Origin of the sequence: Fenollaria massiliensis, from assembly GCF_023347705.1 — a bacterium.
GTDB classification, from domain to species: domain Bacteria; phylum Bacillota; class Clostridia; order Tissierellales; family Peptoniphilaceae; genus Fenollaria; species Fenollaria massiliensis.
Genome location: NZ_CP096649.1, coordinates 1153432 through 1211102 on the forward strand (window position 1 = coordinate 1153432; position 57671 = coordinate 1211102).

General features: G+C 33.6%; 56 protein-coding genes, 1 pseudogene and 1 other annotated feature (2 of these 58 only partly in view). Of the genes and pseudogenes, 13 read left to right on the forward strand and 44 right to left on the reverse strand.

What is annotated here, in order from left to right; all coding sequences use genetic code 11:
* A protein-coding gene (locus M1R53_RS05725) for a DUF438 domain-containing protein (protein WP_249242315.1) crosses the window boundary here: on the reverse strand, positions 1–1031 show its 5' portion. Its footprint begins 355 nt before the window's first position; 1031 of the gene's 1386 nt are visible here — the first part of the coding sequence; its start codon is at positions 1029–1031; its stop codon lies beyond the left edge, outside the window.
* Positions 1032–1149: 118 nt separating this feature from the next.
* On the opposite strand from M1R53_RS05725, the gene M1R53_RS05730 reads away from it, so the two are divergent.
* Positions 1150–2472 (forward strand): DUF2254 domain-containing protein, encoded by a 1323-nt coding sequence (locus M1R53_RS05730; RefSeq protein ID WP_249242316.1) that lies wholly within the window; start codon positions 1150–1152, stop codon positions 2470–2472.
* A 105-nt stretch (positions 2473–2577) separates the two neighbouring features.
* On the opposite strand, the gene M1R53_RS05735 is transcribed toward M1R53_RS05730, so the two are convergent.
* From M1R53_RS05735 to guaA, 5 genes are all read right to left on the reverse strand, one after another.
* On the reverse strand, positions 2578–4884 hold the full coding sequence (locus tag M1R53_RS05735; protein WP_249242317.1) for a stalk domain-containing protein: 2307 nt from the start codon (positions 4882–4884) through the stop codon (positions 2578–2580).
* A 277-nt stretch (positions 4885–5161) separates the two neighbouring features.
* The gene (locus M1R53_RS05740) at positions 5162–6049 is read right to left on the reverse strand and encodes a HipA domain-containing protein (RefSeq protein ID WP_249242318.1); all 888 of its coding nucleotides are present in this window, start codon (positions 6047–6049) and stop codon (positions 5162–5164) included.
* On the reverse strand, positions 6046–6258 hold the full coding sequence (locus M1R53_RS05745; RefSeq protein WP_019213880.1) for a hypothetical protein: 213 nt from the start codon (positions 6256–6258) through the stop codon (positions 6046–6048). Before M1R53_RS05745 ends, M1R53_RS05740 begins: the two co-directional genes overlap by 4 nt.
* 180 nt (positions 6259–6438) lie before the next feature.
* Positions 6439–6735, reverse strand: coding sequence for a DUF3784 domain-containing protein (locus tag M1R53_RS05750; protein ID WP_249242319.1), 297 nt, complete (start codon positions 6733–6735; stop codon positions 6439–6441).
* A 257-nt stretch (positions 6736–6992) separates the two neighbouring features.
* Positions 6993–8528 (reverse strand): glutamine-hydrolyzing GMP synthase, encoded by a 1536-nt coding sequence (gene guaA / locus M1R53_RS05755; protein ID WP_249242320.1) that lies wholly within the window; start codon positions 8526–8528, stop codon positions 6993–6995.
* 144 nt (positions 8529–8672) lie between these two features.
* Between guaA and M1R53_RS05760 the strand changes: the two genes are divergently transcribed.
* Positions 8673–10730, forward strand: coding sequence for a YcdB/YcdC domain-containing protein (locus M1R53_RS05760; protein ID WP_249242321.1), 2058 nt, complete (start codon positions 8673–8675; stop codon positions 10728–10730).
* A gap of 58 nt (positions 10731–10788) precedes the next feature.
* Here the strand turns inward: M1R53_RS05760 and M1R53_RS05765 are convergent, their stop codons facing one another.
* From M1R53_RS05765 to M1R53_RS05825, 13 genes are all read right to left on the reverse strand, one after another.
* Positions 10789–11835 carry a M42 family metallopeptidase gene (locus M1R53_RS05765; protein WP_249242322.1) on the reverse strand — a complete coding sequence of 349 codons (1047 nt, stop codon included), beginning with the start codon at positions 11833–11835 and terminating at the stop codon, positions 10789–10791.
* A 2-nt stretch (positions 11836–11837) separates the two neighbouring features.
* On the reverse strand, positions 11838–12272 hold the full coding sequence (gene aroQ, locus M1R53_RS05770) for a type II 3-dehydroquinate dehydratase (protein ID WP_249242323.1): 435 nt from the start codon (positions 12270–12272) through the stop codon (positions 11838–11840).
* A complete protein-coding gene (locus M1R53_RS05775; protein WP_249242324.1) occupies positions 12269–12775 on the reverse strand; it encodes a shikimate kinase in 507 nt (168 codons plus the stop codon). The genes aroQ and M1R53_RS05775 overlap by 4 nt, the downstream gene beginning before the upstream one ends.
* The gene (gene aroC, locus M1R53_RS05780; RefSeq protein WP_249242325.1) at positions 12772–13818 is read right to left on the reverse strand and encodes a chorismate synthase; all 1047 of its coding nucleotides are present in this window, start codon (positions 13816–13818) and stop codon (positions 12772–12774) included. Before aroC ends, M1R53_RS05775 begins: the two co-directional genes overlap by 4 nt.
* Positions 13796–15031 carry a 3-phosphoshikimate 1-carboxyvinyltransferase gene (locus M1R53_RS05785; RefSeq protein ID WP_249242326.1) on the reverse strand — a complete coding sequence of 412 codons (1236 nt, stop codon included), beginning with the start codon at positions 15029–15031 and terminating at the stop codon, positions 13796–13798. The genes aroC and M1R53_RS05785 overlap by 23 nt, the downstream gene beginning before the upstream one ends.
* Positions 15003–16010 carry a 3-dehydroquinate synthase gene (locus M1R53_RS05790; protein ID WP_249242327.1) on the reverse strand — a complete coding sequence of 336 codons (1008 nt, stop codon included), beginning with the start codon at positions 16008–16010 and terminating at the stop codon, positions 15003–15005. The genes M1R53_RS05785 and M1R53_RS05790 overlap by 29 nt, the downstream gene beginning before the upstream one ends.
* Entirely contained in the window at positions 16003–16821 is an 819-nt protein-coding gene (gene aroF / locus M1R53_RS05795; protein WP_249242328.1) for a 3-deoxy-7-phosphoheptulonate synthase, read from the reverse strand. The genes M1R53_RS05790 and aroF overlap by 8 nt, the downstream gene beginning before the upstream one ends.
* Entirely contained in the window at positions 16811–17593 is a 783-nt protein-coding gene (locus tag M1R53_RS05800; RefSeq protein ID WP_249242329.1) for a shikimate dehydrogenase family protein, read from the reverse strand. Before M1R53_RS05800 ends, aroF begins: the two co-directional genes overlap by 11 nt.
* A complete protein-coding gene (locus tag M1R53_RS05805; RefSeq protein WP_249242330.1) occupies positions 17583–18587 on the reverse strand; it encodes a gluconeogenesis factor YvcK family protein in 1005 nt (334 codons plus the stop codon). The genes M1R53_RS05800 and M1R53_RS05805 overlap by 11 nt, the downstream gene beginning before the upstream one ends.
* Positions 18580–19449 carry an RNase adapter RapZ gene (gene rapZ / locus M1R53_RS05810; RefSeq protein ID WP_249242331.1) on the reverse strand — a complete coding sequence of 290 codons (870 nt, stop codon included), beginning with the start codon at positions 19447–19449 and terminating at the stop codon, positions 18580–18582. Before rapZ ends, M1R53_RS05805 begins: the two co-directional genes overlap by 8 nt.
* Before the next feature lie 9 nt (positions 19450–19458).
* A complete protein-coding gene (locus M1R53_RS05815; RefSeq protein WP_249242332.1) occupies positions 19459–20235 on the reverse strand; it encodes a PHP domain-containing protein in 777 nt (258 codons plus the stop codon).
* Positions 20228–21130, reverse strand: coding sequence for a UDP-N-acetylmuramate dehydrogenase (gene murB / locus M1R53_RS05820; RefSeq protein WP_249242333.1), 903 nt, complete (start codon positions 21128–21130; stop codon positions 20228–20230). The genes M1R53_RS05815 and murB overlap by 8 nt, the downstream gene beginning before the upstream one ends.
* A 160-nt stretch (positions 21131–21290) precedes the next feature.
* Positions 21291–22742 carry a YfcC family protein gene (locus M1R53_RS05825; protein WP_019213914.1) on the reverse strand — a complete coding sequence of 484 codons (1452 nt, stop codon included), beginning with the start codon at positions 22740–22742 and terminating at the stop codon, positions 21291–21293.
* A 200-nt stretch (positions 22743–22942) separates the two neighbouring features.
* Here M1R53_RS05825 and M1R53_RS05830 point away from each other — a divergent pair, with 200 nt between their 5' ends.
* The 5 genes from M1R53_RS05830 to M1R53_RS05850 all read left to right on the forward strand — a co-directional run bounded on the left by M1R53_RS05830 (position 22943) and on the right by M1R53_RS05850 (position 28989).
* Positions 22943–23731 carry a Cof-type HAD-IIB family hydrolase gene (locus M1R53_RS05830; protein WP_249242334.1) on the forward strand — a complete coding sequence of 263 codons (789 nt, stop codon included), beginning with the start codon at positions 22943–22945 and terminating at the stop codon, positions 23729–23731.
* A gap of 63 nt (positions 23732–23794) precedes the next feature.
* Complete coding sequence (gene murJ / locus M1R53_RS05835) at positions 23795–25342, forward strand: murein biosynthesis integral membrane protein MurJ (RefSeq protein ID WP_249242335.1); 1548 nt, start codon at positions 23795–23797, stop codon at positions 25340–25342.
* Positions 25335–27083 (forward strand): ABC transporter ATP-binding protein, encoded by a 1749-nt coding sequence (locus M1R53_RS05840; RefSeq protein WP_249242336.1) that lies wholly within the window; start codon positions 25335–25337, stop codon positions 27081–27083. The genes murJ and M1R53_RS05840 overlap by 8 nt, the downstream gene beginning before the upstream one ends.
* A 78-nt stretch (positions 27084–27161) precedes the next feature.
* Entirely contained in the window at positions 27162–28052 is an 891-nt protein-coding gene (locus M1R53_RS05845) for an S-layer homology domain-containing protein (RefSeq protein ID WP_249242337.1), read from the forward strand.
* A gap of 130 nt (positions 28053–28182) precedes the next feature.
* Complete coding sequence (locus tag M1R53_RS05850; protein WP_249242338.1) at positions 28183–28989, forward strand: C39 family peptidase; 807 nt, start codon at positions 28183–28185, stop codon at positions 28987–28989.
* A 38-nt stretch (positions 28990–29027) separates the two neighbouring features.
* Here the strand turns inward: M1R53_RS05850 and M1R53_RS05855 are convergent, their stop codons facing one another.
* From M1R53_RS05855 to cysS, 13 genes are all read right to left on the reverse strand, one after another.
* The gene (locus tag M1R53_RS05855; protein ID WP_249242339.1) at positions 29028–29513 is read right to left on the reverse strand and encodes a GNAT family N-acetyltransferase; all 486 of its coding nucleotides are present in this window, start codon (positions 29511–29513) and stop codon (positions 29028–29030) included.
* Between the two features lie 43 nt (positions 29514–29556).
* Entirely contained in the window at positions 29557–34599 is a 5043-nt protein-coding gene (locus tag M1R53_RS05860; RefSeq protein WP_249242340.1) for an S-layer homology domain-containing protein, read from the reverse strand.
* A gap of 235 nt (positions 34600–34834) precedes the next feature.
* Positions 34835–35215 carry a 50S ribosomal protein L7/L12 gene (rplL, locus tag M1R53_RS05865; protein ID WP_019213921.1) on the reverse strand — a complete coding sequence of 127 codons (381 nt, stop codon included), beginning with the start codon at positions 35213–35215 and terminating at the stop codon, positions 34835–34837.
* Positions 35216–35240: 25 nt separating this feature from the next.
* Positions 35241–35777: a 50S ribosomal protein L10 gene (gene rplJ / locus M1R53_RS05870; protein WP_207636137.1), complete on the reverse strand. Its 537-nt coding sequence runs from the start codon at positions 35775–35777 to the stop codon at positions 35241–35243.
* A 54-nt stretch (positions 35778–35831) separates the two neighbouring features.
* Positions 35832–35946 (reverse strand) — a sequence feature (ribosomal protein L10 leader region).
* A 67-nt stretch (positions 35947–36013) separates the two neighbouring features.
* On the reverse strand, positions 36014–36712 hold the full coding sequence (gene rplA, locus M1R53_RS05875) for a 50S ribosomal protein L1 (RefSeq protein WP_249242341.1): 699 nt from the start codon (positions 36710–36712) through the stop codon (positions 36014–36016).
* Positions 36713–36764: 52 nt separating this feature from the next.
* Positions 36765–37190: a 50S ribosomal protein L11 gene (gene rplK / locus M1R53_RS05880; RefSeq protein ID WP_215491676.1), complete on the reverse strand. Its 426-nt coding sequence runs from the start codon at positions 37188–37190 to the stop codon at positions 36765–36767.
* Positions 37191–37252: 62 nt separating this feature from the next.
* Positions 37253–37849: a transcription termination/antitermination protein NusG gene (gene nusG, locus M1R53_RS05885; protein ID WP_249242342.1), complete on the reverse strand. Its 597-nt coding sequence runs from the start codon at positions 37847–37849 to the stop codon at positions 37253–37255.
* 2 nt (positions 37850–37851) lie between these two features.
* Positions 37852–38043: a preprotein translocase subunit SecE gene (gene secE, locus M1R53_RS05890; protein WP_249242343.1), complete on the reverse strand. Its 192-nt coding sequence runs from the start codon at positions 38041–38043 to the stop codon at positions 37852–37854.
* Between the two features lie 18 nt (positions 38044–38061).
* On the reverse strand, positions 38062–38211 hold the full coding sequence (rpmG, locus tag M1R53_RS05895) for a 50S ribosomal protein L33 (protein ID WP_019213927.1): 150 nt from the start codon (positions 38209–38211) through the stop codon (positions 38062–38064).
* 236 nt (positions 38212–38447) lie between these two features.
* Positions 38448–38966, reverse strand: coding sequence for an NYN domain-containing protein (locus tag M1R53_RS05900; protein WP_249242344.1), 519 nt, complete (start codon positions 38964–38966; stop codon positions 38448–38450).
* Positions 38947–39693, reverse strand: a complete 747-nt coding sequence (gene rlmB, locus M1R53_RS05905) for a 23S rRNA (guanosine(2251)-2'-O)-methyltransferase RlmB (protein WP_019213929.1) — start codon at positions 39691–39693, stop codon at positions 38947–38949. The genes M1R53_RS05900 and rlmB overlap by 20 nt, the downstream gene beginning before the upstream one ends.
* A gap of 1 nt (position 39694) precedes the next feature.
* The gene (locus tag M1R53_RS05910; RefSeq protein ID WP_249242345.1) at positions 39695–40111 is read right to left on the reverse strand and encodes a Mini-ribonuclease 3; all 417 of its coding nucleotides are present in this window, start codon (positions 40109–40111) and stop codon (positions 39695–39697) included.
* Positions 40096–41508, reverse strand: coding sequence for a cysteine--tRNA ligase (gene cysS, locus M1R53_RS05915; RefSeq protein WP_249242346.1), 1413 nt, complete (start codon positions 41506–41508; stop codon positions 40096–40098). Before cysS ends, M1R53_RS05910 begins: the two co-directional genes overlap by 16 nt.
* Positions 41509–41676: 168 nt before the next feature.
* On the opposite strand from cysS, the gene M1R53_RS05920 reads away from it, so the two are divergent.
* Positions 41677–42249 carry a TetR/AcrR family transcriptional regulator gene (locus tag M1R53_RS05920; protein ID WP_249242347.1) on the forward strand — a complete coding sequence of 191 codons (573 nt, stop codon included), beginning with the start codon at positions 41677–41679 and terminating at the stop codon, positions 42247–42249.
* A 199-nt stretch (positions 42250–42448) separates the two neighbouring features.
* Positions 42449–44245, forward strand: coding sequence for an oleate hydratase (locus tag M1R53_RS05925; RefSeq protein WP_249242348.1), 1797 nt, complete (start codon positions 42449–42451; stop codon positions 44243–44245).
* Between the two features lie 64 nt (positions 44246–44309).
* Here M1R53_RS05925 and M1R53_RS05930 read toward each other — a convergent pair whose 3' ends face one another.
* Together M1R53_RS05930 and M1R53_RS05935 are read right to left on the reverse strand one after the other, a co-directional pair.
* Positions 44310–45110: an EFR1 family ferrodoxin gene (locus tag M1R53_RS05930; protein WP_346428875.1), complete on the reverse strand. Its 801-nt coding sequence runs from the start codon at positions 45108–45110 to the stop codon at positions 44310–44312.
* Positions 45110–46027: an alpha/beta fold hydrolase gene (locus M1R53_RS05935; RefSeq protein WP_249242350.1), complete on the reverse strand. Its 918-nt coding sequence runs from the start codon at positions 46025–46027 to the stop codon at positions 45110–45112. The genes M1R53_RS05930 and M1R53_RS05935 overlap by 1 nt, the downstream gene beginning before the upstream one ends.
* A 326-nt stretch (positions 46028–46353) precedes the next feature.
* Between M1R53_RS05935 and M1R53_RS07630 the strand changes: the two genes are divergently transcribed.
* A complete protein-coding gene (locus M1R53_RS07630; RefSeq protein ID WP_428979547.1) occupies positions 46354–46461 on the forward strand; it encodes an IS3 family transposase in 108 nt (35 codons plus the stop codon).
* A gap of 177 nt (positions 46462–46638) precedes the next feature.
* Here M1R53_RS07630 and M1R53_RS05940 read toward each other — a convergent pair whose 3' ends face one another.
* The 4 genes and pseudogenes from M1R53_RS05940 to M1R53_RS05955 form a co-directional block, all read right to left on the reverse strand.
* Complete coding sequence (locus M1R53_RS05940) at positions 46639–47349, reverse strand: CPBP family intramembrane glutamic endopeptidase (RefSeq protein ID WP_249242351.1); 711 nt, start codon at positions 47347–47349, stop codon at positions 46639–46641.
* Between the two features lie 626 nt (positions 47350–47975).
* Positions 47976–48071, reverse strand: a pseudogene (locus M1R53_RS05945) (AbrB/MazE/SpoVT family DNA-binding domain-containing protein); the annotation flags it as partial.
* Positions 48072–48527: 456 nt separating this feature from the next.
* The gene (locus M1R53_RS05950) at positions 48528–50207 is read right to left on the reverse strand and encodes a recombinase family protein (protein WP_249242352.1); all 1680 of its coding nucleotides are present in this window, start codon (positions 50205–50207) and stop codon (positions 48528–48530) included.
* 87 nt (positions 50208–50294) lie between these two features.
* Complete coding sequence (locus tag M1R53_RS05955; protein WP_000282420.1) at positions 50295–50468, reverse strand: hypothetical protein; 174 nt, start codon at positions 50466–50468, stop codon at positions 50295–50297.
* A 140-nt stretch (positions 50469–50608) separates the two neighbouring features.
* Between M1R53_RS05955 and M1R53_RS05960 the strand changes: the two genes are divergently transcribed.
* Positions 50609–51205 carry a hypothetical protein gene (locus M1R53_RS05960; RefSeq protein ID WP_000711069.1) on the forward strand — a complete coding sequence of 199 codons (597 nt, stop codon included), beginning with the start codon at positions 50609–50611 and terminating at the stop codon, positions 51203–51205.
* A gap of 68 nt (positions 51206–51273) precedes the next feature.
* Here the strand turns inward: M1R53_RS05960 and M1R53_RS05965 are convergent, their stop codons facing one another.
* Together M1R53_RS05965 and M1R53_RS05970 are read right to left on the reverse strand one after the other, a co-directional pair.
* Positions 51274–51630 (reverse strand): hypothetical protein, encoded by a 357-nt coding sequence (locus M1R53_RS05965; RefSeq protein ID WP_000599722.1) that lies wholly within the window; start codon positions 51628–51630, stop codon positions 51274–51276.
* 222 nt (positions 51631–51852) lie between these two features.
* Positions 51853–53007: a hypothetical protein gene (locus tag M1R53_RS05970; RefSeq protein ID WP_000687657.1), complete on the reverse strand. Its 1155-nt coding sequence runs from the start codon at positions 53005–53007 to the stop codon at positions 51853–51855.
* A gap of 595 nt (positions 53008–53602) precedes the next feature.
* Here M1R53_RS05970 and M1R53_RS05975 point away from each other — a divergent pair.
* Together M1R53_RS05975 and M1R53_RS05980 are read left to right on the forward strand one after the other, a co-directional pair.
* A complete protein-coding gene (locus tag M1R53_RS05975; RefSeq protein ID WP_249242353.1) occupies positions 53603–54190 on the forward strand; it encodes a site-specific integrase in 588 nt (195 codons plus the stop codon).
* A complete protein-coding gene (locus M1R53_RS05980) occupies positions 54168–54581 on the forward strand; it encodes a hypothetical protein (RefSeq protein ID WP_249242354.1) in 414 nt (137 codons plus the stop codon). The genes M1R53_RS05975 and M1R53_RS05980 overlap by 23 nt, the downstream gene beginning before the upstream one ends.
* Before the next feature lie 472 nt (positions 54582–55053).
* On the opposite strand, the gene M1R53_RS05985 is transcribed toward M1R53_RS05980, so the two are convergent.
* From M1R53_RS05985 to erm(A), 4 genes are all read right to left on the reverse strand, one after another.
* The gene (locus tag M1R53_RS05985; RefSeq protein WP_000359188.1) at positions 55054–55383 is read right to left on the reverse strand and encodes a hypothetical protein; all 330 of its coding nucleotides are present in this window, start codon (positions 55381–55383) and stop codon (positions 55054–55056) included.
* A gap of 649 nt (positions 55384–56032) precedes the next feature.
* A complete protein-coding gene (locus M1R53_RS05990; protein ID WP_001027813.1) occupies positions 56033–56416 on the reverse strand; it encodes a hypothetical protein in 384 nt (127 codons plus the stop codon).
* 15 nt (positions 56417–56431) lie between these two features.
* A complete protein-coding gene (locus tag M1R53_RS05995; RefSeq protein ID WP_000039974.1) occupies positions 56432–57121 on the reverse strand; it encodes a hypothetical protein in 690 nt (229 codons plus the stop codon).
* 424 nt (positions 57122–57545) lie between these two features.
* Positions 57546–57671: the final stretch of a 23S rRNA (adenine(2058)-N(6))-methyltransferase Erm(A) gene (erm(A), locus tag M1R53_RS06000; RefSeq protein ID WP_000810833.1), read on the reverse strand. Its footprint extends 606 nt past the window's final position; 126 of the gene's 732 nt are visible here — the last part of the coding sequence; its start codon lies off the right edge, out of view — the gene reads right to left on this strand; it ends in the stop codon at positions 57546–57548.

The following is a 57671-nucleotide window of genomic DNA, read 5'->3' on the forward strand; positions in this document are numbered from 1 at the left end:
TCATCAAGTCTAAAGTGTCCACCTTTTAGTTCAATCATAGAACTTTGATAAGATGACTTCACTTCGTCAGTATCTAAAGTCTCTCTCTTCCACTCATCATCAGCTCTAAGGCCTCCGCTATATGCTTTGAAATCTTCATATATATTGTGCCACTCTTCATCAGTAAATTTATCTTCAATAGTCGGAAACAATATGTTTTCTTCCTTGTAAATCATTTCTTTCGCTCTTTGAAGATTTTTCTTAAGAGCTTCAGCCCAAGCCTCATCCCTATTATTTGTATCAAGTTTTTTAAATGCATCTCTAATTTCGTCATCAACAGACCACATAACATCTGATGGCCCAGGAATATTGTATTTAACCTTAAGTAGTGGATAAATTAAATCGCCCTTCTTTGTGTAATGCACACGAATTTTTCTAAGATTTTCAATATCAACACTTTTATAATCATTTTTATCTAATAGTGAAAGCGTTTTATCAATTAAATCCGCGATTACATCATTCTCTTTATGCAAATTATATATAGGATGTCCCACTTCGTCAATAGCCTTTAGTTTTTTTCCTTGTTCCGTCTCAGTCGCTCCATGAAATAGAGCGCTATGCACGTCACAAAGCTTTTGCACCTCTTTTATTGGTACACCAGAGGCGATAATTTCTTCTTCTGCCTTCATTATCTCTTTACTGTCAACATCAGAAAATTCTTTAGCAAAATCTGCCCTAACGCTGTCAATATCTTCTCCTTGACTAAGCCTTTCGATAAACGTCTTAAGCTTATCAAGTCTAGCTTTGTCATCATTACTTATTTCGCTCTCTTTAATAGTATATCCATGTTCAATAAGTTTTTCTTTTATATGATCCATGCTAATGTTTTTAACAACAGAACCTCTCTTTAAAGTCATAAACTTACCAACGCTGTTAAGCATAAGTTTATTTTGTAACTCTTTAAAACCAATTTCTATTAGTACATCTTTAATTTCTGGATACTTACTTACTAAATCAGCAACAGTCATATCCAAATCAATCATTTTTTCCATAATACACCTCTTTCACTAATAATAAATTTTTACTTAGCGTTCGCTAACTATTTATACCCCATTATATATTTTTTATTAACATAATATGTGATATAATAAATATAAGGATGGTGATGAGATGAAAAACAAAATTAAATTATTTTTCTATAATAACAGAAGGTGGATTTATTGCCTTGAATATATTTTTTATTCAATAATTCTGCTTGCAATTGTAACCTACATTGACAGCAGCTACTCGGGACTTACTAAGTATGTGCCTCACATTATGCTATCTAGCGTTGAGCTTGCAATGACAGTTCTTTCGTCACTTGTATCGGCCCTACTAACTATAACTACTTTTACATTTTCAACAATATTAACAGTTTTTACACTTTATCATAACTCCTTCACACCGAGAAGCGTTGAGAATTTTTTAGATAAAAAAATAACTATGAAAGTCTTAGGCATATTTATAGGCGGCTTCGTTTATTGTCTAGTGAGCTTAAACTTTATGAAGTCTGGTCAGGATCAAAGACTTGTCATCGCCGGAACCATAGGTGTTATCTACGCTATATGGGGTGCGATATACTTTGTAATCTTCGTGCAAAATGTTTTATCAGGAGTTAATTATAGCAAGCTTTTGGAAAATATTGCAGATAAAACTGATAAGATGATAGATAAAGAGCTTGAAGACCGTGATTTTGAACTGCTAGAAAAGGCTGAGTGGACTAAGAAAGAAAAAAGAATAGCCGCAGCTGAATCAGGCTACCTTGAAATTATTGATATAGAAAAAATTAAAAAAATAATTCAAGATGAAGACATAGTATTTACCATAGAAGTCTCTAAAGGCGAATTCATTACTCAAAAACAAACGCTTGGCTACTTGAGCAAAGACTCACTTGACGATGAGACAATTGAAAAAATTCAAAAACAATTTCTTTTCACCGAAACAAGAATTTCTGATGAAGATTATAAAGTTGGTTTAAGAAAGATAGCCGAGATCGCTGCTCGTGCTTTATCACCAGGTATTAACGACCCAAACACAGCTATACACTGTACAAGAAAGCTTTCTATACTTCTATCGCATCTAGCCAAGGTCGACTCGAATCATCATTATATAAAAACAGATGGCAAGGCAAGAATTTATTATACAAGCAAATCTTTTAAAGATGTCTTGATTGAGTTTATGCACCCACTATTCACTTATGGCAGTAGTGATGCAAGCGTTGTAAGAGCAATCTTCCAAGGACTTTTAATAATTAAACTTACTGCGAGCGATAAAAATAAAGAAGTCGTTATGAATTTAGCAGAAGATTTTTATCAATCAGTTGCAGATAATTTCAAGAGAGAGGCAGACCTAAGTCTCTTCATGGAAATATATCAAGAGATAATGACCGGATCAAAAGAAGAAAAAGAGATAGCAAAAGAGGAAAAAGAGGAAGAGAAAGAAGAAGAAAAATAAATTTCTGAAGAAAAATAAATTTCTGAAGATAAATAAATTACAGACTAAAAATAAATATATAGAAAAAATATAAGGCTGCTCAAATTAATGAGTAGCCTTAGTTTTTTATTTGTTTGATTTTTTATTTATAGTAACTTGCCTATTGACCTCATCCCAAAGAATGTCTTCGCCGTCCTTAAGTCCAAGTGCTCTTGCAATGTTCGCTATAGGAAGCATGGTTCTATGGTGAACGATTTCTGGCTTAACATCACTTGTGTATTTTATGCCATTAACAATAATTAGATTAGTATCTATAGGTATTTCAACTCTTAGACCAATGTCAGTGATAAGAACAGTTCTTGTCTCATTTAGCCAAAATACTTTGTATCCAAGAGCTTCAGCTAAATATCTTAGAGGAAGCATAGTTCTGCCGCGCTTTATGTATGGAGCTGAGTCCATGTTTTTAACTGTGCGTACGCCATTCATAACTTTTTCAAGCGTTTGTGAACCAATCGTTATAATGGCTTTTGTTTCATCAGCTTTTATTTCTTTTTCTTCTATAAATTTTTCTTCTTCATTTGGATTTTTTTCTTCGTTATGGTTTTTATAATACCAATCTCTTCTATGTCTTTTGTTTTCAATAGGTTTTTCTTCTTCTGTTTTAGGGTAAATGGCAGGAGCTAGCTCTCTAAACTTAACATAAATGCTTACTGCGCCCTTTGGCATTTTGAATTGATTTGCAATCATTGGCACTAATTTTTGATTTTCATCAAGAATAAGTATACTTTCAAGCTCATAGCCATAGTCTGGCACAGCTTGCACTGTGACAAGCTCGCCCTCCTTTGCCTCAGTCGGATTGATAGTAATTTTTCCGTTTGATGCTTGAGTCAATTTTATTTCATATTTTTTGTTTTCATCTTCTGGTTTTGGAGCTACAGGCTTAGCTTTCCAAATTGCTGTTACCGTTGTTTCTTTATCTATTACTATTTTATCTCCAATAGATTTTTCTTGACCATCTACTTCCCAAGCTTTAAACTCTTTTCCTTCTGGTGCTGTAAATGTACATTTAGGTAATTCAAAATCTTCTCCTTTTTTAATTTCTTCTGTTTTTGATTCGTTTTTACCATTATTATTCGGATTAATTGTTACTATGAATTTTTCTGTTGTCTTGTCTTTCCAAATCGCTTTTATTGTTGTTTCTTTATTTATTTTGATTTTTTCCTTAGCTTGATATTCTTCACCATCTACTTCCCATGCTTTAAACTCTTTTCCTTCTGGTGCTGTGAATGTGCAATCAGGTAATTCGATTTCTTCTCCTTTTTTAATTTTTTCTACGATAGGTGCATCTGTACTATTATTATTTGGATCAATTGTAACATTATATTTTACTTCGCCATTATTGATTTTTAGAGTATAATTACTTGTACTTCTTTCGTTTTTAGATTTAATACTAATGGTTAAAATATTTTCTCCATCTTTTAAAGTAGATTCTTCAGTTTTAAATCCATATTGACAGTTAACAATTTTTAATGCTGTTCCATTTACTTGTGTATTTATATGCTCATTTGATTCCACAAGGCTATTTTTATCTAAACTAAGTATATAATCTTCTGTCTGTAATGTTAAATAAAAATCGGTATATCCTTCGCTAAGATTAAGTTCGTATTCTTTAGTATCATCTTTAATTTTTACTGCATCGTAAAAAGTTTCCCAGGCATTATCCTTCATAGCATGAACTATAATATATCTTAATTTGCTGCCATCATCTGAACCATCTTTGAATTGAGCGCTAAATTTAACTTCGCTGTCTGGCATAATAAATTCATTTAATATTCTATCTGGTCTTTCTAATTCAACATTGTGTGTATCAGCTATCCATCTATCAAAAACTTTACCTCCATAGAATGTCTGTCCTTTTAGCTTTACAATATCACCTTTAAAAGCTCTAGGCAGGTCTCTGTAGTTTCCATTAGTAGCCTCTACCTTATGGGCGTTCTTTTCTAAGCCTTTTTTAACATCAAAGAAATAATCACGATCTTTTGTTGAACTTGAAGATTTCACATAAAAATTAAAATAATTATCTTGTGGTCTCAAAACATATTCTTCAGTATAATTACTGTCTCTTAAAGGACACTTATTCTGGTCTGTTGCTTCGATTACTTGATCATCACTTGCTTTTTCAAAATAAAATTGTATTTTCTTATATTTTATATCCAAATTTATAGTGTATTCTCTATTGTTAGGGTCAAATTTTGGATTTAATTCAGCATTATCCCATTTTTCACCGTCATATACCCTTACTTTGATATTATTTAGTTTAGTGCTGTCATCAAGTTGTGCTTCCGCTTTAAGTAAATTTTGATTCACTGGTAATAAACTTATGCATAAAATTAAAACCATTGCAAGCAAAATTATTCTTTTAAGTTCCTTCATTTACTGTCCCTCCAAAATAAAAATATAATATATTAAAATTCATAAAAAAAGCGCTAAGCAAATAATTGCACTAGCACTAAAATAAATCCACTTTTGAGTGGATCCATATATTATTGATTTTAAAACTATATATTGACATAATAAAGCCTCTCATCAACAAATATTTATACACTAATAATATAATAAACTACTGATTCTGTCAATATATTTTATTTAATTTGTGAATATTTTCCATAAAATATTTAAAATACATTATTCAAGTAAAAGTATTTCAATGTTAAAAACTTTTATTTATATTAATATTGTTCTCTAAAGAAAATATAATTATTTTCTTATATCTACTATCTAACATCTTATATACAAACTCTTTATGAATATCAAATATTTGAGGTGTATCACTAATCACTTTTAATATTTTATCTTTGTCATATTTTTCTACGAACTTTTTTAAAGCATTATGACAATCTACATTGTCTGTATTTTTTAAATAATTATAATAGTTTAATTTAGCTCCACCTATTTTTAATGCAGAATTAGGAAAAACATATATTCTTTCATTTATCTGATTTTCATCATTTAATACAATCTTCATTTGATTTTCTGCTAATTGTGGATATAAACAAGAGCCGCAATCAAATATAGGTGCTGGTTTACATAGTCCTATCTCATTATTATAAAGATAACCCCAGTTGCCATTATGTCTATCAAAGTTGCCGAGAAAAGCATCTATAATAAACTGATCCCAGAAAAATGTTTTAAGCTTATCTACTTGAATTAAGTTTTGTTCTTCAATAGTTGTTAGAACTTCTGATAGCTCTGCATCTGTTCCGTTTGTTGAGCTAAAAACAATATTATTTTTTAATGAAGCAAAATCATAGAATGTATATTTACCGTTTTCTCTAAAGTCCTTACAAGCTACCACCATTTTGCCGTTAAATTCACCTAAAATAGTTTTTTGAACTTCATATCCAAACTCATCAATTATATTGCAGCTAACATATTCACTTATACAGCTATTTGAATATTTTATATTAGGATTATCTTTTGCTAAACCTGCTGTTTTTATCATATATCTTTCATTATTATAAATAATACAAGCTTTCTTACCATTGGCTCCATTATAGTTTACTGATAAATCTATATCACAATTACTAAAGTCAATCATTGTTCTTTCACCATTCCTAAATATTCTTCTCTCAAGATCCAAGCAAGTTCACTGGATATTTCTCTATCAATCTCCGCAGAATTTATCGAGCCATAAATTTCTCCCCAATACATTGCTTCTAATATATCATCTTTGTCTTCTTTAGCTTTTAAAAAGCCATTGATCGATACTTGTAAATGCATAGGTAAAGTTTTTATTTCTATATCCATACTTACCACCTCTTTTTTATATTATATCATATTTTAATTTTTTATTCACACAAAATATATAATTTGATAATCGCCTTCGTTAATCAAATATCCTTCGCTCTTTTAAATAAATTAAAAGGCCCACAAGTTAAAAAACTGTGAGCCTAATAAAGTAATTTATCAAAAACTATAAATAATATTTTATTTTGAATAATGAGAACAAATTAAAGCATTTACCACAGTTCCTAGAATAATTGTTCCCAAAACAATGATTATAGCTGCATCTTGTTTTATTAAGCCTTTAAATATCAATACCGATTCAGCTAATAGTAAAAAGCCTAGTAATAGTATCGATAATCCAGTTACTTTAGCTAAAAGATCTTTGCTGGCATTTGAATTTTCTTTATATCCAGCTAATAGCCCTACTAATTTAAACTTCCATAGAGCTGTGCTAAGAATTATCAAGGTTATAGCTGCTAATAACGATGCATAAGCCATAATAAACCTCCAAATTAATTATAAAATTTATTTAAATATCGAGATAATATTTTTATCCGTTTCAAATTTGTTTGTCCAAATTTATGAGATAAAATTAGTGGATTTTTGTAACTTAAATTTTGCAGGTGCCCAAATTTCGCTGGAAAATTTGATGAGAAAGGCGATGTGCAGAATTTTTGCGAGTGAGTCGTATATAAAATACGTCGCAACGAGCAAAAATTCGAAACAAGCCTTTATCGCAAATTTAACGCGAAATTTTATTCCCACTCAATTGTTCCTGGTGGCTTAGAAGTAATATCATACACCACTCTATTAATTCCTTTTACTTCATTTATGATTCTATTCGAAATTTTCGCAAGTATTTCCATATCTATCGGATAAAATTCTGCTGTCATACCGTCTGTACTTGTTACGGCTCTTAGTGCGCAAACGTAATCGTATGTTCTTTCGTCACCCATAACGCCTACTGTCTTTATATCTGGTAGCGCTGCAAAGGCTTGCCAAATCTTTCTATATAGTCCGTTTTTCTTTAGCTCGTCTATATAGATGGCGTCTGCTTCACGAAGTATGTTTAGTTTTTGCTCTGTGATTTCGCCTATGACTCTGATGGCAAGGCCTGGTCCTGGGAACGGATGTCTATAGATAAGGTCTTCATCTAGACCAAGCTCAAGTCCTATGGCTCTTACTTCGTCTTTAAATAGCTCTCTTAGTGGCTCTATCAGTCCTTCGAAACCTATGTCGTCTGGTAGACCGCCTACGTTGTGATGACTCTTGATAACTGCTGAACCGTTTGTACCTGACTCAACTACGTCTGGATATATGGTTCCTTGAACAAGGTAATCGATTTTGCCAAGTTTTTTTGCTTCTTCTTCAAATACTCTGATAAATTCTTCGCCGATGATTTTTCTCTTCTTTTCTGGTTCTGATACGCCAGCTAATTTATCTAAGTATCTCTTTTGAGCGTTAACTCTTATGAAGTTGATCTTAAACCTGTTCTTAAATATCTCTTCGACTTGGTCTCCCTCATCTTTTCTAAGTAGACCATGATCAACGAAGATACATGTAAGTTTATCGCCTATTGCCTTGTGCATAAGAACTGCGGCTACTGAAGAGTCAACGCCGCCTGATAGTGCTAGTAGTGCTTTTTTATCGCCAACTTTTTCTCTAATCTCTTTAACTTTATTTTCAATGAAATTTTCGCTCGTCCAATCGCCCTTAAGACCTGCTATGTCATAAAGGAAGTTTCTAATCATCTTGTCGCCATCGATTGAATGTTTTACTTCTGGGTGGAATTGTACTGCATAAATCTTTTTTTCTTCATTTTCCATCGCTGCGATAGGGCAATTGTCAGTCGATGCGATGCACTTGAAGCCTTCTGGAAGCTTGGATATGTAGTCAGTGTGGCTCATCCAAACTTGACCGCTTTCAACGCCCTTAAATAGCTTTGACTCTTTGTAATGGCAGATTGTCTTACCGTATTCCCTGTTCTTCTCGGAGCCTTTCTTTACTTCGCCGCCTAATAAATGCGCTGTTAATTGGTCGCCATAACAAATACCTAAGATAGGTATGCCTAAATCAAATATTTCCTTTGATATCGATGGTGAATCGTCAAGGTAGGCTGAGTTCGGTCCGCCTGTAAAGATAATTGCCTTAGGGTCCTTTGCTTTTATTTCTTCGATGCTTTTAGTATAAGGAATTATTTCTGAGTAAATATTATTTTCTCTAACTCGTCTTGCGATCAATTGCTTATACTGTCCGCCGAAATCTATTACTAAGACTAAATCGTGTTTCATTTAATCACCTCTTGTAATAATTATATCACAAGTTTATTTTTAAAGCTATAAATTTTAAAGACTTTATCAAATTAGTTACAATTTTGTTAAAATTGTTATCCACCTCTGCTAAAGTGGTATAATATATACAAAGGAGATGATATTATGCTTAAAAAGATAAATGTGATTGCTGCAATGCTCGCTATATTTATGGTCTTGTGCGCATTGCCAGTAAATTCATTAGCTCAAGAAAAAAATCTAAACAAGGTGGACGACAAGACTGTGGAGAAATTAGTTTTAAAAGCAAAAGAAATATTTAATATCAAAGATGTCTATGATAATTTTGAGGTAAATAGCTCAAGTGATGACGATTACGGCACTATATACAATTTATCATGGTCGAAGAAGGATGGCTCAAGTGATCTTAATGTAAGCATATCAAATGACATGCACATCACTAACTATAATAAATATGAGAACAAAAAATATGAAACGCTTAAACCAAAGTACTCGTATGATGCTTTGAAAAAATATGCCATTGACACGATTAAAAAGATTGACCCAGTAAATGCTAAGAGCCTTAAGCTAAATGAAAGCTCTTATCAAAACTATATAGACGATAACGCATATATTTTTAACTTTGATAGATATGTAGGCGATAGACGCGTTATAGGTGACGGCGCATCCATCACCATTAATTACGTTGACAAGAGCGTGAAAAGGTACTCTTTAAACTATAATCATGGATTTGATTTTTCAAAAACAGCTGAATTTGATGCTCTTAAGAGCAATTTAACTATGGATGAGGCTATAAATATATTTAAAGAAAATAAATATATAAAGCCTATGATTAAATTTGTAGTCGATGAAAAGAAGGAGCCAAGAATTACTTTTAAAACTATATATAGCAACGAGTTAAATTCAAATTATTTTGTTAATTCGACTACAAAGAAATATGAGCGCTACGACTACCCTATATTTTTGAATAATTTCATGACTAAGGATGCTGCTGCAGAAGGGGCTATGGACGGCCTTAGCGAGTACGAAGTTAAAGGCATAGATAAGATTAAGGGCATAAAGACTAAGGCTGAAGCCTTAAAAAAGGCAAAAACTTTTGTGAAGGACGCTAGCAAAGCAAAAGTGACTTTATCTAATTTAAATCAAGACTATATCTCTAAGGACTACGTCTATAACATCAATATGGAAATTGGCAAAGATGAGAAAAAGACTTACTATAACATTTCACTCGATGCTAAAGATTTAACTCTTTTAAGATTTAGCACATATAATAATTTTGATAGTGGAGATAATAACAAAGAAGATTTAAGATCTGATGAATTAAAGAAAATTGCATTGGATTATATCAAGAAAAATGCATCTGACATCGATGAAAAAGATTTAGAATTGATGGCGACTGAAAATAATACCGTGTACTTTGTAAGAGTGATGGACGGCTACTACATTCCAGAAAACTCTATAAGCATAGGCATTTCTAAGGATACGAAAGAAATAAATGAGTACTCAAGAGCTTGGTATAGAAAGCCGATAAAATACGAAAAAGCTAAAAAATCTATTGACGAAGCTTATGATGTAGTCAAAAAAGAAATTAATTATGAAGAAGCTTATCAATATATTAGAGATAAGTCTGATCCAGCTAAGTCAAGTGTAGTTTTAACTTGCATGCCAAAGAATACTAAGATTGAGATTGATGCAATAAGTGGTAAGCTTGCAAAATCAAATGAAGAATTAAAAAATTACTCTGACATTGATAAATCAAAATATAAAGACAAGGCAATTCTTCTTAAACAAATGGGCTACGCTTATATCGAAGATGAGATAATGCCTGAGAAAAACTTGAAGCAAAAAGACTTTATAACTTTTGTTTATATATTTGGCTCAAGAGATAGTGACGAAATCATTGACAATGCTTACCAAAGAGCTCTAAGGGAAGGCGTAATTAAAGCAAATGAAGTGAACAGAGAAAAAGAAATCACAAATATGGATTTAGCAAAATTTATGATAAGGCTAAAAGGTATGGAAGAGCTTGTTGGCAAAGATATATTCAAAAATATTAACACAAAGGCAAAGCTTACAAAGGAAGAAAATGCTTATCTAAGCCTAGCGAATGCTTTAGGATATATTAATGGCAAGACAATTGATAAGAACGCAAAAATTAATAGAGATGAGTTTATAAATATAGTTTATAATTACGTTTTTAAGTAAAGACGCAAAAAAATGCTTACAGCGATTGCTGTAAGCATTTTTTATATATAAGCTATTATTAGTCTTCTAATAAATAAGCTAGTGCTAGTCTAAATGTTGCATCAACTGCTTCTTTGTGTGTTCTTTCAAAGCTATGTGATGCGTCAACACCTGGTCCAATAAGTGCGGCTCTTACGTTCCAACCTGCTCTTAGAACTGCTGATGCGTCTGATCCGTAGTATGGATAGATGTCTATTGCGTATGGAATATCATTCTTTCTAGCTAATTTTATAAGTTTTTCGCTCATCATCTTATCATAAGGTCCTGAAGAATCTTTTACGCAAACAGTGCACTTGAATTCTGATGATGTTTGTCCAGTGCCTGGTGCTGCCATGTCTACAGCTATGAACTCAACTGTTTTTTCAGGTAGGCCAGCGCTTGATCCGTGACCAAGCTCTTCATAGTTTGAGATAAAGAAGTTTGTTGTGTGTTTTGGCTTAATATTATTTTCTTTTAAATATTTTACAAGTCCTACAAGAACTGCAACACAAGCCTTGTCATCAAGGTGTCTTGACTTAATAAAGCCTGATGGTGTAACCCATGTGCCTGGATATAGATAAACGTAGTCACCAACATTGATACCAAGCTTTTCAACATCTTCTCTTGATGAAACTTTTTCATCAATTCTTATTTCCATTGAGTCTTCGTCTCTCTTTGTTTCGTCAGCTTTTGCGCCATAAACATGAGTTGAAGAAACATTAGTAAGTATAGTTCCTGTGTATTCGCCATCATCAATAGTTGAGATAACACATTCACAGCCTTCAATTACATTCCATGGATATCCGCCTAATTTAGTAAGTTTAAGTCTACCATTTCCTGTTATGTCTTTAACCATGCAGCCAAGTGTATCAACGTGAGCTGATAAAGTCACTTGTTCTTCGTCGTCTTCGCCTTCAACTGTTACATAGAAGCCGTTCTTCGCATTTTTATGAGCCTTTAAGCCATACTTAGCAAGTTCTTCTTCAACTAAGTTAAGTGCCTTGATAGTATCTCCTGTTGGTGATGGTGTTTTTAATAGCTTTACCATAAATTCAACCATGTAGTCTAAATCGTATTTTACGTCCATTATTATTCCTCCCTTAATAAATAATCTATTGCTAATTTGTATGAATCAAAGCCAAAGCCTGATATAACTCCATCACAAGCTTCTGCTGTGACAGAATTTTTTCTAAACTCATCGCGTGCCAATATATTTGTTAAGTGCACTTCGACTTTTTTTATCTTTATGGCCTTTAGCGCATCGTATATGGCATAGCTGTAGTGCGAGTAAGCAGCTGGATTGATGATAACAGCATCATATCCCCCATCAATTAGTTCTTGAAGCTTATCAATGATGGCTCCTTCAGAATTTGATTGAAACTCATCTAAATTAGCTCCTTTATCATTCGCATAAGACTTTAATTCATTTACTAAATCATTATAAGATAAATTGCCATAAATTTCAAGCTCTCTCTTGCCAAGTATATTAATATTCGGTCCGTTGATTACAATTATTTTTCTCATTTAATCACTCCTTGTACCTTTAAACGCCTTTTTATTTCTTTACACATCAAAAAAACTGATTTGTCTGTTTTCATCGTCATGTCACAATACTTTTCGAATAAAGGCGCTCTTTGATTATAAAGCTTCGTCATCGGGTCGCCCTCGGCTCTTAGTAAGGGTCTTCTCGATGTATCAAGATTTGTTTTCAAAAACTCAAGCGGCCTCTTTAAATAAATGACATAGCCGCGATTTTTTAAAAAATTCATATTTTCTTCGCGCATAACTGTTCCGCCGCCAGTCGCTATAACTCTTTTATCGAGCCTAGCTACTCTTTCGCAAGCAAGTGTCTCTCTGCGCCTAAAATCTTCCTCACCAAATTTTCGAAAAATTTCATTTATGCTCATCCCAGCCTCTTTTTCTATCAGTCTATCTATGTCAATGGCCTTGTAGCCAATTTTGCGAGCGAGTTCGTAGGCGATGGTCGTCTTTCCGCTGTTTGGCATGCCTATGATAACTATATTCATGCGCTCACCAGCATATCGTAGATGGCAAGAGCTGCGTAGCACTTCATAATTGGATAAACGCGTGGAACGACTGAAGCGTCATGTCTGCCATTTATATTTATCTCAGCGTTTTCCATAGTTTTCATGTTTATGGTCTTAAACTCACGTGGTATTGATGCAATCGGCTTAAATACGCAGCTAAGTACTATGTCTGCGCCATTTGATATGCCTCCAATGATGCCACCGTTAGTATTTTTTAAAAATTTTACTTTATCGTCTTCTACTCTCATCTCGTCAGCTACTTCGCTGCCAAGGCTCTGAGCAAAATCATCGCCATTGCCAAAGGAAACAGATTTTACAGATGGAATCAAATACATGTATCTTGCTAGCTCCCCATCAAGCGGAGCAAATGGCGGCTCACCAAGACCTGCCTTGACTCCCTTTATAATTAATTCGGCCTCTGCTCCAACGCTATCGTTTTCGTTTTTTATCTCGTCTAAATATTTTTCAATCTCGTCGTCACTGTACTTATACATGTGATATGTTTTTGATAAAAATTCTTCGCCGCGCGCTTCGTCAATGATTTTACCCACTCTTTTTAAATGCGTTTCAAAAGTAATTCCTTTCTTTTCTAGCTCTTTTAAAATAATTGCAGCAGCAGCACAAACTGGCGCTGTTAAACGAGCTGAGAATATGCCCGAGCCGCGATAGTCATTAAAGCCCTTATACTTAATAAAGGCAGGATAATCAGCCTGCGACGGCCTTGCTAAATCTTTTATTTTTTCATACGAAGAGCTATCAACGTCAGAATTTTTCATAAGTATGGTAAGTGCGGCTCCTGTTGTGAATCCATTGAAAACACCAGAGATGATCTCGTATTCATCAGCCTCTCTTCGCGCACTCGATGCATTTGATTTTGGTCTTCTCTCTAAAAGGATTTTATCAATGTAGTCTCTATCGACTTCTATGCCACTAGCTAAGCCATCAAGCGTCGCCATCATAAATTTTCCATGCGATTCACCTGAAAGAGTGAGCCTTATTCTATTTCCAATTGTCGATGACATTGACCTCGCCTCCCAAGCTTATATAATCCTCGAAAAATTTCGGATATGACTTATTCACGCACTCGTAGCCACTTAAGAATATATCTTGATCAAGCTTTGTCGCAAGCATCGCTATCATCATGGCTATCCTGTGGTCATTATACGCATCAAACATATTGGTATACATGATGATGTCCTCAAGCGGATTCACGATTAAACTGTCATCTGTGAAAATAATTTTCGCGCCAATCTTTTTAAGTTCATTGATAATTGCTTGAACCCTGTTTGATTCCTTAAAAATCAATCTCTTTATAGAAGTGAATGTAGTTTTATGCTTTCTAAATAATGCCGCCATAGCAAGTATTGGCACTATGTCTGGCGAGTCCTTCATATCAAAGCTAAGATTTTGCGTCTGATCATATTTAGATAAAATATCGATTGCCTTTTTATCGCCTTGTATGCTTGACTCATCCATGTCCATGATATTTATATCAGAGCCCAAATAATTTGCTGCGTAGTAATTAGCTGCGTTTGAGTAATCCCTTTCAATAATATATTCGCCAGCGGATTTAAAATCTTGTCCGCCCTTTATTTTAAATTCATTTTCACTTGCTTCAATTTCTATGCCAAAATCTTCAAGGCACTTGATACTCATGTCAACGTATGAGCGTGAAGATATATCACAGTCAAGAATTATGCGTGAATCAAAATTCATGCGTGCAAGCTTAAATAAAAGAGCTGAGACGAATTGGCTCGAGATGTCTTCTGTAATTATGTATTCATCTTTGACCAAGTCGCCTTTTATGGTGATGGACTTGTTCTTATCATTTCTATGAAATTTTATACCATTGTCATTAAAAATTTTAAAAATAGTATCATTTGGCCTTTCATAAAGCTTATCGCCCATGTATATCTCATGCAAATTGCCATCCAAAATATTTAATAACATAAAGCGAAGCGTTGTACCAGAGGCTTCGATACGGATTCTATCTGGACTTTTTTTATTCTCACGCGGCTTGACAAGGACGTCACCATTATCCAAAAGATCAAAATCAGCAAAACTTATTAGGCTAAGCATAGTGTCTTTAATGTCATCTGATAAATCAAATCCCTTGATTATGGTATTTTCTCCAGCAAAAGAACTTGCAAAGATATATCTGTGCAAGTAACTTTTTGAGTGGTTTACATAAACTTCACCCTCTAATTTAGAATTTTTTATTCTTAATATGCTCATTATAAAGCTCTACTACCTTTCTCTCATTCATTTTTTGTATAAGCGCCTCTTTATTTTTCAAAAAAACAAAGTTTATTTCATCCGCCATCATTTTTTTATCACTCTTAAGTGATTTTATCTCATAATTTATTTCTTCGATTGGATAATATTTATGAATTAAATCAAAACTTCTTATATAAGTTTCTTCATCTGTTATATTTAAAATTTTCCCAAGCTCAAGCGCAATCTTCATGCCAATGGCAACGCAAGTCCCGTGTGCTAAATTAAATCCACTACTCGCTTCAATCACGTGACCAAAGGTATGACCAAAATTTAGAGCCATGCGAGCGCCCTTCTCATTTTTGTCTTCACAAACGAAATGAACTTTCGTAGCAATGGATTTTTCTAAAATTTCTTCAATATTTGCATCATTTTTTATTAAATCATATAATTCGCCATCATGGATAAGTGCATGCTTAATTACTTCTGCAAAACCTGATATATACTCATCTTTAGGAAGTGTCTCAAGTGCATCTATGGCTATAAAAACTTTGTATGGATCATAAAAAGTTCCTAAAATATTTTTCTTATCGCAAAAATCAATTCCAGTCTTTGAGCCGATGGCTGCGTCTGTCATTGCAAGTAGGCTAGTTGCAACGTTTACGTGCTTTATGCCTCTATAAAGAATCGACGCTGCAAAGCCGCCTATGTCCGTTACTACGCCGCCGCCAATATTGATTATAAGTGAATACCTATCAATTTTATCAGCTGCGTACTCAAGGAGATTTTCTAAAACGCTAAGGCTCTTTGACTCTTCACCTGCATCTATCACATATAAAAAGGCATCATAGCTCTTCACTATCTCATCGATAAAAGCTCTTTGCTCTTTATAAAGATTTCTATCTGTTAATACAAGATGCTTCGTAAATTTTTTATCTAAGACTATTTCATTCGCCTTGTGAATAATTTTTATTTCATAAGAAAGTTCATCTTTATTCATAAGATTTGCCCATTGCCTTAAGTATTTTCTTTAAATCTACTAGTAAATCATCAAACTCAGCATAGTTAATGGCTTGCTCGCCATCTGAAAGTGCCTCCCTTTTTTTATCATTTACTTCGACAATGATGCCATCAGCACCAACAGCCGCACTTGCTAGGCTTAGTGGCTTAACTAAGTAGTCAATGCCGCCTGCGTGTGAAGGATCAACTATGATTGGTAGATTTGTATATTTCTTAATTATAGGCACGCTCGAGATATCAAGCGTATTTCTAGTAGCTGTCTCAAAAGTCCTTATACCTCTTTCGCATAAAATAACGTCTTCATTGCCGCCCTTTAAAATATATTCAGCCGCAGCAATAAATTCTTTTATTTTATTTGCAAAGCCTCTTTTCAATAATACTGGTTTATTTATTTTGCCAAGCTCTGTGAGTAATGAAAAATTTTGCATATTTCTTGCGCCAACTTGAATTATGTCAACTGCATCCATGAAATAATCAAGCTCACGCAAATCCATTAGCTCGGAGACAAATTTCACGTCATAAATCTTTTTTATTTCTTTAAAATATTCAAGCGCTTCTCGTCCTAAGCCTTGGAAGCTATATGGTGATGTTCTCGGCTTGAATGCGCCTGCTCTTATAAATTTTATTCCGCGAGATGATAAAAATTTTACCTCATCAAGAAGTGATTCATAAGATTCACACGCGCAAGGACCAGCAATAAGTGTAAAAGCATCGCCAATTTTTTCGCCGCCAATATTAATAATTGTTTTTTCTTTATATGTCTTTGATGATTTTTCTTGTTCAAAGTTCATTTCTATCAGCTCCAGTCCAAATTTTAAAGGCTTCTTCCGCTTGACCCATAAACATGCCCCAACCATTCATAGTTATGAGACCTGCTTCTTTAGCAAGTGCCAAAAATTTTGTCTCTTCAGGATTATATGTTAAATCATAAGCAAAACCGGCTCTGCTCATCTCAAAATCTTCCTTTGATAATGGGCTCTCATCAAGCTTTCCTGCCATGCCAAGCCCAGTCGCGTTAATGATTACATCTTGATCCATGCCGTAGCCATAAGGATAAATCTCTATATCGTCTTCAAAATTCTTTAATTTATAATGCGCCTCAACCTCATCGCGCGTATAAACAGTTATTTGAAAGATATTTAGCTTAAGAAGAGCATAAATAATGCTGCGAGCCGCTCCACCAGTACCTAAAACAGCGTAAGAATATCTCTCATATTTTGGTATTTGGCTAGTTATGTCCTTCATAAATCCGATGTAATCAGTATTGTGTAGACTCATCTCGCCATTTGCAAGGCTTGCCGTATTAGCTGCGCCTAAAATTTTAACCGCTTCACTCACTTCATCAGCGTATTTAAGAATTTCTTCCTTAAGCGGTGTAGTTATGTTAAAACCAAGCACTTCACCAGTCTTTGCTTCATTTACAAAGCTTTCAAGTCCATCTTTATTTATTTCTTTTTTTTCGTAAGTAAGTTCAAGTTCAGCTCTATTAATAAAGTCCTTCATCACTTCAGGTGACTTTGACTGCTCAATCGGACTTCCTATCACGTATAATTTATTTCTCATAAGTCTTTACCCTTCTAGTCTTTATATAATAATCGATGATCATATTTGCAAGCTTTTCGCTGTCGTGTCTAGCATAGTCGCCATCATCCAAGCAATCGCCTTCGATATAATCAATCGCCTCTTCTTTTAAAAATTTCTTGTCTTCATCCGTCAAAAATATTTGCTCTTGATATTTTTCTTGATATTTTTTCTTAAGCTCCTCGCTTAAAACCTTATTATTTATAATGATCGAGTCAAAAATTTTATCTGAGTGCTCAAAAATCGCCTCGATGTGATCTTTTACAGACATCTCATCAGTCTCTCCGTGCTGAGTCATTACGTTTTGCACGTAAATCTTTTTTGCTGATGAAGAAAGAATCGCTTCTTTAACGCCTTTCACGAGCAAATTTGGTATAACCGATGTATATAAGCTACCGGGTCCTATAAGTATGATATCCGCCCTGTTAATGGCTGTGATTACGCCATCAAGCGGCTCAACGTCCTTCGGACAAAGTTCAACTCTTTTAATCTTTTTATTATCTTTTATCGCCTCGGCTGGCAATATGCTCTCACCAAAAGCCTTGCTCTTGTCGTCATAAGTCGCTTCGATATTGACATCGTTTACGGTGATGGGCATAACAGTTCCCTTGACTCTTAGTATGCTTGACGCCATCTTGACAGCTTCTTCAAAGGAGCCGTATATTTCATTCATGGCAAGCAGAAATAAATTTCCAAAGGATTGGCCCTTTAGCTCGCCCTTTTCAAAACGATGTGAAAGAAGCGTATTCATCTCAGGCTCTATGTCAGAAAGCGCCAAAAGACAGTTGCGCACATCGCCTGGTGGCAGCATGCCGAAGCTTCTTCTTAAAATGCCGCTTCCGCCGCCATCATCAGCCATGGTCACGAGCGCAGTTATCTCTGAAGAATAATTTTTTATACCCTTTAGTAGTGTCGATAAACCTGTTCCTCCGCCTATAGTCACTATCCTAGGGTTTAAGCTTCTATAATTAAACATTGCGTGCCTCTTTATACATATCTCTATTTTTCAAAACAGTTAAATTTTTCTTCTCTTTTAAATATTCATAAAGCCTTTCAGCCATGTAAACGCTTCTGTGTCTACCGCCTGTGCATCCCATACCTATAGTTAGCTGACTTTTTCCTTCCTTTATATAATTTGGTAATAAAAAATCTAATATATCAGTAAGTTTTTGGAAAAATTCTTCAGTCGCGTCATATTTTTCTAAAAATTCTTTAATTTCTTTGTCAAGTCCTGACAAGGGTCTTAAATCGTCAAGATAATATGGATTTGGCAAGAATCTCACATCAAAAACAAGGTCCGCCTCCTCCAAAATTCCATACTTAAAGCCAAAGCTTTCCACGACTATGGTAAGTTTCTTTCTTGTAATGGTATTTGAAAGTATTTCATAAAGCTTATCTTTTAAGTCGCTGCTCTTCATAGAGCTTGTATCTATGATGTAGTCAGACTTGTCCTTAAGCTCCTTAAGCGTCTCTCTTTCCTTTTGTATACCATCTTTTAAGGAGCCATCCTTGCTTAATGGATGCGGTCTTCTTCTTTCGTTGAAGCGCTTAATTAGCTCACTATCTCTAGCGTCTAAAAATATTAATTTAAAATCTAAATTCTTTTTTTCAAGCCCATCGATAACAGTTAGCATATCATTAAAAAATTCCTTGCCTCTTATGTCCATGCCAAAGGCAACCTTGTTTATGTCTTCATTGTCATTATCAATTAGCTCGAAAAATTTTGGCAATAAAACAGGAGGCATATTGTCAATGCAGTAAAATCCATTATCTTCCATGAAATTCAATAAAGAACTTTTTCCGGCACCACTCATGCCTGTTACTACATATATGTCCATAATATCCTCCTATTCTATATAAATATTCTTAATTCTCTTAATATCAATTTGAGCTTCGTCCGCTCTTCTTAATGCTTCTTTTACATCGCCTACACGCTCTAGTCTGTGAGCGTCTGATCCTAAGTATAGATCGACATCTATATCCTTAATCTTAATCAAATCTTCAACCGAAAGATTCTTGTGTGATGAATTTATTTCTAGTGCCACTCCATGTTCTTTACATGCCTTGGCGAGTCTAACAATGTTTACATCTATCTTGTCGCCCGGATGAGTGATTATCTTTATTGGGTACCTCTCTATCGCCTTGATGTATGAGTCTGTAACCCTCTCTGTCACTTCTTCGTGCCATTTCTTGAACGGTTTTGAAATTTGAGGCAGTATCGATAATTTCATCTGCTCCTTAAAATTTTTCGTTTTTATTCCATAATGAAAGCCCATAAGAACTATGTCTAGATAATTCATTATGTCTGCGTCAAGGTCTACAGTGCCGTTAAAATCAAGCAAATTCGCTTCGACACCCATAAGTATCTTTAGTCCCTTGTCATTATATTCCTCGTTTAACTTGTCAATCCTCGCTCTAAGAACTGGCAAATTGCTTCTCTTTATACCAAACATATAATGGGCAAGGCCATGATCAGTAATTGCTAGCTCCTTAAGGCCCATCAGATACGCTTTTTTTGCGCTCTCCTCAGGAGTTTGTGTAGCGTGTCTGCCAAGATTGCCCTTAGTTCCTGACGAGAATATCGTATGTGTATGATAATCGCCATATAATCTAATTTTATTCATTTATAATCCTTATCTCCTCTTCAAGAACGACAGCGAACTTTTCTTTTACTATAGCTTTTACTTTTTCAATAAGTGTGACCACGTCTTCAAAGCTTGCTCCGCCCGTGTTAATTATAAAGCCAGAGTGCTTTTTACTAACCATAGCTCCGCCAACAGAGAGTCCCTTTAGTCCAGCGTCTTCAATAAGTTTAGATGCATAATAACCAGTCGGCCTCTTAAATACAGAGCCAGCAGATGGATACTCAAGTGGCTGCTTGTCTACTCTTCTTTGTGTGTAATCTTTTTGTTCAGCTTTTATCTCTTCTCTCGCTTTTTTCTCTAGTTTAAAATAAGCGCCTAATATTACGTAGCCTTTTTCTTGAAAAATACTTCTTCTGTGAGCAAAATTTGCTTCGCTCGCGTCAAGCTCAACTATCTTCTCATCTTTAATACATCTTATCTTAGTCACTACATCTTTTATCTCACTTCCATAAGCACCGGCGTTCATGTAGACCGCTCCCCCTACAGTGCCAGGTATTCCTGAGATAGCTTCAAGACCACCAAGTCCTAAATCAAGTGCCTTATTTGCTAGGCTCTTTAGTGATGCGCCAGATTCAGCATATAAAGTCACTTCATCTATTCTCTCAATCTTTGCAAAATTTTTATCAAGAACTATAACTGGTCTTTCAAAAACTTTATCACTAATAAGAAGATTACTGCCATTGCCAATGATAAGATAATTTTCATTCTTCTCATCAAAAAGTTTGATAATTTTCAAAATTTCTTCATCGCTCACCGCTTCAATCAAAATTTTGGCAGGTCCACCTATCTTAAAAGTAGTGTACTTAGATAAACTTTCGTCTACTAAAATATTTTTTATATTTAATTTTTTTAATTCATCGAGTATTTTCTTCATACATTCCTCCAATGTAATTATACCATAAGTGAAGAATATTTTCTATATCTATATAAAAATGGTCAAAGTTTTTTACGCTTTGACCAATATTTTTTAAATAAATTATTATAAAATGCAAAAAAAGAAGTCCCCTAAGGGACTTCAGTGATAATAAACAATTTTAGAAAATCATCATTGCTACAGTTAATACAATTATTGAGAATATTACTGTGAATATAAGAGGTTTCTTAACCCATTTATACCAAGTACCTAATTCCATCTTAGAAATTTGTATTGCGCCCATAACAACGCCTGATGTTGGTGTTACATAGTTTACAACACCTTCTGCAGCGCAGAATATCAATATCATAACTTCTGGTGAGTAGCCAAGTTTAGCAGCTAATCCGCCCATAACTGGGATAGATAGTGTTGCAAGGCCTGATGTTGATGGGATGAAGAATGATAGTGCAATGTAAACGATGTATGCAAATGGTACGAATAAGAATACTGGTAGACCTGATAATGCTGTTGCTGATCTATCTAGTATAAGAGCATCAATGTGAGTTTGAGCCATTAGTACTGATGCAGCTCTTGCTACAACGATAACTAAAACTACTGACAATATGTCTGCAGCTCCAGCTACGAATGCGTTAACAATTTCTTTTTCAGATAGTCTTCCAATCCAACCAATAATGATTGATACTAGGAAGAATAATACTGAAATTTCTGGGAAGTACCATTCACCAAGTGGTGTGCCAGTTAATACTGCTGACCAGCCTTCAAATGCTGTTACGCCAAAGTCTGGCCAAGGAATTAATGAAATAATCATAATAATAAAAGTAATTGCGAACACAACAAGGATAAATTTGTGTCTTCCTGTGAATACTAACTCATCATCAGTCTTTGTAGTTTTGAACTCTTTGTCCATAACTTCTCTTTCTTGAAGTGAAAGTATAGTAGATCCTTTGTCCTTGTGAACTTTGCTTGCGTATTTTAATACGAAGTACATAGCAGTACCTAAAGCTACTGCCCAAAGAATAGCGCCTAGTAATATTACAGTACCTTTGTTACATTCAACGCCAGCACCGTTAAGTGCGTCCATAGCTACACCTGTAGCGAATGGGTTAACAGTTGAACCAAGTACGCCGGCACCTGCTCCAAGAAGAACAGTTGCTACAGCAACTAGTGTATCAAAGCCTGCAGCTACCATCGCAGTGATGATTAAAGGATATAGGGCAACAGTTTCTTCTGCCATACCGTAAGTTGATCCACCGATTGAGAATAGGATCATTAGTACAGCGATAAGAGCCATTTCTCTACCCTTCATGTTCTTAACTAATCTGTGGATACCAGCTTCAAGAGCTCCTGTTTTGTTAACAACTGCTAGGAAACCGCCGATAACTAATACGAAGATTGCTATGTCTATGGCGTCAACAAAGCCGTTGTAAAAACTCATTGCTATTTCTGGTAATCCTGCTGCTGATACTTCAGTAACAGCTTCTTCAGCTCCCTTAGGAATTACAGGGGCGAATTGTGCTCCATTAAAAATCCATGATAAGATTGCAACAAATAGTATAATTAGGATAAGAATACTATAAGCACTTAATGAACGTTTCTTTTTTGTTTTTTCCATCATTTTACCTCCTTAATGATTGTTTACTATCCTTATAATAATTATACTACATCTCCAGTACTTATGCAACACTTTTTTTGCCTATAGTGATAAATTTATCATTGTCTAACTAAGTCCCCGCTTTTTTAAGCATAGCCATTGATATATTATTTATATATTAATTCATATTTTTGGGTATAATATTTATTCGGAGGTGCAAAATGAAATTAAATAATATAAAAGCGGCTTTCTTTGATATGGATGGAACCATAGTCAGCTTCACTACTCATAAGATTAGTGATAGAGATATCTCCGCTATAAATAAATTAAGAGAAAAAGGTATCAAAGTCTTTATCTCATCTGGCCGTGACAAGAATAATATAATGAAGGTTTTAGACAATACTCTTAAGGTCGATGGCTTTGTAGGCATGAACGGTAACTTAAATGTTATTGGCGATGAAATTATTTCTGAGCATTTTATGGATGAAGATGACGTTCGCTTCATTGTGGATGCATCAAAAAGGCTTAACTTTGCCCTATCGCTTTTTACTCGCGAAGGTGTAGTGCTTAACTTGGCTGATGACAAGGTTCACGCTGTTCATGACCATGTTGAAGTGCCTATACCTAAAATTGCTTCACTTGATGAGCTTGATCTTAGCAAAGTTTTTCAAATGAACTCATACACTACTAGAGCTTTTGATGAAGAAAATTTAGTGCCATACATGAACAATTCTGTCTTTAAGAGATGGAACGATGATTTTGCAGATATCAATAGCAAAAAAACTTCTAAGCTAAAAGGAATAAATAAAATATTAGAAAAACTTGGTATTGATATAAAAGATACCATCAGTTTTGGTGACAGTGAAAATGATCTTGAGATGATTAAAGGTACTGGCGTATCCGTTGCCATGGCAAATGCAATGCCAGTCATTAAAAATGCTGCGACATATATTACTAAGGACTGCGATGAGTCAGGAGCGGCTTATTTTATTGAAAATTACATCTTATAAACTTGATTTTTTATATGCTTTGTGATAAAATTTAACAAGAATTTAAAAAAATGAGGTTTATATATGTCAAATAAAAAAACTGTTATTAAATCACTCGCGATGATATCGGTATTCACGCTGATTAGCAAGATTATGGGCTTCTTCAGAGAAACCATGATAGCATCAAAATATGGCGCCAATCTCGAGACTGATATGTATACTGCTGCTACAACTGCAGTTATATTTTTGATTGGAGCACTTGGTAGCGGCTTAAACACTACTCTTGTGCCAATATTTTCAGAAGTTGAAGAAAAAGAAGGCAAGCGCGGTAAAATAAAATTCATGAACAAAATCATGAATATCATCGGCCTTATCGCCATCGTTTTGTGCGTTTTAGCCTATATCTTCGCTCCTTTAATCACAAAGGCTATCGCTAAAGGCTTTACAGGCGAGACACTTGCCTACACAGCCTATCTAATGAAAATTGGTATACCAATAATTTTATTCTTATCAATTACATACATTTTCTCAAGCTTTTTGCAATCAGAAAATGTTTTTGGCCCTTATGCCATCATGGGTATACCATATAATTTAATCTATATCATCTTTTTGATGTCTTTCGCAAGAAGAGGCAACATTGACCTTTTGATGTTTATCAGCGTTATAGCGGCGTCTATGCAATTTTTAATTCAATTACCTGCTGTTAAGCACAAAAGATACAGATTTTCGCCCGATCTTGATTTTAAAGATCCATACGTAAGAAAGATGTTTAAACTAATCCTTCCTATACTTATAGGCTCGAGCGCATATCAAATCAACTTAGTTGTAGATAAAACGCTTGCTTCAGAGCTAGTAAGTGGATCAATCTCGGTACTAAACTATTCATCAAAGATATATCTTATGATAATATCTGTCTTTGTAATGGCTCTAACAACTGTAATTTTTCCAAAACTTTCTTCATCCATGATTAGAAATGAAAGTCAAGAGATTAGAAGCATAATTAGCGAAAGTGTTGATACAGTCGCACTTATCACGCTTCCAGCTACATTCGCCATAGTTTTTTTAAGCTACCCAATAGTTGAGATACTTTTCCAAAGGAATATGTTTAACGAAACAGCCACACTAATGACTTCAGGTGCGCTAACGTTCTATATCCTAGGACTTTTCTTCGCATCTCTAAGAATGATATTTGAAAAAGTATTTTATTCTATGCAAAAAACTAAAATCCCGATGATCAATGGTCTTATAGCTGTTGCTGTCAACATCGGCTTCGACATCATCTTAGTTAGATTCATGCAGCACAAAGGTCTTGCCCTTGCTACATCGATCTCATCCTTGGTTTCTGCGGTGACACTATATATTTCACTAAAAAAGGTTTATCCAGATATCGAGATCAAAGACAATCTCGTCTCGCTTATAAAAATACTAGCAGCCTCCATCATCATGGCGCTTTCTATGTATTTATTATTTACACTTGGTGTAAAAATTTTAGGCGAGAAAAAAATAATCAAATTTTTAATGATGGCTATATCAGGAGTAATCTCTCTAATCATCTATCTTATATCACTTAAGGCGCTAAAGGTTCATGCCTTAGACGCTGTACTAAATTTTAGAAGGAGGACTAATGAATAACAAAGAATTACTAAAAAGATTTTTGCCCTACTTTAAAAAATATAGAAAAGTATTGTTCCTAGACTTGTTCTGCGCTGTATTAACTACAGTGTGTGAACTAGTCTTTCCTTTGTTATTAAGAAGTATAACTAATACTGCTTCAAGGGACATGGCGCTTTTAACAAATCAATACATCTTAAAAGTAGTCGGCTTATATTTCACTTTACGTATCGTTGAAATAATTGCTCAATTTTATATGACTAAAGTTGGTCACATCATGGGCGCCTACATTGAAAAAGATATGCGTAGCGATGCCTTCAGCCATTTGCAGCACTTATCCGATAGTTTTTATAATAATACTAAAGTCGGACAGATTATGGCGAGAATCACTAATGACCTCTTCGATGTAACTGAATTTGCTCATCATTGCCCAGAAGAGTTCTTAATCGCAGCATTTAAGATAGTCGTATCATTTGCAATTTTGGTAAGGATCAATGTTTTGCTAACAGTCTTGATGTTTACCATGATACCTATAATGATATATGCATCAAGCTCATACAATCGCAAGATGCGCCGAGCCTTTAAAGAGCAAAGAGATCACATAGGTGATTTAAACTCAGGTCTTGAAGACTCGCTGCTTGGCTCAAAAGTAGTCAAATCCTTTGCGAATGAAGATGTCGAAGTAGAAAAATTTGAAAAAGATAACGATAAATTCCTTGAGATCAAAAAGAAAAGATACACATACATGGCAGGTTTTGGCACAGTAAACAGAATTTTCGATGCCATCATGTATACTATGATTATAGGTATCGGTGGCTTCTTGATAAAGGCAGGCAAAATTTCTGCCGGTGACATGATTGCCTACGTTTTATTCGCCTCAAGCTTACTTACAACAATAAAAAGAATCGTCGATTTTATGGAGAATTTCAATGCCGGCATGACTGGTATCGAGCGTTTTATAGAGATTATGGATACAGATGTCGATATATTTGACAAAGATGACGCCATCGAGCTAAAAGATGTTAAGGGTCATATCGAGTTTAAAGACGTGAGCTTCGCCTACCCTGACGATAAAAACAAAGTTCTTTCTAATATTAATCTAATTGTTAACGAGGGCGACTCAGTTGCCATAGTTGGTCCATCGGGTTCAGGTAAAACTACTCTAGTTAACCTAATACCTCGTTTCTACGATGTTACTAAAGGCGAGATACTTATCGATGGCAAGAATATTAAAGATTTCACACTAAAGTCTTTAAGACAAAATATCGGCTCCGTTCAACAAGAGGTTTATCTATTTAGCGGTACCATACTTGAGAATATCAAGTACGGCAAGATTGACGCAAGTAAAGAAGAAGTTATAAGCGCTGCTAAACTTGCTGGAGCTTATGATTTCATCATGGAGCTTAAAGACGGCTTCAATACTTATGTTGGCGAGCGTGGCGTAAAACTATCTGGCGGACAAAAGCAAAGAATTGCCATAGCGAGAGTATTTTTGAAAAATCCAAAAGTTCTTATACTTGATGAGGCAACATCAGCTCTTGACAACACAAGTGAAAGACTTATACAAGAATCACTTGAAAAACTTTCACAAGGCAGAACAACACTAACAATTGCCCATAGATTGACAACAATCAAAAATGCTAAGAAAATTATAGTTCTTACAGATGACGGCATAAAAGAAAGCGGTACACACGATGACCTTATGTCAAAGGAAGGTCTTTACTACAAGCTTTATACCGGCTCGCTTCTTGATCTAAAGTAATTTAATACATTTGTAACCTATATTATGACTTTTCTATGATATAATAAATACAGTAATCATAGTAAAGGAGGAAAATATATGAAAAAAAGAATAATAAGCGCCCTACTCTTGATCTGTATACTCTTATCGAGCACAGCCATGGCGATGAGTGTAGATAAACTAAAAGGTCACTGGGCAGAAAAAAAGATTGAAGAAGATTTTATGAAAAAATATTTTACAGAGCTTGCAGATAATAATTTTGCAAAGTTCGAGCCAAATGCTCCACTATCTGCAAAAGTTTTTGCAAAAGCACTTGAACAGCTATCAAACGAGTATGGTTATTTCAAGGTCAATATAAACGCTAACTCCGACTATCTTACAAGAGAATCAATGATTGACTATATATTTGACGGAGTTAAAAATATAAAATTTGCACGCAACGAAGAAAAAAACTTTGATTTTACAGATATAGAAAAGATGGATAAGATAAGAAAAGAAAAATTAAAATATCTTCTTAATAAAGGCATTGTTTTTGGCAACAAAGACAAAAAATATGCTCCGCAAAAGAAATTATCACAAGTTGAAGGAGTTTTAGTAGTGCAAAGAATATACGAAATTTTTAAAGATAATGAAGGCGAAAAGAACGCCAAAAATTTATCCTTTGATGTGCAAAACATTTCAGAAGGCCTAAGTAATAATGGCGAGACTATATATTATAAAAAAGTTGGCGGCCAAATACTAATCACATTTACTATGACTTTCCCAAATCCAGGATACACAGTTGGCGTTGAAAAAGTACTTATTAAAAACAATAAAGACATAATCATATACCCACAAGTCGTAGCACCAGGACCAACAACAATCACACTACAAGTAATTGCATACAAAACTGTTACACTTGCACTAAACGCAGAAGAAACAGGCGACGGACCATTCGATATAAAAGTTATAGGTAATGAAAATAACGATCTTGAAATTAATACTAAATAATAAAATTAAGCACTTCATCATTGGTGAAGTGCTTTTCTTATGCCATTTCGCAAATTTAAGAAATTCTTAAGATTTAATTAAGAAATTTTTAAGATTTAAATATTATAATATTCTTAGAAGGGATGGTTTTATGTCAAGAAACAATATCGATGCAAAAGCTTATATAAATAAAAAAAGAAAACACAAAAGAAAAAGAAGAAAAATATTCTTCCTTATAATAATTTTACTAATTTGCATATTTTTTGGAAGGAATATATTTAGAAGAATCTATGGAAGAATTTACTCTTTCGTAGAGAGAAGCTCAATTGCTAGACTTATAATTCCTAGTCCATATACAACTATCAAGATGGATACCAATGAAAATTATGACGGTATCGGTCAAGAAAAAATTTCTGGCGAAGGATATTTCACGAAATTCACTACAGTCGATGCTAATAAAAAAACATATATCGAGTACAAACAAAATTTAGAGCCATGGAAAGATAACGAATATTGGAACGGAAACATGGAAGACTACGGCTGCGGCATCACCGCCATGTCCATAGTTTTATCAGGCTACGGATCAGAAATAAATCCAGAAAATCTAAGAACAAAGTACTACCCGCGCCTTGATTACGCCAATCTTTCAAAAGAGCTAAAAAGCTACGGCATAGACAACACAGACTTTTATTTTGATTCAAAATCTTTATCAGAAGAGAGCATAATAAATCATCTTAAGACCAATAGACCTATAATTATTTGCCTATGGAATAAACCAGAAGAAAATCGTTTCACGACCAAGTCTCACTACATGGTTCTCTTAGCCGCAACAGATGATGGCAAAATATATATCTCAAACCCCAATGGCGGCGAAAACGATTACAGAAGCTCCGGTTGGTACTATTTTGATGAAATTTCTCCTTACTTAGCCAAGGCAATGTATATTACATCTTATTAATAAAAATACCTTATCAAGCACGATAAGGTATTTTATTTTTATTCACTTTTAATTAATTGATATGCCATTCTCTCGTCACCATCCTTTAGATGAATGATGCCTGTATAAAAAAAGCCTAATTTTTTTAGAAGAGTGTGCATAATATTATTATCCTCATGAGTATCTATGCGAATGTTATTCGTTTTTTCAAAAGCAAAATTTATAGCGTCCTTGAGTAAATTTTTCCCCTTACCAAAACTTGCAATTCTATGAATCACAGCATAAGGCTCATCATTGAGCCACGCGCCTTGAATTTCTTTATAAGTATCTTCACCAGAAAAACTAAGCATAAAAACTCCATATATCTCCTCATCGTTATAAGCGATATATAATTCATCTCTTGCTATGTCATTCAAAAGAGTTTCTTCGTCAGGGTACTTATCACTCCACTGGTGCAAGTTGCCATCGGTGCGCATCTTTTTCTTCGCCGCTTCATATATGGGCATGATGCATTTAATATCTTCCTTATTCGCTCTTCTAATCATATTTCCTCCTAAAAAAAGCAGTCCGAAGACTGCTTTCTTAATCTTATTTATTTATTATCTTTGTCCAAGTTTCAATTCTAGTATTAAGAGGTCTTTCATATTCGTGGCTGTTAGCTGCTTCCATAATTTCGTAGTAACCCCAATAAGTTTCATTAAGGTCTGTGAAATAAGCTATATACTTCTTTTGTCCAAGAATTCCGTCATGGTCAACACCACGGTTAGCGTAGTGATTTAGTATCTTAGCTGCTTCAGCTCTCTTGATGAAAGCGTTCGGTTTGAATGTACCGTCTGGATAACCACTGATACGATCGTTACCATACGCTTGGTTGATAGCCTTTTCAAACTCATGTCCCTTAACATCAGCAAATGGTGCAACTGCATCGTTTACCTTGTCAATGTAGAATAATGCTCTAGCAAATTCACCACGAGTGATTGCTTCATTTGGACGGAACTTGCCGTCTTTGTTAGCAAACATCAAATTCTTTTTAGCAACTGCGTTTATAGCTGTGTTATACCACCTAGATGGAACGTCCTTGAAATTAGGTTTACTTGCGTCACTCATGTCAAGATTTGCTAGACGAGCGATTAAAGCTGCCGCTTCAGCACGAGTGATTAAACCTTCTGGACGAACTGTTCCGTCTGGATAACCGTAGATGTATCTGTAGTGAGTGCCTCTTTCCATCTCTGTTGCTTTTGTATCAGGTTTTGGTTCTGGTTTTGGCTCTGGCTTTGGTTGTGGTTGTGGATATGGTCTATATGGTCTATCTGGTCTATATGGTCTATCTGGTCTATCTGGTCTATCTGGTCTATCTGGTTTGCCTGGTTCAACAGGTTTGTTCTTATAAACAGCTGTTAATTGTATATTATCATTAATAGTTATTTCTGCACCAGCTGCTTTTACATCACTTTCATTGCCAACTTTCCAGCCAGCAAATTGCATTCCTGCTGGTGGTGTGAATGTTGAAGCAGGTAATTTAAATTGGCTGCCTTTTTTAACTGATTGTTTTGTCATTTCACCAGAGCCGTCGCCCTTGTCAAATGTTATATCAATCATAATATCTTTCCAAATAGCTTTTACTTCTGTATCACCGTTTACTGTGATTTTATCGCCGACAGCTTTCTTTTCTGTGCCTACCATCCAGCCATCAAATTCTTTGTTTTCTGGTGCTGTAAATCCGTTTGCTGGTAATTCATATTCATTGCCTTTTTTAACTAGCTTTTCGTCCATTTTGCCAGTTCCTTCAGTTCCATTGAAAGTTACTTTGTATTCAATATCTTTCCAGATAGCTTTTACTTCTGTGTCTTTTTCTACAGTGATTTCTGTTCCCGGTGCGACTTCCTTGCCATCTATTTCCCAAGTTTTGAATTCTTGTTTGTCTGATGGTGCGCCGAAACTATTGTCTGGTAATTTGTATTTTTCACCTTTTTTAACGGTTGCAGTATCCATTTTTCCTGTTCCTTCATTACCGTTAAAGGTTACTTTGTATTCAATGTCTTTCCAAATTGCTTTAACTTCTGTATCTTTTTCTACAGTGATTTCTGTTCCCGGTGCGACTTCCTTGCCATCTATTTCCCAAGTTTTGAATTCTTGTTTGTCTGATGGTGCGCCGAAAGTATTATCCGGTAATTTGTATTTTTCACCTTTTTTAACGGTTGCAGTATCCATTTTTCCTGTTCCTTCATTACCGTTAAAGGTTACTTTGTATTCAATGTCTTTCCAAATTGCTTTAACTTCTGTATCTTTTTCTACAGTGATTTCTGTTCCCGGTGCGACTTCCTTGCCATCTATTTCCCAAGTTTTGAATTCTTGTTTGTCTGATGGTGCGCCGAAAGTATTATCCGGTAATTTGTATTTTTCACCTTTTTTGACAGTTGCTCCTGTCATTGTGCCTGAACCTTTGTTTCCATCAAAGCTTACTTTGTATTCTATGTCTTTCCAAATTGCTTTAACTTCTGTATCTTTTTCTACAGTAATCTCTGTTCCCGGTGCGACTTCCTTGCCATCTACTTCCCAAGCCTTAAATTCTTGGTTGTCTGGTGCTGTAAATCCATTGGCTAAAAGTTTATATGTTGAGCCTTTTTTAATTTCAGCTCCATCCATTGTTCCGCTTCCGTTGTTTGCATTATAAGTTACTTTTACCATGATGTCTTTCCAAGTTGCTGTTAGTGTTACGTTGTCTGTTATTTTTATTGTTTCTCCGGCTTTTTTAACACCGTCTTCATTACCAACTTTCCAGCCGGCGAATTTTTGATTTGTTGGTGGTGTAAATGTTGGTTCAGGAAGTTCATAATCACTGCCTTTATTAACAGGAACATCTTTCATCTCTCCGGATGCACCTGTTCCTGGTTTGAAACTTACTTTAAGTTCGATTGGTTTCCAGATAGCTTTTACAGTTACATTATCTGTTATAGTAATTTGGTCGCCAGCATTTTTAAGATTTTGAGAATCTTCTCCAACCTGCCAACCAGAGAATTGCATATTTTCTGGTGCAGTAAATGTGTCAGCTGGTGGTAAAGTATATGTGTCGCCCTTCTTTAAAGTAACTTTATCCTTAGTACCAGTACCAGTGTTTGCATCAAAAGTTATATCGTAGGTTTTTGTTGCTGTTGCTGTAAAGACATTGTTGTCAGTAGTTGCTACAAAGTCTGTTCCATTTTTACTATCCTTCCAAACTGCTTCTGTATATCCTTCTTGTGGAGTAACTTTTATTGAGTCAATTACTGATGCATTAAGATTCGGAAGTTTATAGTCTTTTAGATTTGTATTTGGTTTAACTTTATATTTTGAGTAAGAAGTCGGATTATCTTTATTTCCTTCAATCGCTCCGGAACCAGTATTATCAACTTTTGTTCCTTCACCTAATTTGAATTCAACATCTAAGGCATCTGTTGGAACCTTATCTTTTCTTTCCACGCTAGTTACATGGTTGCTTACATATAGTTTCTGATCTGCTACTTCTATAAAAGATCCATCATCAAATGTTACTTTAATAGTTCCAGTAAAATCTCCTTCAGAATTTGTGTTTCTTGTTGTATCAGCGAAGCTTGTTTTTGCTTCTTTTAGAAGCTCATTTATTTTACCTTTATTTTCTTCTGTTGCAGAATCTTTAGCTTTTACGCCGTCTTTCCAGTCAACTTCATCTCCGACCCATTTTTTAAGAGCAACCGGGTCAAGACCGCCGAGGGCTTCAACTTTGTCAGCTTTTGTTTCTTCTATTTTTAAAGTTCCTGGATCTGAAGTAAGTGGTGTTTTATCGTCTTCCGCTATTCCACCCTTATCTGTTACTGTAGCTGTTACATCTGTATTGCCTTTTACCTTGTCTTTAGGAAGACTTACAACGCCATTTTTATCAACGGAACCTTCACCTTCAGTGATAGACCAAGTTCCATCATCAGCTTTTGTAGCAATAGTTGTTTTTGTTTTGCCATCTTTTCCTGTGTAGGACACAGAAATACTGTTCGCATCTGTATCTTTTTCATTTGGAGTGATTGTGATGTTTTTCTTATCATCACTTAACTTAACCGCAAGTGCGTCCGGTTTAATGTTTTTTAGAAGGTCTTCGGCTTTGATTGTTATTTTTGGTTCAACTCCATCTTTTATCTTAACTGAACCATCTTCATTTTTTTCCGGAACAAAGTTTCCATCATTGTCCCAATCACCTGCTACATCATTACCGCTAAATATCTTAACATTTCCGCTGTCATCAATTTGTATAACTGCTGGTACTCCAGCCCAGTCTCCGGTTCCGTTTGGTAATTTAGATTTGCCATTTACTGTATATGCGCTTCTAATAGCAGCATCAATTGCTGTTTTATCATCTTTTGTTAATTTTCTAGGGTCTTTAACTTCTGTTTTTCCTACTACTACCGGTTTAACAGTAGTTTGAGAACAAGATTTGAATTTATGGGGTTCTTTTACTGTAACACCAACTTTTTGATCAAGTTTTAAGTCATGGTTTGGAATTATATATGTGAATTCTCCTGTTTCACCATTTACAGTCGCATCTACTGGATCAGATGTGTCTTTGTCGACTAAACACTTTCCTCCATCACAATAGCTATCTTTGACCGCATCGCTAAGTTTAAGAAGTATTTGAACTTTAATGCCGTCAAATGGTCCCTCGCCTGATAGTTGTCCCTTAATTACATTGTCTACAATTGTAATACTGCCAAGAGTAGCTCCTCTTGAATGTTCTGTAACTTGTTTTATAGTTAAACCTGTAGCTTCAACTTGGCCTGATGTCGAACCATCAGTATAAGTTACTTCATAATAAGCATGTTCAGTGCTATCAATAGAAAATTTAACAGATTTAATATCACCGGCTATTGCAGTGTTTGCATCTTTCAACATCTGAACAGCTTCTGCTTGTTCGTCATCATTGACTTGGTTGGATGAAGGTTGTTCTATCCAAATTTCACCTGTCGGCATTTTTAGCTTGTCTTTATTTTGTATAGCAAGTGAGTCCATCGCATTTACAGTTGTCACTGGTGAGTTTTGTCCATCAAATTCTTGATAAGCAGTAACCGTATCTCCTTCTGCAATTGTAACTCCTTCAGGTAAGGTTACTGTCCAAGTTGTTCCACTTTTAGGTGTAACGGATACAGTGGCTTTTTCATTACTACTACTATCCTTTAATGTTACATGAACTGTTCCTCTTGCATTCTTGCCATTAATTTTACCTCTGTGTAAATTTCCTCCAGAGATAGTATTTGTTCCAATAAATGCTTTGGTAATTGTCGGTGCTTCTATACCTGCACCAACTGCCTCTGGCTTTACTTCATCTGAGATCTCAAGTCCATCGTTTTCAGTTTCATCTGTATTTTCTTCTACAGTCTTATCTGCTTCTTCTTTATTCTCTTCTTCAATTTTTCCTTCTTCATGATTGTCTTCTTGAGGCTTTTCTTTATCTTCGTTAGTCTCTTTGTTTTCATTTTCCGAAGGATTTGCTTCGTCCAAATTTTGCTCTATTGGACTTTCTTCACTAGTTTCTTCTGCTAAAACGTGGTTCCATCCGCCAAAGTTTGTTAGCATCATGCAAAGAACTAGTAAAAAGGCTGCGAAGCTCTTAATAATTTTTTTGCTCATTTCTCTCTCTCCTTTTTTTAATTAATTTCTTTATTCTATGTACGCTTAAAACGCACCTATAATATATATCAATGTGCTCAGTTTATACTTATGCACTCTATTCAATATTAGCATAAATTTGCGTTTTTGTCAATATTTTGCAAATGAATGAATTTTGAAAATTATTTTTAAATTAATATGGGCATAAAAAAAACAGACTCTTTCGAGTCTGATTTAATATAAGTTTTTAATTAAATTACTTTAATGTAATTTTTGCTCCAACTTCTTCTAGTTTCTTCTTCATTTCGTCAGCTTCTGCCTTTGGTGCTGCTTCTTTGATTGTCTTAGGAGCTCCATCTACTAAGTCTTTAGCGTCTTTTAAGCCTAAGCCTGTGATTTCTCTAACTACTTTGATAACTTTGATCTTTTCTGCGCCAGCGTCTTCAAGAACTACGTCGAATTCTGATTTTTCTTCTGCTGCTGGTGCTGCTCCGCCTGCTGCTGGAGCTGCTGCAACTGCTACTGGAGCTGCTGCTGATACGCCAAATTCTTCTTCTAGTGCTTTAACTAGTTCTGATAATTCTAAAACTGTAAGTGATTTTACTTCTTCAATTAAATTTGTAACTTTTTCTGACATTATAAATACCTCCAAAATTTTTTATTTATGCTTCTTTTGCTTTTTGTTCAGCAATTTGGTTAAGAGCTACAACTAAGCCCTTCATAGTTCCATTTAATACATTTGCAAAGCCTTGGATAGGTCCGTTTAAGCCGCCAAGTACTTGTGCGATAAGAACTTCCTTCGATGGTAGTTCTGATAATTGTTTTAATTGGTTTACGTCGAATATATCTTTAGATACTAAACCAACTTTGATTTCAAGTTTGTCGTTTCCTTTAGCAAACTTGTATGCTACTTTTGCTGCTGAGCTTGGGTCTTCGTATGCAAATGCTACTGCATTTGTTCCCTCTAAATACTCGTCTAAGCCTTCTACACCAAATTCGTGTAAGGCAAATCTAAGCATTGTGTTTTTGTAAACTTTGTACTCAACATTGTTTTCTCTGCATTGTTTTCTAAGATCAGTAACGTCTGCAACGTTTAATCCTTGATAGTCCATAAGAACTATGGATTCTGATTTTTCAAGTTTTTCTTTAATTTCTTGAACAACTTGTTTCTTTTGTTCTAAAACATGTTCTTTCACTATTTCACCTCCACTGGAAAAATAGGAACTTTAGCTTTTTTGCTAATCCCGTTTAATATATATCAATAAAAAACCCTCTTATAGACATAAGGGGGTTGATACTGGCTATCTATCCTCGGTAGGGAATTAAGCTTAATGCACCTACTGTCTACGGTTTATATATTCCTATTAAATTAAATTCTGTTAACTAGTTTATTATATCAAAAACTTTCTGAGTTGTCAATACTTTATTAAGTATTTTATTCAGTAATTTTTGAGCTATTTACTCTTACTCCAGGACCCATAGTCGATGTAAGTGTAACAGATCTTAAATACTTTCCTTTTGCTGCAGCTGGTTTTGCTTTGATTATAGCTGACATGATTGCGTTAAAGTTTTCTTCTAGCTTTTCTTGGCCGAATGATACTTTACCAATTGGGCAGTGAATGATGTTTGCTTTGTCTAAACGATATTCAACTTTACCGGCTTTGATTTCTTTGATTGCCTTTTCTAGTTCGAATGTAACTGTTCCTGACTTAGGGTTTGGCATTAAACCTTTTGGTCCTAGAACCTTACCTAGTCTACCGATAAGTCCCATTGTATCTGGTGTTGCAACGATTACATCGAAGTCAAACCAGTTTTCTTTTTGAATCTTTTCTACCATGTCTTCTGCTCCAACATAGTCTGCGCCTGCTTGTTTAGCTTCTTCTTGTTTATCTGCTTTTGCGATAACTAAAACTTTTTTAGTTTTACCTGTACCGTGTGGTAGTACTACTGCGCCTCTAACTTGTTGGTCTGCATATCTTGAGTCAACACCTAATCTGCAGTGTAGTTCAACAGTTTCATCAAATTTTGCCTTTGCTAGTTTTACTACTAGGCCGATGGCATCTTTTGACTCGAAGTATTCTTGTCTATCGAATTCTTTTAAACTGTCTTGGTATTTTTTACCTCTTTTTGCCATTTTCTAACCTCCTTGTGGTAATAACGAATTTTCTCCCACCTAATAAGTAGAATTACTCTTCTACTTCAACGCCCATACTTCTTGCAGTTCCAGCAACCATGCTCATAGCTGCTTCTACACTTGCTGCATTTAAGTCTGGCATCTTCAATTCTGCGATCTCCTTAACTTGATCTTTTGTAAGTTTTGCTACTTTCTTCTTGTTTGGTTCGCCTGAACCGCTTTGAATGTTAAGAGCTTTTTTGATCAATACTGGAGCTGGTGGTGTCTTTGTGATAAAAGTAAATGATCTGTCTTGATATACTGTTAAAACAACTGGTATGATTAGACCTACTTTATCTTGAGTCTTAGCATTGAACTCCTTTGTAAATTGCATAATATTTACGCCGTGTGGTCCAAGTGCAGTTCCTACCGGTGGTGCAGGTGTAGCTTTTCCAGCCGGTATTTGAAGTTTGACAATTGCGCTAACTTTTTTTGCCATATTCGCACCTCCTCGATTATTGTGCTTAATGCACTTTTATATATTATCTTTAATGATAATAGCTATTTTGTGATAGGGCTTACTTGATAGTATTCAAACTCTACAAGTGTGTCCCTACCGAACATATTAACAGAACACTTTATTGTTCCTGAGTCTTCGTTTACTGAATCAACTATAGCTTCGAATCCCTTGAATGGTCCGTCTGTAACGGCTAGGTGGTCTCCGTGCTTGTAGTTTACGTCCTTTTTTGTATCGTCTATGATGGATTTTGTATGAACGCCTAGGTTATAAAGTTCTTTTTCTGTTAATGGTACTGGTTTTGATTGTGGTCCAACAAAACCTGTTACTCCTCTGGTATTTCTTACTAGATACCATGATTTATCGTTGATAATCATCTTGACTAGCACGTAGCTTGGGAATATCTTTCTAGATTTGATTTTTTTGGCGCCATCCTTTTTTTCTACGTATTCTTCTGTGGGCACTTCTACTTTAAAAATACCGTCAGCTGTGCCACGATTAACTATCATCTTTTCAATTGTAGCTTTTACCTTATTTTCATATCCTGAATACGTATGGATTACATACCATTTGGCGTCTGCTTCTCTATCTGATAAATCGATAGAGTTAGCCTTGTTTTCATTTAAATCTAAATCGCTCATTGCTATTTAATAAATTGTTTAACTACAGCGCCGATTCCCACGTCGATAAGGTATACTAATGCAGCTACAGCCACACTAATTCCAATTACAACTAATGTGTAATTAATTAAGTCTTTTTTGCTAGGCCAAATTACTTTTCTCATTTCAGCTTTTACGCCTTTGAAAAAATTGCCTGCTTTACCTTTGTTTTCCATGCTATCAACTCCTAAAAATTATTTTGTTTCCTTATGTGCTGTGTGCTTCTTGCAGAACTTGCAGTACTTTTGAAGCTCAATTCTTTCAGTAGTGTTCTTCTTATTCTTCTTTGTTGTGTAATTTCTTTGATTGCATTCTGTACAAGCTAATACGACCTTTTCTCTCATTTATAAACACCTCCTACTCATATAATACTCTAAAAAGTATTATACAACTACCTATATATATTATCTTAATTTTACCAATTTGTCAAGCGTTTTTTAAATTATTTTTATATAAAATTTATTTTCTTTCCTATTATATATACTAATTATATATACTAAATTATATATAATGATTTATAATTTAGGTTTTTTATAATATTTTGAAATATTTTTTATATATATATTATTTTTTATTTATTTTACAAATTTAAATCTTTTAGCTTTTCAAGTTCTGCTTCATCGATGCCGGATAATTTCATATTATTAATCATATTATTTTTTTTAGAAATTCTTTTTTGTGTTCGTTTTGAATTTTCTATCTCTATAGCGAGCTCTCTTGAGCTAAGTCTTGATGCGCCTCTTTGAAAGATAAGGCTTTGCTCTGCAAGGTCACTTGTTGCGACTCTTATCTTATAGCCATAAGGCATACTAGCCACTTCTCTTTCGATATATGAGTCGGCTGTGATATTTTCTTTGGTAAAAACTATCTCAAGACCTTTTATTATTTTCTTTTCGCCTTGATTGCCTTTGATGAGGTGTCCATCGTATACAAGTATGATGCGTTCTTTGTTGTAGCGCATGTACTCTTCTAAGATGTTCTCTAGCTCATCACGAGCGGCCTCTAGCGACTCTTCCTTTCTTTCTCTCAAATGCTCCCATGAGTTGATGACGTTGTATCCATCAACAAAGAGTATATGCCTAAGCCTTTTCTTTTTCATCCTTTTGTCTTAAAATTTCATACATGGCAATGGCTGCCGCATTTGATGCATTTAATGAGTTTGTCTTGCCAAACATCGGTAGGCTAATTATTGCGTCACAGTTTTTCTTAACAAGCTCTGATAAGCCTTTGCCTTCTGAGCCAACAACTAGAGCTACTGGGCCTAATAGGTTTGCTTTTGTGTATTTTTGGCCATCCATGTCAAGTCCGTATATCCATACGTTTCTTTCTTTAAGCTCTTTTATCTCTTGATTAAGGTTAGTTACGCTCACAACTATCATGTTGTCAACGGCTCCTGCTGAAGCTTTATAAACTGTTTCATTGACCATAGCTGACCTTCTCTTTGGTATGATAACCGCGTGAACGCCAGCGCACTCAGCTGTTCTGATGATTGCGCCTAGGTTATGAGTATCTTCAATACCATCTAAAATTACAAAGAATGGGTCTTCGCCTTTTTCTTCAGCTAGCTTAAAGCCATCTTCAATACTTTTGTATTCAAAACCTGCTGTGAACGCGACAACGCCTTGATGTACCTCGCCTTTTGATAGCGAATCAAGTTTTTCTCTCTCAACTCTTTGTACGATGACACCATTTTGACTTGCAAGGCTTAAAATTCTACCGATTGAGCCCTTTAGTTCGCCCTTTTGCACATATAATTTATCGATGGCTCTGCCATTCTTCAAAAGTTCCATAACTGGATTTCTTCCATATATATATTGTTCTTCCAATTTAATCCTCCAAACATAATTTAACTAGATCAAAAAGTCTAGTGTATTCCTTTTTCAAAAATAGATATGCAATAAGAGCTTCAAAGCCTGTTGACACCTTATATGCACTGTTGTCTGTGTTCTTTGGTGCCTTATGTGACTTGTGGTTTCTGGCTCTTTTAAATACATAAAGCTCGTCTTCTGTGAGATGCTCCTTGATTTTCTCAAAGGCATCTCTTTGCGCATAGGCGCTGACATATTTTGTTGATAGCTTTTGCAACTCGTATGCCTTTAGTGGCTCTTTTGCGATGTAATAACGCACAAAGAGCTCGTAGACAGCGTCGCCGATGTAGGCAAGCCTTATTGGGCTCATTTCATTTATCTCGTTATCGCTGTACTCAATGCCAAATAGCTCAGTTATATCTAAATTTTTTCCCATCTTTGTCCGTCTTTGCTATCTATAATCTTTATGCCCATTGCTAGTAAATCATCTCTGATTTTATCTGCCTTGGCATAATCTTTATTCATTCTCGCTTCATTTCTTTCGTCTATCATCTTTTTAATCTTGTCTTCGTCTTCGCCAAGTGATGCATCTGACTCATCTTCCTTCATCACCGCTTCACTATCATCAAGTCCAAGAACTTTTAATAAATCACTTAATTTATCTTCGATATACTTTGCGCTTTCATAATCATCGTCTTCAAGTTTATTAATAATCTTAACTATATTGAAAATGCTTGTAAGTGCATCAGCTGTGTTAAAATCATCGCTCATAGCTGCGATAAAGCCAGCTACTTCACTATCAACTTCTTTGATGATCTCATCTGAGGCCTTTTTGCCTGTGTCCTTAATCGCTTCAAGTCTCTTAAGAGCGTTGTGTATCCTCTTAACAGAGTTTTTTGCGCCTTCCATGCCTTCTTTAGTGAAGTTCATAGGCTTTCTATAGTGAGTTGATAAGATGAAGAACCTTACTGTGTCCTTGTCATAATCGTCAAGCAAGTCCTTAAGCAAGATGAAATTGCCTAACGATTTACTCATCTTTTTGCCATCGACATTGACCATACCATTGTGTAGCCAATATTTTGCGAATGGCTTTCCTGTTAGAGCCTCACTTTGTTGAATTTCATTCTCATGATGAGGAAACTCTAGGTCACTTCCGCCAGCGTGTATATCAAGCGTATCTCCTAAGATTGCCCTACTCATAGCCGAGCACTCGATGTGCCATCCAGGTCTACCATCTGACCATGGTGATGCCCAGTGCGGTTCATTTGGTTTAGCCTTCTTCCAAAGAGCAAAGTCTAGTGGATTTTTCTTTTTTTCATTTATATCAACTCTTAGACCTGAGATAAGGTCATCAATATTCTTCTTAGAAAGTTTTCCGTAGTCTTTCGCCTTAGTAGTGTCGAAATAAACATCGCCATCCGACTCATAAGCAGCGCCCTTCTCAATAAGTCCTTTTATAAAATCTATAATCTCATCCATGTGTTCAGTCGCTCTTGGGTTAATATTGTCATAGTCATAAATACCAAGCCTTGAAGCAACATCTTTGAAGCGCGCGATATATTTTTCAGCAACTTCGTTTGAAGTGATACCGCTTTCGTTCGCTTTATTAATTATTTTATCGTCTACGTCAGTGAAGTTAAAAACATACTTTACGTCGTAGCCCATGAATATCAAAAATCTTCTAACTGTATCAAATACAACTAAAGGTCTGGCATTGCCTACATGTATGTCGTTATAAACAGTAGGACCACAACAATAAAAATTCACCTTAGTATCGTTTATCGGTTTGAATTCTTCTACTAATCCTGATAATGTGTTGTGTAATTTAATCATAATTGCCTCCTTATATAATAATATAGTTATTTTATCATATAAATGGCTTTTAGTCAATAACTTCAGTAGCATTAAGAGTGAGTAGCTTACACGATGTTTATGATCTTTGAGATATAAAATAATATACTTTGGGTAAAAATTATTATAAATATGTAAGGGGTGTTATACTTGGCTAAGCAATATACTAAAAATTTAATTAAAAGAGAGTTTTTACTATTAGTAGAAGAGAAAAGCTTAAAAAATATAACTATAGCTGAACTCGCTGATAGATGTGAAATCAACAGAAACACTTTCTACTACCATTATGAAGACATATACATGCTCATAAAAGAGATACTTAACGATGAACTCGCTAAGATTGATGAAGAGTTCAACTACACGAACTCGTGGGAGAATAGCCTTTTGCAAGCAGTTAGCTTTATATTAAATAATAAAAAGGCAACGCTAAATATTTTTAAGTCCATTGACAAAGTTGAGCTTGATAATTACCTATTCAAAGTTTGTGAATCGGTAATGAGTAAATATGTAGAGAATGAAGTAAAGACTAAAAACATTAATGCTAAGGATGCAGATAAAGAGCTCATAATAAACTTTTATAGAGCAGCTCTAGTTGGTCTACTCGATAAGTGGATACAAGACGGGATGAAAGAGTCACCTGAATACATTATCACCAGGATAGGTTCTCTTTTTGATGGCAACATAGAAAGGTCTTTAAGAATAAGTGAAAATTTAGACAAATAAAATAAATTGTTTAAAAAATGTGTAAGTATATATTAAAATACAAAATTTACACATTTTTTTATTTTATATAAACCTTAGTCAAAAGTAATCAATAGGTCAAAGCTTAGTCATCAAATGCCGTTTAACTAGTGATTTACACATTTATACAGGGTATGATATTAATACAAGAAAAATAAAAGTATTAAATGGAGGTAAAATTATGGAAATTAAAACTTTTGACGAAAGACTTAAACTTGGTAACGGTGACTACGACAGACTAGTCAACTCAAGAAAACCAAAGGGAATTGAAAACAAGAGGGCTTATATTGTAGGCACAGGAATCGCAGGACTAAGTGCTGCTGGATTTTTAATTAAAGATGCTAAGATGGATCCATCTAAGATTACTTTCTTAGAAAAGGATGACATCGCAGGCGGTGCTCTTGATGGTAAATTAATTAATGAGCTTGGTTATGTAGCAAGAGGCGGACGTGAAACTGGTCATCACTTCGAGTGCTTGTGGGACTTATTTAGTGTAGTTCCTTCAAAAGAAGATCCAAATATGTCCGTACTTGACGACTTATACTACACAAACCTTGATGACCCTAACTACAGTAACTGCAGAATTACAAAAAATCAAGGTGAAAGATATGATAACGCTAAATTTAATTTATCAAAAGACGTTATAAAAGAGATACTACATTTAGTTGCAACACCAGATAAGGAGCTAGAAGGAGTTTCTGTTGAAGAAGTTTTCTCTGAAGAATTCTTAGAAAGCGATTTCTGGACTTACTATAGAACAATGTTTGCTTTCGAAAATTGGCATTCAGTACTAGAATTAAAATTATATGTGAACAGATTTATACATCACGTAGGAGGACTTCCTGATTTATCTGCACTACAATTCACAAGATACGACCAATATGAATCGCTAGTTGTCCCTCTAATGAAGTGGCTTAAAGATAAAGGAGTTAAAATAGAATACAACTATAACGTTATCGATGTAGACTTTGAAATTACTGATACAAAGAGAGTGGCTAAGAAGATAGTTGCAGTTGACACTAAAACTGGCGAAGACAAATCTATAAACCTTAATGAAGACGATTTACTATTCATCACAACTGGATCTATAGTTGAAGCATCTGTTTATGGTAGCAACGATACGCCTGCTATAAAAGAAGAAAATACAGAAGAAAGCTTTAGACTATGGAAAAATATTGCTAAGAAGTCAGATGACTTTGGTAAGCCAGAAGTATTTGCTTCAGATGTTGACAAAACTAACTGGGAATCAGCAACTGTAACTGTTAAGAGTAAAGAGATAGCAAAATACATTGAAAATATCACTAAGAGAAGCCCATATACAGGTAAAGTTGTTACTGGCGGTATCGTTACTTGTCTTGACTCAAGCTGGCTAATGAGCTGGACTATCAACAGGCAAGGCCAATACATCGGTCAACCTGAAGATGAAATTGCAGTTTGGGTTTACTCGTTATTTACTGACAAAGAAGGCGACTACATTAAAAAGACTATGCACGAATGCACTGGTGAAGAAATAGCTAAAGAGTGGTTATACCACATAGGTGTTCCTGTTAGTGATATTGATAGACTTGCTAAAGAAACAAAAACTATCCCAGTATTTATGCCATATATCACAGCACAATTCATGCCAAGAAGCTTTGGTGACAGACCTTATGTAGTTCCAAAGAACGCAGTTAACTTTGCCTTCCTTGGTCAATTCGTGGAAACACTTGACAATCCTGGTCGTGACACAGTATTTACTACTGAATACTCAGGTAGATGTGCTATGGAAGCTGTTTATGTACTAACAGGCGTTGAAAAGAAAGTTCCCGAAGTGTTCGCTTCAAGATATGACGTAAGATATATGCTTGCCGCTGTAAGCGCACTAAACGATGGAGAAAAACCAGATATTGATGTGCCATTTACTAAGAAAATGCTAGCTAAGAAACTTATCAATGGCACCGAAGTAGAAGAAATGCTTAAAGAATACAATCTTATATAGACTGCGATCATAAAAAAAAGAGCTGCGAAATATTTCGCAGCTCTTTTTCTTATGCGTTGTTATTTTATTTTTTCTCATTAACTACCTTAGTTAAAAGGTATCTCTCCTTGCCAATGGTTTTTTTGCCATACTCAATCGCTCCTGTTGGGCACTTCGCTATGCATGATGCGCAATGTGTGCACCTTCCGTTCCAAACTGGGTAGCCGTCCTTGTAATTAATGTTATTTAAAACGCAATTCTTGGCGCATTGGCCACACTTTATGCACTTCTTTGTATAATAAAATTTCTTGTCGCTCACTATAAACTTAAAGAAAAATTTATTGACAAGACTTGACTCAAGTTTACCAGCAAAGCCGCTATTTACTTCTGGGAAATTCTTACCCTCTTTGATAATGGCAGCCGCTTTAGTAATTTTATCATTTGCCTCATCGATAAGCTTTCTATTGTGCTCATCTGAATCTAAATTGAATAGCATCAAATAATTTTCCGGCATCTTTATCCCATAAAGGCCCTTGAAATTTAATCCGAGTTTTTTCGTGTTTCCTCTAATGTATTTTTCTGCATTGCCGCAGGAGTCGCCATAGTTTAAAATTACGTAGATCTCTTTCGATCCAGTAAAAGAGCAGCCCAATAAATACTCCGACAAAAATCTTGGCACGCGCCAGCTATATGTTGGCGCGACTAAGACGAAAGGTTTTTCAGAGTGAAAGAACTCCTTCTTGCCGCTCTTTATGTAAGTGAATAAATCAAGCACTTCGTCAGCTAAGTCCTCAGCCAATTTTTTCGCTATGTATTCACTGTTACCTGTTCCTGAAAATATAGTATCATTTCTGCTCCTATCTTTTAACTTATTTATTCTTGCGATTAATTTTGATTAATATTATCGGCTTGTAAAAAATTTAAAACATCTTCATATATTATTTCTTTATCTCTTTCATTAAGTATTTCATGTCTCATGCCCTTATAAAGTTTGCTTTTAATGTTATTATATCCAAGACTATTTAAAAATCTTTCTAAACCCTTAAACTTTTCTTTGCCTTGAATAACAGGATCATCTTCTCCAGCTATTAAAAATATTGGTAAAGCAATGTTTTTTGGTCTCCAGTCTCTGCCATTGTACGCTGACTTTAAGAGTTTAAATAGATTCAAAAAACCATTTGTAGTAAAGATAAAGCCACAAAGCGGATCTTGTTTATATGTCTCTACTGTGACTGGATTAGCACAAATCCAATCTACTGGGCTTTCATATCCCTTGCTATATTGACCGACTGATAAAGCATTTAAAAATCTATTTGGCTTATATTTGCTATAAAAAATACTGCAAATTTTTGCCAAAGATATAGCAAAGCCCACAAATTTATTTTCTGTCGGTGGCCCACAAAGCACTATGTGGTCAATATGTTCTTCATACTTTTTTAAATAATTTCTCGAAACAAGCGTTCCCATGCTATGACTAAATATAGAGATTTTTAGCGTAGGATATTTATTTTCTAAATGCTCCGTAATTTGAAAAACATCATCAACAATGACAGAACTATCATCTGTGTAAAAATACCCTAAGTGAGACGGATCCTTCACGCTCGCTCCATGGCCTCTATGGTCATGAATTGCGCAGATGTATCCATGCTCAGCTAAGTAATTCATAAAATCGTAGTAACGCTCCTTATGCTCTGACATTCCATGTACTATCTGTACAATGCCAAGAGGCTCTCCTTTTGGCTCGACTATTGCTAGCTCAAGCTCTAAGCCATCTCGTTTTGATTTAATTTTCTCAATTATCATAAATATCACCTACAAAACATTTTACTCTCTTACTAATAAGGCTAGGGCTTCGGCATGGCTTGTCTTAGGGAAGTTATCAAATACTTCCACATCAAATTGAAAATACTCACAAATCTTTTCTAATGTTTCCAAACTTACATTTTCGTCTCTTCCTATTTTTGCTGTTGTCTTGGAAGTTGTTACGATTACACATTGTATATTTGTATTTCATATTTTTATCTTTAATAGTTTCCATAAAATATTATATTAAAAACCTATATCATTCTCCAATGCTATATATTTACCTTTATAAATGTATACATTGACAACTTAATTATAACGTAAAAGTGGATTCACGTCAACTAAAAACCGAGATGTATTATGGCTGTGAGAGAGGATTTAAAACATACGAAGAGTTTTCAAAAGCAATCGATGAATATATACTACTACTATAACAACGAAAGGATTCAGAAGAAAACAAAATGGACGCCACCTACTTTGTATAGGTTAACATCCATGAATGTAAACTAAATATTAATGTGTCCAGTTTTCCGGGTACACATCACTTTCTGTCCTATATTATATATTTACATAAACTACTAGCTTTTTTATACTCACGCTGTTGTAGTAAGTTACAATGTTTTTTTGTCATTCAGCTTCCATAGATAGTGGCAGTAAAACACGGCAGTGATGATCGTAGTAATTATAAAAAACCAATTCATTTTTGCATTCGCAATAGCATATTTGGAGCTGGCGTTGATAAATCCATGTGCAATTATACATGGCCATATGCTCTTACTCTTATAGGCTACCATAGTAAATATGAATCCCCATGCTATAGCAAAGAGAATCTGAATTAGGGTATCAACTCCGGCTTGACCGGTGAATAGATTTAGTATGTGTCCTATACCAAATGTTATAGAAATTACAATAATCGATTCTTTTACCCCACTTTTTGCTAGCATGGCCTTAAACAAAAGGCCACGGAAAATCACTTCTTCAATATAAGCGAATAAAATCATGGAAATGGTCGCCCATACTTGAGCAAAACCGGCATGTGATAGCGCTACTCCACCCCACAAATTTCCCGTCATAAGAATCCACATCGGAATAAAGTAAATGTATCTTTTGCACTCTTTCGGAAAAGCTTGAAGTCCGTATTTTTCTGTCAACTTGTGTTTTTGAATCCACAAACTGATAGTCATTGCCATAACAATTAAAGAAAGAGCCATGAAAATACTTTCATCACCAAATTGTCCTCTAAGCGGTGTCATAATCAGACAGTAGATTCCAACCCAAACTAGTGCAAAAGCTAGTTCATTTTTTTGATATAATTTATACATAAAAATGCCCCCTTTAAAAATTTCACTGAATATCTTGTCTTTTTAGCTGCATCTTTCAGACAGCATATTTTTCAAATTACTCATAAAGCAACTTATACTTTTTAAATGTTAAATGTAATAAATCAAAAAATTCATTTGATTTAGACACCATAAGTCCATGACTTGTATCTTTCATAATATATATCTCTTTTTTTGGAGCATTCATTTTATTATAATACTCTTCTGCCAACTTATAATTAACCTGATAATCCATATCACCAATAATATTTACATATTGTACTTGATAAGTATATTTGCCCTTTAAAGAAAATGTTTTAAATTTATTTGATTTGTAAAAATCCAAATAAATATTAATATCTCTATCAAAATAATGAACCCAATATTTTAATTAAAAGTTTGGATTAAACAATAACGTTATTGACAAAAAATAATCCGACCCATCTTTCATCATCGAATATCCGAACTTATCTAAAAGAGAATTTTTTGCCTTTAATGAGACTAAGCTAATTTTTTCTGAATTAATCTAGTTTGCCAGATTTATCGATTCTCGGTCTCCACTAGTCCACTTTAAAGCTTCATTTTGAAAGCTAATTCATTTTCTATAATATCAACAAGCTGACCTACTCCTATAAAATGATCTTGATCACCAGCAAGAGGATTGTATCACCGCTTTCGATATGGAACAATTTCCTTGTCTCTTTCGGAATTACAATCTGTTTTTTAGTACCAAGTTTTTCAGTCCAGGCCTGAACCCATGTTCATTTTTCTCAGCTTTATTCTCATATTCCAAGTTGGTATGACTCTGTTTGCTTTTTTCATATCTTTATCTCCTTGACATTCGGTATTCTTTGTTATACATTTCATACTTATTATATCATTCATCATTTCTTTTTTAAGTAAAAATTATGTAAATTTTAACTCTACAATGTCGTAGCAATTTCATATGCTTTCTATTTTTTAAGTATTTTTACAAAAAATCACCCCGTCATTTCCTGACAACTTGACCTATCCTTATATACTATTTTTATCCACCGCTTTTTAATGCAGGTCCTGATTTGAATTCCACTCTCCGGTAGCCAGAACTATTTTTTAACGATATGAAAATAGGGCTACGATGATGCTCTTTTTTGACAAGACCATCAATCCCACTTTTTTATTTCAAGACTTTTCTATACCGTTTAATTCTTCACTCTTGACATCAATGCTATAGTCTCGACATTATCTTTATTGTCCAAACCAAAGTCAATCTCATTATCTATAAGCGGAAGCTTGAAAACAACCGATTTTATCCAAGTGTCCTTTTCTGTTTTTTCGTCATAAATTTGAATTTCTTCTATCATTTCGTTAAGTAATCTCTTCTTGTCGATATCTGAAAGAACTGTATAAAGGCTATTAAAATTTACAAGAATCTTATAAATATTATCCGAGGTTATTTTTTCTTCAAGAATTGCCTCTTTCCTTTTTCTGCTATCATTTAACTGCATTTCTGCATATTCTAACTGGTCATATATAGCATCAAGTCTAAGATTTAAATCGGTGTATTTTCTATCATAATGTTTATCTTCAAAATTTAAAGAATCTATTTGATTAATTAGTGATGCTTTTGTACCTGTTAATTGCCTAATCTTCGCTAAGTGCTTATTAATAACTTCATCAATTTCTTTTGTGTCTATTTGAATATTGATTTTTTCTTCAATTTTTTTGGCAAAAGTAGGATTACTAACTACTTGAGTAATTATTGTTTCAACTTCTTTTTCAATTAATTCAGCTCTAATTTGTTTATTAAAAGTACATTTATGTCCATTCATCATTTGTCTATGTTTACAACCGTAATAGTAATAATCTTTGTAATGCTCTCCTTCTTTGTTTTTATTACGTTTACGGCTTTTGTTTCCATACAAACCAGCACCACAATATGGGCATTTTATTAGATTTGATAAGATATGAACTCTCTCATCTTTTCCTCTATTTATCTTCTCATACTTTTTAGCTTGAGATTTTCTTTTTTCCTGTACTGTATTCCACAACTCATCATCAATTAAAGCTTCATGATTTCCTTGAGCTATAATATAATGATCAGATTTTTCTAATTTAATTTTACCAGTAGTTTTATCTTTAATTGTTTTTCTTCTTCCATATGCAATTTTCCCATTATATACAGGATTATCCAATATTTGTCTTATTAAACTAGCTGAAAAATATGGATTCTTGCCATTTTGTCTTATAGGTTTATTAATACCTAAAGAAACTAAATACTTAGATACTCCATTGGCTCCCATATCTGAATTAGCATATAAATCAAAAATCATCCTTACTGCTTTAGCTTCATCTTCATTAACAACTAATTCTCCATTATCTAATGAATAGCCAATTGGAGCAAAACCACCATTCCATTTTCCTTCTCTTGCCTTTTGTTTCCTTCCTTCCATAGTTTGAGAAAGTATATTTTCACGTTCCATTTCTGCTACTGCCGATAGAATTGTTATAACAAGCTTTCCAGAATCTTTAGAACTATCTAAACTATCATCAACACAAATCAGATTTACATTATGATTTTCCATGACTTGCAATGACTGCAATACATCCGCTGCATTTCTTCCAAATCTAGATAATTTAAAAACCATTACATAATCAACTTTATCTTTTTCAGCTTCTATATCATTAAGCATAGCTATGAATTCATTTCTACCTGAAATAGATGTTCCTGATTTTCCAGCATCTTTATAGGTTTCTATTATTTCTATACCATAAGCTTTTGCATACTGTTTTATTCTTTCTTCCTGAGCATCAAGTGAGTAACCGTCAATTTGCATAGATGTTGACACTCTTGTATATACATACGCCTTTTTATTTTTCATTTTTCCACCTTTAGTTTGGACATATTTTCACGTTATAGTTATACCTATATTTTACATAAATCATAATATAAAAGTCAATACAATAACCTAATCCGATGAATTAATATTATCCTCATTTTTATTTTTTTCTGAACATCTTGGCGGTACTTCCAATTTTTCAAAATCTAACTGATCTGCATACTTTTCTATTAATTCTTGTAAGAGACGTGCCAACCCATCTAATTCATAAGAACAATCTTTTACGCTATTTTTATTATACAAGGTAAATTGCCTCCTAATTTTGATTTCACCTTGTATATGTCAGAAAAAAGTATTGATTCGTGTTTTTCTCCACACAGACTTTTTTATTGAAAATCTTTTAATGCATATATTCAATAGTTAATTGAAGAAAGGAGTAAAAAATGAAAAAAGATAGGAAAATTCCACTATTAAACGAGTTTTATTGCCGCGGAAGGATTGTAGGAAAAGGAGGTTTTAAGGAAAGAAATCCATACTTAACAATCTTTATTAATGGGAAAAGAGAGCCAAATTATATGAAAGTATACTTTGAATCTATAGATATTCATGATTTTAAAATGAATCAAACTGTTTATATTACAGGTTTTGTGAAAAGCCCTGTCATTCCCTATTTATATGAAGGTAGAAAAGAACAGTATTTTCTTGGTGAAAAAATAGTCTTAGAGAACACTTTGTTATCAGAAGCCTTTGAAATAGAAAATATAGGTTTTTCTTTTAAAAACCCATTTTCACGAGTTTTTCTTAGCGGTTCTATCTTAAGCATCAAAGAGTTCAATAATTGGATTACGATTCAAGTGCGAGACTATAGAGAGCAAGTAATTACACTTCAATACTCTAAAAACATGCGTGTAAATGATGTTTCGCTCGAAATAAATGACTTTGTTTTCGTATCGGCAATACTAGTCTCTGCAAGGAAAAATTATGATGAAATTACAGTTGACTATGAGGATTTAATAGTGGATGATTTAGCTGTGAATTAAAAAATAAAAGCTTGAGGTTAGACAATCTCAAGCTTTTATTTTTACTAGATTTAATTATAATTTTTTAGTCACTCTCTTTGGATCTCATACACAAAGCTATGCCAGTTATTAAAGAATTTTTCATTAAACAAATGGGACAACTTTATGAAGTTTTTAAAGCCTATACTCTCTAAATCAAGCTCTATATCAAAACTTCCATAAACTTCTGCATAGCATCTTATGGTTACTATCATATCGCTTAAAAAGTACTGAAGTGACTCACCTTCTCTTTCTAGTAAAATATCTCTGACGCCATCTACACAATAATAGTGTCCTCCAACATCTAGCCACACTTCTTCACTTAAAATAGATTTTTCTACCGACATAATATTCATGACTACACTTTTAAAAACCTTATCCAACAATTCTTCTTTTTCTAATATCATAATAATTTCCTTTCCTAATATATATAGTTACTTCTTACAGTCTTTATATGTCAGAATTAATATCCAATAACAAACTTGTCGTCATTGAAAATTCTTCCTATTATTATAAGAGATTGCTACTTATCTTTTACACTAACTAAAGAGAGTAATACTTTCTTTAAATTCTACTACTTACACCAATCGAATATCTATCCTTTTTCACAATACATATCACTTCTATCCTCATTTAATGAGGTCATGAAATTGACTTTTTATACTATAAACTAAATTTTCAACTTTCTCTTTTTTATTTTTAGAATAATAAAGATACGGCTCCTTGCATAACAGTCTTTTTATATATCCTAAAATGCGCCCTTTGTTTTTATCTTTTAAAAAAACTTCACTAACAATTTCTAACAAATCATCTGAATCAAAAAGTATTTGATAACCTAATTGCCTTTCTTGAATTAGGATATCGCTAATCATTAAGCTTCCCCACTCTTTTCCTCTTCGATCCTTTTCCCTATATTTTTTAACGGCTTTCACAAGAAGGTCTCTACACATTAATTTTTGCTTTTCATATGGCTTAAAAAGATTTTTTTCTAAATATAAGAATAATTTTTGACGAAACACTTCTTCATTTAAATTAAAAAGATTTGTTTCTTCAAAAAAATCTTTAAACTTATCTGTTTTTTTTATTGTATGCTCATATCTATAAATACTCCCATTTAGTATCTCTCCATTTTCATCAACGATGACGATTTCTTTATTTTTATGCTTCTTTTTTGTTTCTTTTAATTTATCATAAAATGTAATTTTATGTCGTTGATTTTGTGCTGTTATTGTTTTGGATTCATAGCCGTCTTTCTCTTTATGGTTTTCAATATCTATGCAAATTTTCATATACGGGATAAATCTAACCAGAGTACGTAATGGGTCTTCAAAATCTTTAGTATTACCTGTCGTTAAATAATTGTAGTTAATTTCACAATAGTTAAAAATGACATTTGATATGTCTATCTCAATTTTATAATCTTCGTATAATATATTTTTAATTTCCACAACCACATCTTTTAATTCTTCTAAAGAAAAATTTTCTATATTTTGTCCTAGAATGTCCGTTGGCGAAAAATCTATTCTTGCATATAAGCCACAATCTATGTTGCAACAATTCTCTCTTCTTATCTCCAATCGCCCAATTCCTCCCCTTTCAATTCGAATGGATTTCAGTTCTTTTCTATAATAACTAAATTTCGTTATTCCATATGAGTTCTGATATAAGCTTATTAAGTGATTAATCTCATACTCGGTAACTCTTACATTCTTAAATTTCACTCTATCAAAGCCAATGCGTTGAAATTTCTCATATCTTACTAAGATGTTTTTTTCTATTTTCATAATTCCCCCATATAAAAGAAAGTTTTTAATCTATCTCTTATATGTCAGAAAATTTAATATTTTTATTTTCTACACAGGATTTCCAATAAATAAAATCTGTTTATACGGTCCATTTATGGACGTATAAACAGATTTAGGGTATTTACCAAGGATAAGTTTTTAAACTCTTTTGTTATTAAGAACCTTTTCTGACAAATTATAAATAGAAGATTGATGGTATGGAGAAAATAAAAAAGATAAGTGATCAAAAATGAGGAAACAAAGAGAGGAAGTCGCAAAATATGAAGTAAGAAAAAAATAAAAAAGATTTATAGAGCAAAAATTTTAAGTATGTAAAAAAATGTATAGTGTAGGAATTCACTTACAAAAGCATTAAATAGCAAGCCAAGCTATCAATCTAAAAATGTGTACTTTAGAGCAAGCCAAGCTCTTTAAAAAATGTGTTTTGTCTTAGATTGGACAACTTAGAAGCTTCTACGGACTCGGTAGTATAAAAAGCTTAGTCTTAACAATTAGAGTAACAAATAAGGCTCTAGAATCGTTTTTAAGAGCTTTAATTTTAAAAAGATAGTTATATATTTGAAAGGAGCATTCTATGTCTTTTAATATCACAAACAAAGCTTTTAACAAAGAATTTGGAATAATAGATGAAGAAAAGAAAAAAACTAAAAAATGGGATAAAAGAAAGCAAAAAAACATTTTAAAAAATCAGATTTATGATAGATTAACAAGAATGTTAAATGATGGTATGAGTACATCAAGAAATGACGATAAAAATGATTTATCAACTACAACAATAAATAAAATTTATAGCGTTACAACTTATAAGACATACAAAAAACAATGTTATAAATTTGCAGAATTTTTGAAAGAAAATTATCCTGAAATAAAGAAAATGCAACAAGTTAAAACAGAACACGTAAATGAATATCTGAAAAACTTAACAAATCAAGACTTATCTGCTTACTCAATTAGCACATCTAAATCAGCTATAGCAAAGGTTTTAAGAACATCATCTACAAACTTTATAGCGACAGCTCCAAGGACAAGAAAATCAATTAAAAGAAGTCGATATGAAGCTAAAAGAGATAAACACATATCAGAAGAGCTAGAAAGAAAATTTTCTAAAATAACAAGCTCTACAGGATTAAGAAAAAAAAATGGAAGCTGTAAGAGGGGTTGATTTAAAAGAAATCAACGGAAAATATTATGTAAAAGTTAGACAAGGAAAAGGTGGAAAAAAACGCTTAGCTTTAATCATGGGCAAAGATAAAGAAGAAACAGATGAAATAATAAATATTTTTAAAGAAGCTGGAGAGCTTAAAATAGCACCAAAATTACCTTCTCATTATGACAACCACCACTACAGAGCAGTATACGCCAAGAGAATTTATAATCATTATGCAAGACCAATAGATGAAATACCTGGTGGTTTAATTTCAGAAGGAGGAGAAAGATACATCATGAGAAATGATAGAGCTGGAGAAATATTAGATCGAAAAGCTATGTTAATAACCAGCAAATACTTAGGACATAATCGTATTGATGTAATCGCTCAATCTTATCTGTACTAAAATAAATAGATGTAGATATAAAATCTAGGTTTGGAGAAATTGATTTAAAGCTAGTTATTTTCTTATGATATACAACATCCACTGAATAAATTTTAAAAAATTGAAACTGAAATAAAGATCTTACATCATGAAGTATAAAAATGTAAAAAAACTGAATAAAACCAATTTACAGAGAAGTATTATATCGAACTTTCTATTTATAAAATAGCTACTAATGAAATTTTAGAAATCTATAAAATATTACCAAACATAAAAGAAATATTAATCAGACTCGATAAGTTGCAATAAAAAAGAATACCCTTATGCAAGAGCATTCTTTGAATAAAGAAGAATTTTCTGACCTTTTTCAGTATAGGAAAAACTATGAAAATCACTTATGGGAAGGAAGTGGAGAGATAAAATGCTATAAGCAGATAAACTTATATCTTTTTAAGATTATTTACAAAATTTTACTCTAAGCTTATTATATTACTTAAGGAGATCCTACTAGATGACCTACGAACATTGTTATAGGAAGTAATAAAATCAAAAGGATATTTAATGCCATAAACAACTTATCCTTTTCCTTTACCCCATATACTAAACCTATTAGTCCAATAATTGGCAGAAAAACATTAATGTGAAATTTATAATAATCTTTATGAATTTCATGAGCATCTATATAATTACTTGATTTGATTTTTATTTCACATCCACCATTAAATTTACAAACAACTTCATAAATACCATCACTGGAAAAATTTAATGGATATTCAACATTTTCATCATGATTTATAACTCCAATATATGCCAATTTATCCATTATTATCCACCATAAAATTTACTACTATATCTTTTAAGAGACATTTTAAAAATAAAGAAGGTTAACAAAAACAAAAATGTTCTTGATAGTAGTAGTTTTATATAATCATGTTGTAGTAAACTTAAAACTTTTATAGTCATCGGAAATGTAATATATCCACTATTAACTACTAAAAGTACCATTAATAAAATGTAATAGTTTATATAAGTAAACAAATCCTTTTTTAATAGTAATAAAATAGATAGAACTATATAACTTGCAGATAGAATTTCTAAAATTGTTAATACATTAAACTTAATACTAATTAAATACACTTCACCTGTTATAAAATAATTAATTCCTTGAAAAAAAATTTGTCCCAAAATATAAAATATTAATTCAGTCCCCAAAATAATATAAAATATCTTTCTAATATTCTTTTTCTCGTTAATTGAATATATTACCATATAGTCTTTCTGTATACATATAAACTTTTCATTTATTACATTTAATACAAAAATAGGCACCAAGAATATTAAAAATACTTGATGAGTCAAAAGACGAAATAAGGAGTTACTCTAGCACTTTTATTGTTTTTTATTACTTCCATTGCATATTCTTCTCCATCTAGTTCATCTAATTCTTTAGTTGCTACTGCCATTTTCTCAGTTTAATATAGATCCTTGCCTAGCTTATCAAAATCGCTGAAGTTATTTATAAGGCTATAGCAATGCAAGTTGAAACTTAGGCTTACTAAATCTGCCATTGTATTAGGTTCTTCTGTAAAGGTCGCAGCACAAAACTTTTCTATTTCCCTTGGACTGAACCCATCAAATCTTTTCATTAAATAGTTTAGTTCATCTATATTTACATTTTTATCAGCCAGTATATTTGAAAATCTTTCATCCCTACTGCCTTCTATATAACAGTTTGACCTTGTACTCATTTCTATTCCTAATTCATTGCATACCTCTTGTAGTTTATCTTCCTCCATTGGAATCCATATGGTTTTTCTTTTATCATCATCCCTTGATTTTTTAATAGTTATATTCAATCTTTTTCCTCCATTCTATTTATTAATTAAAAATAACTCTGTCCCGTATCTATTGATTAAGGCAGAGTTAATTATTGATTTAAATATATAGTCATCTATTAATTCCCTATCTGCTAGCTCATTGATTCTTATACACTCCTTTCCAGTTGATAGGGTCTTTGCAGTTTGGTATAAGGCATAGCCATTGGTATCTATATCCCGAAGACATATTTGTTTTAAGCCAAACTTAACATTTAAAATATGATTTTCAGAAACCTTCCATAGATTTTCATCGGCAGTAAGTAAAAATAGGATAGCAATAAATCTTGGGGATATATCATGAATATCTAGATCTTGGTTTCGAAGAAAATTATAGAATCTTTCTTTGTGGTTATGATTTAAAAAGATTTCCCCCTTGAAATTATTTGCTAGACTTTCTAATCTTTCCTTTAAATAATAATTATTTATCTTTCCAAAGCACTCTCTGACTAGATCCTTATATCTACATCTATCCACATTGATTTTGAAGTTTGAACCAATGTGTCCACACTCCTTACAATCATCATCAACATTAATCACACCAATCTTGCAATCTCCATCACCCCCTTGGCAATTAAAATAATTATTGATGATTATTCCATTTCCTCTTGGCTGGAAATTTGGAACCATAACCATCAATTGCTCTATTCCTTCCAAGGATGTACCATACATAAATAATTTTGACATTGTTCCCAATCCTTTCTTTCTATTTTTAAGCATAAAAAAATGACGAAGTTTATTGGTCTTTAGTTGACCTAAACTTCGCCACCATATTCTCGATATTTAATCTTGATTTATATACAAATAGATGTATTAGAATATCAGATATTCTAATACATCTATTTGCTACATTTCAAATTCCTTTAAATATTATTTCTTCATTAATTAGTTGCACATATACCTACTATATCAATAAATTTTGAGTTATCATTGACTATATTAGTTGCTATTATCAGAATAGTCGTCGATAACTATATTTTCGTGCAAATATGCAAATAAGTAAAATGATAGTTATGTTATATCATAATAATTGAAAATAATAGAATGCATTTTTCAATGTAATAAGATTAAGCGTTCTCTTAAAGTTAGAGAACGCTTAATTATTTTTAATTTATTGAAATAATTTGTAACTATTGAAAACAGACAAAAATTGTTCATTGGATAATTTATCAAGATCAGTAACATTCGCATGCTTCAGCACCTGTCTTAATTGATTTTTAGTAAAAAGAACATGATA

Bases quoted from the DNA above. Each gene is read 5' to 3' on its own strand.
- M1R53_RS05730 (WP_249242316.1), top strand. From the start codon at position 1,150: ATGAAAAACAAAATTAAATTATTTTTCTATAATAACAGAAGGTGGATT.
- M1R53_RS05735 (WP_249242317.1), bottom strand. From the start codon at position 4,884: ATGAAGGAACTTAAAAGAATAATTTTGCTTGCAATGGTTTTAATTTTA.
- M1R53_RS05740 (WP_249242318.1), bottom strand. From the start codon at position 6,049: ATGATTGACTTTAGTAATTGTGATATAGATTTATCAGTAAACTATAAT.
- M1R53_RS05745 (WP_019213880.1), bottom strand. From the start codon at position 6,258: ATGGATATAGAAATAAAAACTTTACCTATGCATTTACAAGTATCGATC.
- M1R53_RS05750 (WP_249242319.1), bottom strand. From the start codon at position 6,735: ATGGCTTATGCATCGTTATTAGCAGCTATAACCTTGATAATTCTTAGC.
- guaA (WP_249242320.1), bottom strand. From the start codon at position 8,528: ATGAAACACGATTTAGTCTTAGTAATAGATTTCGGCGGACAGTATAAG.
- M1R53_RS05760 (WP_249242321.1), top strand. From the start codon at position 8,673: ATGCTTAAAAAGATAAATGTGATTGCTGCAATGCTCGCTATATTTATG.
- M1R53_RS05765 (WP_249242322.1), bottom strand. From the start codon at position 11,835: ATGGACGTAAAATACGATTTAGACTACATGGTTGAATTTATGGTAAAG.
- aroQ (WP_249242323.1), bottom strand. From the start codon at position 12,272: ATGAGAAAAATAATTGTAATCAACGGACCGAATATTAATATACTTGGC.
- M1R53_RS05775 (WP_249242324.1), bottom strand. From the start codon at position 12,775: ATGAATATAGTTATCATAGGCATGCCAAACAGCGGAAAGACGACCATC.
- aroC (WP_249242325.1), bottom strand. From the start codon at position 13,818: ATGTCATCGACAATTGGAAATAGAATAAGGCTCACTCTTTCAGGTGAA.
- M1R53_RS05785 (WP_249242326.1), bottom strand. From the start codon at position 15,031: ATGAGCATATTAAGAATAAAAAATTCTAAATTAGAGGGTGAAGTTTAT.
- M1R53_RS05790 (WP_249242327.1), bottom strand. From the start codon at position 16,010: ATGAATAAAGATGAACTTTCTTATGAAATAAAAATTATTCACAAGGCG.
- aroF (WP_249242328.1), bottom strand. From the start codon at position 16,821: ATGAACTTTGAACAAGAAAAATCATCAAAGACATATAAAGAAAAAACA.
- M1R53_RS05800 (WP_249242329.1), bottom strand. From the start codon at position 17,593: ATGAGAAATAAATTATACGTGATAGGAAGTCCGATTGAGCAGTCAAAG.
- M1R53_RS05805 (WP_249242330.1), bottom strand. From the start codon at position 18,587: ATGTTTAATTATAGAAGCTTAAACCCTAGGATAGTGACTATAGGCGGA.
- rapZ (WP_249242331.1), bottom strand. From the start codon at position 19,449: ATGGACATATATGTAGTAACAGGCATGAGTGGTGCCGGAAAAAGTTCT.
- M1R53_RS05815 (WP_249242332.1), bottom strand. From the start codon at position 20,235: ATGAATAAAATTAGATTATATGGCGATTATCATACACATACGATATTC.
- murB (WP_249242333.1), bottom strand. From the start codon at position 21,130: ATGAAGAAAATACTCGATGAATTAAAAAAATTAAATATAAAAAATATT.
- M1R53_RS05825 (WP_019213914.1), bottom strand. From the start codon at position 22,742: ATGGAAAAAACAAAAAAGAAACGTTCATTAAGTGCTTATAGTATTCTT.
- M1R53_RS05830 (WP_249242334.1), top strand. From the start codon at position 22,943: ATGAAATTAAATAATATAAAAGCGGCTTTCTTTGATATGGATGGAACC.
- murJ (WP_249242335.1), top strand. From the start codon at position 23,795: ATGTCAAATAAAAAAACTGTTATTAAATCACTCGCGATGATATCGGTA.
- M1R53_RS05840 (WP_249242336.1), top strand. From the start codon at position 25,335: ATGAATAACAAAGAATTACTAAAAAGATTTTTGCCCTACTTTAAAAAA.
- M1R53_RS05845 (WP_249242337.1), top strand. From the start codon at position 27,162: ATGAAAAAAAGAATAATAAGCGCCCTACTCTTGATCTGTATACTCTTA.
- M1R53_RS05850 (WP_249242338.1), top strand. From the start codon at position 28,183: ATGTCAAGAAACAATATCGATGCAAAAGCTTATATAAATAAAAAAAGA.
- M1R53_RS05855 (WP_249242339.1), bottom strand. From the start codon at position 29,513: ATGATTAGAAGAGCGAATAAGGAAGATATTAAATGCATCATGCCCATA.
- M1R53_RS05860 (WP_249242340.1), bottom strand. From the start codon at position 34,599: ATGAGCAAAAAAATTATTAAGAGCTTCGCAGCCTTTTTACTAGTTCTT.
- rplL (WP_019213921.1), bottom strand. From the start codon at position 35,215: ATGTCAGAAAAAGTTACAAATTTAATTGAAGAAGTAAAATCACTTACA.
- rplA (WP_249242341.1), bottom strand. From the start codon at position 36,712: ATGGCAAAAAGAGGTAAAAAATACCAAGACAGTTTAAAAGAATTCGAT.
- rplK (WP_215491676.1), bottom strand. From the start codon at position 37,190: ATGGCAAAAAAAGTTAGCGCAATTGTCAAACTTCAAATACCGGCTGGA.
- nusG (WP_249242342.1), bottom strand. From the start codon at position 37,849: ATGAGCGATTTAGATTTAAATGAAAACAAGGCTAACTCTATCGATTTA.
- secE (WP_249242343.1), bottom strand. From the start codon at position 38,043: ATGGAAAACAAAGGTAAAGCAGGCAATTTTTTCAAAGGCGTAAAAGCT.
- rpmG (WP_019213927.1), bottom strand. From the start codon at position 38,211: ATGAGAGAAAAGGTCGTATTAGCTTGTACAGAATGCAATCAAAGAAAT.
- M1R53_RS05900 (WP_249242344.1), bottom strand. From the start codon at position 38,966: ATGAAAAAGAAAAGGCTTAGGCATATACTCTTTGTTGATGGATACAAC.
- M1R53_RS05910 (WP_249242345.1), bottom strand. From the start codon at position 40,111: ATGGGAAAAAATTTAGATATAACTGAGCTATTTGGCATTGAGTACAGC.
- cysS (WP_249242346.1), bottom strand. From the start codon at position 41,508: ATGATTAAATTACACAACACATTATCAGGATTAGTAGAAGAATTCAAA.
- M1R53_RS05925 (WP_249242348.1), top strand. From the start codon at position 42,449: ATGGAAATTAAAACTTTTGACGAAAGACTTAAACTTGGTAACGGTGAC.
- M1R53_RS05935 (WP_249242350.1), bottom strand. From the start codon at position 46,027: ATGATAATTGAGAAAATTAAATCAAAACGAGATGGCTTAGAGCTTGAG.
- M1R53_RS05940 (WP_249242351.1), bottom strand. From the start codon at position 47,349: ATGTATAAATTATATCAAAAAAATGAACTAGCTTTTGCACTAGTTTGG.
- M1R53_RS05950 (WP_249242352.1), bottom strand. From the start codon at position 50,207: ATGAAAAATAAAAAGGCGTATGTATATACAAGAGTGTCAACATCTATG.
- M1R53_RS05960 (WP_000711069.1), top strand. From the start codon at position 50,609: ATGAAAAAAGATAGGAAAATTCCACTATTAAACGAGTTTTATTGCCGC.
- M1R53_RS05965 (WP_000599722.1), bottom strand. From the start codon at position 51,630: ATGATATTAGAAAAAGAAGAATTGTTGGATAAGGTTTTTAAAAGTGTA.
- M1R53_RS05970 (WP_000687657.1), bottom strand. From the start codon at position 53,007: ATGAAAATAGAAAAAAACATCTTAGTAAGATATGAGAAATTTCAACGC.
- M1R53_RS05975 (WP_249242353.1), top strand. From the start codon at position 53,603: ATGTCTTTTAATATCACAAACAAAGCTTTTAACAAAGAATTTGGAATA.
- M1R53_RS05980 (WP_249242354.1), top strand. From the start codon at position 54,168: ATGGAAGCTGTAAGAGGGGTTGATTTAAAAGAAATCAACGGAAAATAT.
- M1R53_RS05985 (WP_000359188.1), bottom strand. From the start codon at position 55,383: ATGGATAAATTGGCATATATTGGAGTTATAAATCATGATGAAAATGTT.
- M1R53_RS05995 (WP_000039974.1), bottom strand. From the start codon at position 57,121: ATGTCAAAATTATTTATGTATGGTACATCCTTGGAAGGAATAGAGCAA.